This is a genomic window from Thermomonas fusca, from assembly GCF_005862345.1.
GTDB classification, from domain to species: Bacteria; Pseudomonadota; Gammaproteobacteria; order Xanthomonadales; family Xanthomonadaceae; genus Thermomonas; species Thermomonas fusca.
Genome location: NZ_SROY01000007.1, coordinates 1 through 57,671, shown reverse-complemented (window position 1 = coordinate 57,671; position 57,671 = coordinate 1). Strand labels below are relative to the sequence as shown.

General features: G+C 69.0%; 45 protein-coding genes and 1 pseudogene. 26 read left to right on the top strand and 20 right to left on the bottom strand.

Annotated features, from left to right (window positions below):
- Positions 1–44: 44 nt before the first annotated feature.
- On the bottom strand, positions 45–515 hold the full coding sequence (locus tag E5S66_RS12655) for a peroxiredoxin (RefSeq protein ID WP_138349799.1): 471 nt from the start codon (positions 513–515) through the stop codon (positions 45–47).
- A gap of 5 nt (positions 516–520) precedes the next feature.
- Entirely contained in the window at positions 521–1,123 is a 603-nt protein-coding gene (locus E5S66_RS12650) for a glycine cleavage system transcriptional repressor (RefSeq protein ID WP_138349797.1), read from the bottom strand.
- Between the two features lie 120 nt (positions 1,124–1,243).
- Here E5S66_RS12650 and dapA point away from each other — a divergent pair, with 120 nt between their 5' ends.
- Together dapA and E5S66_RS12640 are read left to right on the top strand one after the other, a co-directional pair.
- Positions 1,244–2,146 (top strand): 4-hydroxy-tetrahydrodipicolinate synthase, encoded by a 903-nt coding sequence (dapA, locus tag E5S66_RS12645; RefSeq protein ID WP_138349795.1) that lies wholly within the window; start codon positions 1,244–1,246, stop codon positions 2,144–2,146.
- A gap of 12 nt (positions 2,147–2,158) precedes the next feature.
- Entirely contained in the window at positions 2,159–2,674 is a 516-nt protein-coding gene (locus tag E5S66_RS12640; protein ID WP_246037234.1) for a hypothetical protein, read from the top strand.
- 115 nt (positions 2,675–2,789) lie between these two features.
- On the opposite strand, the gene fdxA is transcribed toward E5S66_RS12640, so the two are convergent.
- The 4 genes from fdxA to cysS all read right to left on the bottom strand — a co-directional run bounded on the left by fdxA (position 2,790) and on the right by cysS (position 6,358).
- Entirely contained in the window at positions 2,790–3,113 is a 324-nt protein-coding gene (fdxA, locus tag E5S66_RS12635; protein WP_028838780.1) for a ferredoxin FdxA, read from the bottom strand.
- 58 nt (positions 3,114–3,171) lie between these two features.
- The gene (locus E5S66_RS12630; protein WP_138349793.1) at positions 3,172–4,401 is read right to left on the bottom strand and encodes an MFS transporter; all 1,230 of its coding nucleotides are present in this window, start codon (positions 4,399–4,401) and stop codon (positions 3,172–3,174) included.
- Complete coding sequence (locus E5S66_RS12625) at positions 4,398–4,841, bottom strand: SufE family protein (RefSeq protein ID WP_138349791.1); 444 nt, start codon at positions 4,839–4,841, stop codon at positions 4,398–4,400. The genes E5S66_RS12630 and E5S66_RS12625 overlap by 4 nt, the downstream gene beginning before the upstream one ends.
- Positions 4,842–4,960: 119 nt before the next feature.
- Entirely contained in the window at positions 4,961–6,358 is a 1,398-nt protein-coding gene (cysS, locus tag E5S66_RS12620) for a cysteine--tRNA ligase (RefSeq protein ID WP_138349789.1), read from the bottom strand.
- Positions 6,359–6,462: 104 nt separating this feature from the next.
- On the opposite strand from cysS, the gene E5S66_RS12615 reads away from it, so the two are divergent.
- The 10 genes from E5S66_RS12615 to E5S66_RS12570 all read left to right on the top strand — a co-directional run bounded on the left by E5S66_RS12615 (position 6,463) and on the right by E5S66_RS12570 (position 16,842).
- The gene (locus E5S66_RS12615; protein ID WP_138349787.1) at positions 6,463–6,906 is read left to right on the top strand and encodes a hypothetical protein; all 444 of its coding nucleotides are present in this window, start codon (positions 6,463–6,465) and stop codon (positions 6,904–6,906) included.
- Between the two features lie 267 nt (positions 6,907–7,173).
- Complete coding sequence (locus E5S66_RS12610; protein ID WP_138349785.1) at positions 7,174–8,175, top strand: N-acetylornithine carbamoyltransferase; 1,002 nt, start codon at positions 7,174–7,176, stop codon at positions 8,173–8,175.
- A gap of 40 nt (positions 8,176–8,215) precedes the next feature.
- Positions 8,216–9,436: an argininosuccinate synthase gene (locus E5S66_RS12605; protein WP_138349783.1), complete on the top strand. Its 1,221-nt coding sequence runs from the start codon at positions 8,216–8,218 to the stop codon at positions 9,434–9,436.
- Positions 9,429–10,547 (top strand): acetylornithine deacetylase, encoded by a 1,119-nt coding sequence (locus E5S66_RS12600; RefSeq protein WP_138349781.1) that lies wholly within the window; start codon positions 9,429–9,431, stop codon positions 10,545–10,547. Before E5S66_RS12605 ends, E5S66_RS12600 begins: the two co-directional genes overlap by 8 nt.
- On the top strand, positions 10,544–11,890 hold the full coding sequence (locus tag E5S66_RS12595) for an acetylglutamate kinase (protein ID WP_425472235.1): 1,347 nt from the start codon (positions 10,544–10,546) through the stop codon (positions 11,888–11,890). The genes E5S66_RS12600 and E5S66_RS12595 overlap by 4 nt, the downstream gene beginning before the upstream one ends.
- Entirely contained in the window at positions 11,887–12,849 is a 963-nt protein-coding gene (argC, locus tag E5S66_RS12590) for an N-acetyl-gamma-glutamyl-phosphate reductase (protein ID WP_138349777.1), read from the top strand. The genes E5S66_RS12595 and argC overlap by 4 nt, the downstream gene beginning before the upstream one ends.
- A complete protein-coding gene (gene argH / locus E5S66_RS12585) occupies positions 12,846–14,138 on the top strand; it encodes an argininosuccinate lyase (RefSeq protein ID WP_138349776.1) in 1,293 nt (430 codons plus the stop codon). The genes argC and argH overlap by 4 nt, the downstream gene beginning before the upstream one ends.
- Positions 14,139–14,164: 26 nt before the next feature.
- Positions 14,165–14,404: a YciI family protein gene (locus E5S66_RS12580; protein ID WP_138349873.1), complete on the top strand. Its 240-nt coding sequence runs from the start codon at positions 14,165–14,167 to the stop codon at positions 14,402–14,404.
- A gap of 3 nt (positions 14,405–14,407) precedes the next feature.
- Positions 14,408–15,577, top strand: coding sequence for a glutamate 5-kinase (proB, locus tag E5S66_RS12575; protein ID WP_138349774.1), 1,170 nt, complete (start codon positions 14,408–14,410; stop codon positions 15,575–15,577).
- On the top strand, positions 15,574–16,842 hold the full coding sequence (locus E5S66_RS12570) for a glutamate-5-semialdehyde dehydrogenase (protein WP_138349772.1): 1,269 nt from the start codon (positions 15,574–15,576) through the stop codon (positions 16,840–16,842). The genes proB and E5S66_RS12570 overlap by 4 nt, the downstream gene beginning before the upstream one ends.
- Here the strand turns inward: E5S66_RS12570 and motB are convergent.
- Positions 16,739–17,799, bottom strand: a pseudogene (gene motB / locus E5S66_RS12565) (flagellar motor protein MotB); the annotation flags it as partial. The gene E5S66_RS12570 and the pseudogene motB sit on opposite strands and share 104 nt — an antisense overlap.
- 3 nt (positions 17,800–17,802) lie before the next feature.
- Complete coding sequence (gene motA / locus E5S66_RS12560) at positions 17,803–18,657, bottom strand: flagellar motor stator protein MotA (protein ID WP_138349768.1); 855 nt, start codon at positions 18,655–18,657, stop codon at positions 17,803–17,805.
- A 221-nt stretch (positions 18,658–18,878) separates the two neighbouring features.
- On the opposite strand from motA, the gene E5S66_RS12555 reads away from it, so the two are divergent.
- The 4 genes from E5S66_RS12555 (at position 18,879) to E5S66_RS13885 (ending at position 28,083) form a co-directional block, all read left to right on the top strand.
- Positions 18,879–21,089, top strand: a complete 2,211-nt coding sequence (locus E5S66_RS12555) for a CHAT domain-containing protein (RefSeq protein WP_138349766.1) — start codon at positions 18,879–18,881, stop codon at positions 21,087–21,089.
- Between the two features lie 26 nt (positions 21,090–21,115).
- The gene (locus E5S66_RS12550; protein WP_138349764.1) at positions 21,116–22,771 is read left to right on the top strand and encodes a ShlB/FhaC/HecB family hemolysin secretion/activation protein; all 1,656 of its coding nucleotides are present in this window, start codon (positions 21,116–21,118) and stop codon (positions 22,769–22,771) included.
- An 11-nt stretch (positions 22,772–22,782) separates the two neighbouring features.
- Positions 22,783–27,315, top strand: a complete 4,533-nt coding sequence (locus tag E5S66_RS12545) for a beta strand repeat-containing protein (RefSeq protein ID WP_138349762.1) — start codon at positions 22,783–22,785, stop codon at positions 27,313–27,315.
- 201 nt (positions 27,316–27,516) lie between these two features.
- Positions 27,517–28,083, top strand: a complete 567-nt coding sequence (locus E5S66_RS13885) for an OmpA family protein (RefSeq protein ID WP_169380555.1) — start codon at positions 27,517–27,519, stop codon at positions 28,081–28,083.
- On the opposite strand, the gene E5S66_RS13800 is transcribed toward E5S66_RS13885, so the two are convergent.
- Complete coding sequence (locus tag E5S66_RS13800) at positions 28,064–28,252, bottom strand: hypothetical protein (RefSeq protein WP_246037240.1); 189 nt, start codon at positions 28,250–28,252, stop codon at positions 28,064–28,066. The genes E5S66_RS13885 and E5S66_RS13800 overlap by 20 nt on opposite strands.
- Here E5S66_RS13800 and E5S66_RS12535 point away from each other — a divergent pair.
- On the top strand, positions 28,173–28,493 hold the full coding sequence (locus tag E5S66_RS12535; RefSeq protein ID WP_246037236.1) for a DUF4280 domain-containing protein: 321 nt from the start codon (positions 28,173–28,175) through the stop codon (positions 28,491–28,493). The genes E5S66_RS13800 and E5S66_RS12535 overlap by 80 nt on opposite strands.
- Before the next feature lie 42 nt (positions 28,494–28,535).
- Here the strand turns inward: E5S66_RS12535 and E5S66_RS12530 are convergent, their stop codons facing one another.
- The 9 genes from E5S66_RS12530 to E5S66_RS12485 form a co-directional block, all read right to left on the bottom strand.
- Positions 28,536–30,092 (bottom strand): hypothetical protein, encoded by a 1,557-nt coding sequence (locus E5S66_RS12530; protein WP_171033558.1) that lies wholly within the window; start codon positions 30,090–30,092, stop codon positions 28,536–28,538.
- A gap of 1 nt (position 30,093) precedes the next feature.
- Positions 30,094–30,450 (bottom strand): hypothetical protein, encoded by a 357-nt coding sequence (locus tag E5S66_RS12520; protein WP_028838762.1) that lies wholly within the window; start codon positions 30,448–30,450, stop codon positions 30,094–30,096.
- 8 nt (positions 30,451–30,458) lie between these two features.
- Positions 30,459–31,004, bottom strand: coding sequence for a DUF4123 domain-containing protein (locus E5S66_RS12515; protein WP_171033557.1), 546 nt, complete (start codon positions 31,002–31,004; stop codon positions 30,459–30,461).
- 191 nt (positions 31,005–31,195) lie between these two features.
- The gene (locus E5S66_RS12510; protein WP_138349754.1) at positions 31,196–33,409 is read right to left on the bottom strand and encodes a type VI secretion system Vgr family protein; all 2,214 of its coding nucleotides are present in this window, start codon (positions 33,407–33,409) and stop codon (positions 31,196–31,198) included.
- Between the two features lie 145 nt (positions 33,410–33,554).
- Positions 33,555–36,218 carry a type VI secretion system ATPase TssH gene (gene tssH, locus E5S66_RS12505; RefSeq protein ID WP_138349752.1) on the bottom strand — a complete coding sequence of 888 codons (2,664 nt, stop codon included), beginning with the start codon at positions 36,216–36,218 and terminating at the stop codon, positions 33,555–33,557.
- The gene (gene tssG / locus E5S66_RS12500; protein WP_138349750.1) at positions 36,209–37,303 is read right to left on the bottom strand and encodes a type VI secretion system baseplate subunit TssG; all 1,095 of its coding nucleotides are present in this window, start codon (positions 37,301–37,303) and stop codon (positions 36,209–36,211) included. Before tssG ends, tssH begins: the two co-directional genes overlap by 10 nt.
- On the bottom strand, positions 37,300–39,135 hold the full coding sequence (gene tssF / locus E5S66_RS12495) for a type VI secretion system baseplate subunit TssF (RefSeq protein ID WP_138349748.1): 1,836 nt from the start codon (positions 39,133–39,135) through the stop codon (positions 37,300–37,302). Before tssF ends, tssG begins: the two co-directional genes overlap by 4 nt.
- Before the next feature lie 130 nt (positions 39,136–39,265).
- The gene (locus E5S66_RS13670) at positions 39,266–40,990 is read right to left on the bottom strand and encodes an MltA domain-containing protein (RefSeq protein ID WP_212745360.1); all 1,725 of its coding nucleotides are present in this window, start codon (positions 40,988–40,990) and stop codon (positions 39,266–39,268) included.
- A 212-nt stretch (positions 40,991–41,202) separates the two neighbouring features.
- The gene (locus tag E5S66_RS12485; protein ID WP_028838757.1) at positions 41,203–41,892 is read right to left on the bottom strand and encodes a response regulator; all 690 of its coding nucleotides are present in this window, start codon (positions 41,890–41,892) and stop codon (positions 41,203–41,205) included.
- A 280-nt stretch (positions 41,893–42,172) separates the two neighbouring features.
- On the opposite strand from E5S66_RS12485, the gene E5S66_RS12480 reads away from it, so the two are divergent.
- The 9 genes from E5S66_RS12480 (at position 42,173) to tssE (ending at position 54,190) form a co-directional block, all read left to right on the top strand.
- The gene (locus E5S66_RS12480; protein ID WP_171033556.1) at positions 42,173–43,312 is read left to right on the top strand and encodes a TraB/GumN family protein; all 1,140 of its coding nucleotides are present in this window, start codon (positions 42,173–42,175) and stop codon (positions 43,310–43,312) included.
- Positions 43,313–43,370: 58 nt separating this feature from the next.
- Positions 43,371–44,801, top strand: a complete 1,431-nt coding sequence (gene tssK / locus E5S66_RS12475; protein ID WP_138349743.1) for a type VI secretion system baseplate subunit TssK — start codon at positions 43,371–43,373, stop codon at positions 44,799–44,801.
- A 3-nt stretch (positions 44,802–44,804) separates the two neighbouring features.
- The gene (locus E5S66_RS12470; RefSeq protein ID WP_138349742.1) at positions 44,805–46,217 is read left to right on the top strand and encodes a DotU family type IV/VI secretion system protein; all 1,413 of its coding nucleotides are present in this window, start codon (positions 44,805–44,807) and stop codon (positions 46,215–46,217) included.
- Positions 46,214–49,804 carry a type VI secretion protein IcmF/TssM N-terminal domain-containing protein gene (locus tag E5S66_RS12465; protein WP_138349741.1) on the top strand — a complete coding sequence of 1,197 codons (3,591 nt, stop codon included), beginning with the start codon at positions 46,214–46,216 and terminating at the stop codon, positions 49,802–49,804. The genes E5S66_RS12470 and E5S66_RS12465 overlap by 4 nt, the downstream gene beginning before the upstream one ends.
- A gap of 17 nt (positions 49,805–49,821) precedes the next feature.
- Positions 49,822–50,901, top strand: a complete 1,080-nt coding sequence (gene tssA, locus E5S66_RS12460; protein ID WP_138349739.1) for a type VI secretion system protein TssA — start codon at positions 49,822–49,824, stop codon at positions 50,899–50,901.
- 190 nt (positions 50,902–51,091) lie between these two features.
- Positions 51,092–51,604, top strand: coding sequence for a type VI secretion system contractile sheath small subunit (tssB, locus tag E5S66_RS12455; RefSeq protein WP_138349737.1), 513 nt, complete (start codon positions 51,092–51,094; stop codon positions 51,602–51,604).
- A 49-nt stretch (positions 51,605–51,653) separates the two neighbouring features.
- The gene (tssC, locus tag E5S66_RS12450; protein WP_138349735.1) at positions 51,654–53,138 is read left to right on the top strand and encodes a type VI secretion system contractile sheath large subunit; all 1,485 of its coding nucleotides are present in this window, start codon (positions 51,654–51,656) and stop codon (positions 53,136–53,138) included.
- A 40-nt stretch (positions 53,139–53,178) separates the two neighbouring features.
- Complete coding sequence (locus tag E5S66_RS12445) at positions 53,179–53,670, top strand: Hcp family type VI secretion system effector (RefSeq protein WP_028840199.1); 492 nt, start codon at positions 53,179–53,181, stop codon at positions 53,668–53,670.
- Between the two features lie 91 nt (positions 53,671–53,761).
- Positions 53,762–54,190, top strand: a complete 429-nt coding sequence (gene tssE / locus E5S66_RS12440) for a type VI secretion system baseplate subunit TssE (RefSeq protein WP_169380646.1) — start codon at positions 53,762–53,764, stop codon at positions 54,188–54,190.
- Here the strand turns inward: tssE and E5S66_RS12435 are convergent.
- Both E5S66_RS12435 and E5S66_RS12430 read right to left on the bottom strand, forming a co-directional pair.
- Entirely contained in the window at positions 54,175–55,788 is a 1,614-nt protein-coding gene (locus E5S66_RS12435; protein WP_138349733.1) for a class I SAM-dependent methyltransferase, read from the bottom strand. The two genes, tssE and E5S66_RS12435, sit on opposite strands and share 16 nt — an antisense overlap.
- The gene (locus E5S66_RS12430) at positions 55,785–57,329 is read right to left on the bottom strand and encodes an ATP-binding response regulator (RefSeq protein WP_171033555.1); all 1,545 of its coding nucleotides are present in this window, start codon (positions 57,327–57,329) and stop codon (positions 55,785–55,787) included. The genes E5S66_RS12435 and E5S66_RS12430 overlap by 4 nt, the downstream gene beginning before the upstream one ends.
- Positions 57,330–57,671: the final 342 nt, after the last annotated feature.

The following is a 57,671-nucleotide window of genomic DNA, read 5'->3' as shown; positions in this document are numbered from 1 at the left end:
GTCCCGCGAAGCGGGGCAGTGGGGTGTGATGAAAACGGAGGCGGTCACGTGGTCTGTGCGGCCTTGAGTGCGTCGAGCACGGCCCGCGCGTGGCCGGGGACTTTCACCGGCTGCCATTTCTGGCGCACCACGCCGGCGGGGTCGATCAGGAAGGTGCTGCGGACGATGCCGACGTATTCGCGGCCGTACAGCTTCTTCGGCTGGATCACGCCGAAGGCTTCACAAAGCGTGCCGTCGGGGTCGCTGATCAGGTCGAACCGGAAGCCCTGCTTGGCGCAGAAGTTCCGGTGCGCCTTCAGCGAGTCCTTCGATGCGCCCAGCACCACCGCATTGGCGCGCTTGAACTCCGGCAGCAGGCCGTTGAAGTCCAGCCCCTCGGTGGTGCAGCCGGGAGTGGAATCCTTCGGGTAGAAATACAGCACCAGCCATTGGCCGGCGTAGTCGGCGAGCGTGGCGGGCCTGTCGCTGGCGAGCGCAAGCGGCAGATCGGGGATGCGGTCGCCGGTGTCGATCATCGGCGTCAGTATTTCATCGGATCCATGATCGCGTCGAGGTTCAGATGGTCGCAGAACTCGAGGAAGTCGTCGCGCAGCGCGGCGATGTGCATGTCCGCCGGCACCCCGATGGTGAGCTGCGCCGAGAACATGTCGGCGCCAGTCTGCATCGCCCGGTAGCGCGAGCAGTGCAGGCTCTCGATGGTGATGCCCTGGTGGTCGAAGAAGTCGGCCAGCTGGAACAGGATGCCCGGCTTGTCGGCGGCGATCACTTCGACCACGTACGGCAGCAGGCTGGACTGCAGCGCCTTCGGGCCGGTGCGGTACCACACCAGCTTCAGCCCTTCCTCGCGCTCCAGCTTGGTCAGCATGGTCTCGAGCTTGGCCACCGCGTCCCACGAACCGGTGACCAACGCGGTGACCGAGACGTCGCGCCCGACCGTGGCCAGCCGCGTGTCGACCAGGTTGCAGCCGGAGTCGGAGATGCGGCGGGTGACCGCCAGCAGCGGCGACTGCGGATGCGTGGTGTACGCGTTGATCAGCAGGTGGTTCTCGTTCGGCTGGGGCCGGGGGGCGGCGGTTTTGCTCAAAGCGGATGATCCAGGCGTGGGGAAATGCCGCCAGCACATGGCCGCATGGTCGCCAGCATACTTGCCGGCGCTTTCGAGCCGCAAGTAAGATCAAGGCCATACGCGAGTTCCCCCCATGCGCCCAGCGTCCCGCGCGGCGCCTTGCCCGAGCCTTTGCCCTTGCGACTTTCCGGCAGCATCACCGCCCTGGCGACGCCGTTCACGGCCGCCGGCGATATCGATTTTCCCGCCTGGGAGCGGCTGCTGCAGGCGCAACTGCAAGCAGGCACGCAGGCGGTGGTGGTGGCCGGCTCCACCGGCGAGGCCGCCGCCCTGTTCGACGACGAATACGACCGCCTGCTGCGCGTCGCAGTGGAGTTCGCGGCCGGGCGGATGCCGGTGCTGGCCGGCACCGGCCAGTCCAATACCGCCAAGACCATCCGTTTCAACCGGCGCGTGGCCGCACTGGGCGCCGATGCCGCGCTGGTGGTGACGCCGCCGTACGTGCGACCCACCCAGGCCGGGCTGCTGGCGCATTTTCGCGCGGTGGCCGACGACGGCGGGCTGGCGGTGGTGCTGTACAACGTGCCCGGCCGCACCGGCTGCGACATGCTGCCCGACACCGTCGGCGAGCTCTCGGTGCATGCCAATATCGTCGGCATCAAGGAAGCCCGCGCCGAGGAAGACCGCATGCAGGCGCTGCTGCCGCTGCGCCGCGACGATTTCGCGGTGCTCAGCGGCGATGACCCGACCGCCGTGCGCGCCATGCTGGCCGGCGCCGACGGGGTGGTGTCGGTGGCCTCCAACGTGGTTCCGGCCACCTTCCGCCGGCTCTGCGATCTTGCCCGCGAGGGCGATGCGGCCGGTGCGCAGGTGCTGGACGAGATGCTGGCCGAGCTTTACCACTTCCTCGGCCTGGAGCCGAATCCGATCCCGGTGAAGGCGCTGCTGGCGCTGGACGGCATCGGATTCGGCCTGCGCCTGCCGCTGCAACCGCTATCATCCGCGCATGCCGGACAGGCCAGCCGCCTGCATGCGGCCATCCGCCAACTCGAACAACGCAGCCGCGCCAACGCGGCCTGACAGGAGATCCAGATGCATCGCATGTTCCGCGCGTCCACGGCCGCCCCGCTTGTCGCCATCCTGCTGGCGACCAGCCTGTCCGGCTGCCACTGGTTCAAGAAGAAGAACGAGCTGTACACCCAGAGCGGCGAATCGCGTCCGCTGGAAGTGCCGCCGGATCTCGACCGTCCCGCCGCCGACCGGGCGATGGCGCTGCCGACCGCTGGCAACAGCGTCACCGCTTCCGGCGCCCAGGCGGCCCGCCCGGGCGCGGTTGCGCCGGTGGGCTTCAACGCCGCGGGCGAGCGTGACGCGGTGTTCGCCAAGGTCGGCGACGTGCTGGCCGCCACCAGCGGCGTGAAGATTGCCAGCAAGGCGCAGATCCTCGGCACCTACGATGTCGACTATATGGACGCCAAGTTCCTGGTGCGCGTGACCAAGGCCGGCGACGGCACTTATGTCTCGGCGGTGGATCCGCGCGGCTTGCCGCCCAGCGGCGAGGCGGCGGGCAAGCTGATCGGTCTGCTCAAGGCGGCCATCGCGCCGTGATATCAGGCGCTGCCTGAATTGCCCCCAGGGTTTGCGATGCAAACCCTGGGTCTCGCGCAGCGCGCATTCGCGCCTTTGCCGCGAATCGCTCCCTGACTCAGGGGGCTGGTTGCGCTCAGCGCTCCAGCAGCGGCAGCTTGTTCGGCTTGCCGTCCCATTCCGCAGCGTCGGCCGGCGGGTCCTTGCGCACGGTCAGCACCGGCCATTCCTTCGCCAGTTCGGCATTCAGGCCGACGAAGAGTTCCTGGCCGGCGGGGACGTCCTCTTCCGGGAAGATCGCGCCGACCGGGCATTCCGGCTCGCACAGGGTGCAGTCGATGCACTCGTCGGGGTCGATCACCAGGAAATTCGGGCCTTCGTGGAAGCAATCGACCGGGCACACTTCGACGCAGTCGGTGTGCTTGCACTTGATGCAGTTTTCGGTGACGACGAAGGGCATGGCGCGGATTCCGTGGAGCGTTGCTGCGAGGCGGCTAGTTTAACGCGGGCGGCGCCGGTTACTGCAGTTCGCGCAGGTCCAACCGGCGCAGTCGCGGCGCCAGCCGGGCGGTGGTGGCCACCACCCCCAGGGTCACGAAGCCGCCGACGATCATCGCCGGCACCAGCCCCATCAGCCGCGCCATCACGCCGTCGTAGAACGCGCCCATCTCGTTCGACGAGCTGACGAAGATGCCGTTGATCGACGACACCCGCCCGCGCATTTCGTCCGGGGTGACCAGCTGCATGATGGTGGAGCGCATCACTACCGAAACCCCGTCGCAGACGCCGTACAGCACCAGCAGCAGGGTCGACAGCCACAGGTGCCGCGACAGCGCGAAGGCCATCGTGCACAGGCCGAAGCAGGCCACCGCCAGCAGCAGCACCCGCCCGGCGTGCCGTTGCAGCGGGTGGCGGGTCAGCCACAGCGCGATCATGATCGAGCCGACCGCCGGGGCGGCGCGCAGGATGCCCAACGCCTCCGGACCTTCGTGCAGGATGTCCTTGATGAAGGCCGGCAGCATCGACATCGCCCCGCCCAGCAGCACCGAGAACATGTCCAGCGCCATCGCGCCCAGCATGATCTGGTTGCCGGCGACGAAGCGCGCGCCTTCGGCAATACTGCGGAAGATCGGCCCGCGCTGCTGCGGCAGCGCCGGCTCGGACACCGGCGTCGCCAGCAGGGTGGCGGCCGCGAGCAGGGCGAAGCCCGTTCCCACCGCATAGGCCGCGGGCTTGCCCATCCAGCCCACCAGCACGCCGCCGGCGGCGGGGCCCAGCACCAGTCCGACCTGGAACACCACGCTGCCCAGACTGGCGCCGCGGCCGAACTGCGGGCGCGCCAGCACCCGCGCGAACAGCGCGTTGTAGACCGGGCCGAGGAAGGAGCGGCCGATGCCGCCCACCGCCACCGCCAGATAGATCGGCCAGGTGCCGTGGACGGACAGCCCGCCGGCGGCGATCAGCGCCAGTACACCGGCATTGATCGCCAGCAGGGTGCAGGCGGCCGCGCCCAGCTTGCGCCGTGGCAGGTGGTCGACCAGATAGCCGGAGAACGGGGCGATGCAGAAGTACGGCACCACTTCCGCCAGCCCCACCAGGCCCAACGCCAGCGGGTCGCCGGTGAGCTCGTAGATGTGCCAGCCCACCGTCACCGCGACGATCTGGTAGGACAGCAGGGTGCAGATGCGGTACAGCAGCAGCCAGCGGAAGCCGCGGCTGTGCAGCGGCGGGGCCGGCGCCGCGCTCATTCCGGCAGGGCGGCGCGGGCGCGTTCGCGGATGAAGGCCAGCAGCGCGGCCATGCCGTTGCTGCGGGTCGGCGAAAGGTGTTTGGCCAGGCCGATGGAGGCGATGTAGTCCGGTTCGGTGGCGATGATTTCCGCCGCGCTGCGACCCGAGTACACCCGCAGCGCCAGGTAGACCAGGCCGGAGACGATGGCCGAATCGCTGATCGAGTGGAAATCGAGCCGGCCGGCGTCGCCCTCGGCCACGATCCAGACCAGCGACTGGCAGCCCTGCAGGCGGTGCTCCTCGGTCTTCCATGCGTCGGGAAACTCGGGCAGCTTGCGGCCGAGGTCGATCAGGTACTGGTAGCGCTCCGACCAGTCGCCGAAGAAGCCGAATTCATCGGCAATGGCGGCCTGGGCGTCGGCGGCGCTGGGTTCGAGCGGGAAGGGGGTGTTGGTCATGTCGTTCCTGGAAACTTGCTGGCTGCCATCCGTGGCGCTGCATCCATGATTCGGATCATCCGGCCCGGCCATGGATGGCCGGGCGTTCGGAAGCGCAGCCGGTGCCGATAGGGCACCGGCTATGCGCGCTTCCTCACCCATCTGACACCCTGCGGCGTGTCTTCCAGCAGGATGCCTTCGTCGGCCAGCTGCTGGCGGATGGCGTCGGCGCGAGCGAAGTCGCGGGACTTCTTCGCCTCGATGCGTTCGTCGATCAGGCCCTGGATGCGGCCGTCGTCGCCATTGTCAGCGCCGCGCGCGAACCATTCCGCCGGAGTCCGCTGCAACAATCCCAGCACCTTGCCTGCGCCCAGCAGCTGCGCTTTCAGTGCGGCTTTTTCTTCAGCCGATGCGGCCTTGCGCGCCTCGCCGGCGATGCGGGCGATTTCCGCCAACGCGGCCGGGGTGTTGAGGTCATCGTCCAGCGCGGCCTCGATGCTGGTCGGGGTGGCGGGCTCGGCTTCGACATCGACCAGATCGCGCAGGGTTCCGTACAGCCGGTCCAGCGTGCGCACGCACTGCTCGATCAGCCCGTCCGACCATTCCAGCGGCTGCCGGTAGTGGGCGCTCAGCAGCGCGTAGCGCAGCGCTTCCGGCGGGTGCCGCTGGACCAGGTCGTGCACGCGCTGGATGTTGCCGACCGACTTGGCCATCTTGGCGCCGCCGAAGTTCAGCATGCCGTTGTGCAGCCAGAACCGCGCGAACGGCTTGCCGCCGTGCGCGCATTCGCTCTGCGCAACTTCGTTCTCGTGGTGCGGGAACGCAAGGTCCACGCCGCCGGCGTGGATGTCGATGGTCTCGCCCAGGTGCGCTTCGGCCATCGCCGAGCATTCGATGTGCCAGCCCGGACGGCCGCGGCCCCAGGGCGATTCCCAGCCCGGCAGGTCGTCGCTGGAGGGCTTCCACAGCACGAAATCGCCGGCGTCGCGCTTGTACGGGGCCACTTCCACCCGCGCGCCGGCCAGCATTTCGTCGGTGTCTCGGCGCGACAGCTTGCCGTAGCCGTCGAAGCTTCCCACCGCGAACAGCACATGGCCTTCCGCCGCGTAGGCGTGGCCATCGGCGATCAGGCGCTCGATCATCGCGATCATCTGCGGCATGTGCGCGGTGGCCGCCGGCTCGATATCCGGGGCGAACTCGCCGGCAACGCCCAATGCGGCCATGTCCTCGCGGTAGGCGGCGGCGTATTTGTCGGTGATCGTGGAGATCGGCGTGCCCAGCTCCTTCGCAGCGGCGTTGATCTTGTCGTCCACGTCGGTGATGTTGCGGGCATAGCGCAGACCGCCGTAGCGGCGCCGCAGCAGCGCGGCCAGCACCCCGAACACCACCGGCCCGCGGGCGTTGCCGATGTGCACGTAGTTGTAGACGGTGGGCCCGCACACGTACATGGTCGGGCAGTCGGGCGACAGCGGTGCGAACGGTTCGGTCCGGCGGCTCAGGGTGTTGTAGAGATGCAGCGAGGTCGTCGAAGGGCTCATGGCGGCGGGCGCGTGGGGTGCGCCATTGTAGCGGGCGGGCAGTACCGGCCGCGGCGACAGCGACGATTCAGGCGGTTGCTGCCGCGGGCCGATAAACTCCGCGCATGTCCTTCACCCGCAACCTCGCCGCGTTCTGCCTGCCTGCGGGCCTGCTCGCGGCGGCCGTGGCGTTCGCGCAGGACACGCCGCGCGAGGTGGTGCTGCCGGCCGAGAACGTGCGTTACGACTACGCGCAGGTGCTGTCGGTGCGACCGGTCTACCAGACCCTGCGCACCACCGCGATGGAACGGGTCTGCGACCCGCGCGAGCCCGCCATCAGCGCCACCCTGGCGCGGGTGATGAGCGCGGTGCGCAGCCGCAGCGCCGCCGACAGGGCCGAAGAGGCCAGCAGCTGCCGGATGGAGCCGGTGCTCAAGGAGCATCGCCGCACCATCGCCTACGACGTCGATTACATGTACCGCGGCAGCAAGTTCCGCACCCGCATGGATCGCGACCCCGGCAACCGGCTGCGCATCCGGGTTTCCATCGCCCCCCAGCCGTTCGACTGATCGCTTGCGCCGGGCCTGCCGGCATGCGAGCATTCCGTCCCGATGAACGCCCACCTCGCCACGCGCCACGCTGACTCCGCCCGGATGGCCTCCGGCATGACGTCGCGCGCGCGCCGACCGGAACCCTCACATCCCGCTGGGTAATCCGGACGCGTTCTCGTGCTTCACCATCCGAACCCAGCCCCCAGGCTGGGTTTTTGCGTTTTGGCGTGCAGGATGCGCAGTAGCGGCCAGCCCCCAGACTTCCTCCCACCGAGCCCACCCCCCATGAAGCACTTCCTCAATACCCAGGACTGGAGCCGCGCCGATCTGGACGCGCTGCTGGCGCAGGCCGCGGCGTTCAAGCGCAACAAGCTGGGCGACGCATTGAAGGGGCGCTCGATCGCGCTGGTGTTCTTCAACCCGTCGATGCGCACCCGCACCAGCTTCGAGCTGGGCGCGTTCCAGCTGGGCGGCCACGCCATCGTGCTGCAGCCCGGCAAGGACGCCTGGCCGATCGAGTTCGACCTCGGTACGGTGATGGACGGCGATACCGAGGAGCACATCGCCGAGGTGGCGCGGGTGCTGGCGCGCTACGTCGACATGATCGGCGTGCGCGCGTTCCCGAAGTTCGTCGATTGGGCGGTGGATCGCCAAGACCGCGTGCTGAAGGCGTTTGCCAAGTACTCGACGGTGCCGGTCATCAACATGGAGACCATCACCCATCCCTGCCAGGAGCTGGCGCATGCGCTGGCGCTGCAGGAGCACTTCGGCAGCAACGACCTGCGCGGGAAGAAATACGTGCTGACCTGGACCTACCACCCGAAGCCGCTGAACACCGCCGTGGCCAACTCGGCGCTGACGATCGCGACCCGCATGGGCATGGACGTGACCCTGCTGTGCCCGACCCCGGAGTACGTGCTGGACGAGCGTTACCTCGGCTGGGCCAACCAGAACATCGCCGAGAGCGGCGGCTCGTTCCAGGTCAGCCACGACATCGAAAGCGCGTACAGCGGCGCCGACGTGGTCTACGCCAAGAGCTGGGGCGCGCTGCCGTACTTCGGCAACTGGGCACCGGAACAGCCGATCCGTGAACGCTTCAAGCACTTCATCGTCGACGAAGCCAAGATGGCGCTGACCAACGACGGCGTGTTCTCGCATTGCCTGCCGCTGCGCCGCAACGTGAAGGCCACCGACGCGGTGATGGATTCCCCGCGCTGTATTGCGATTGACGAAGCCGAGAACCGCCTGCACGTGCAGAAGGCCGTCATGGCCGCGTTGCTGCGCTGAAGTCTCCCTTTTCCCTCCCGTCTTCCCCTCGGACACCCTCATGACTCCCCCCAACGACTCCCGCGACATCGTCCTCGCCTTTTCCGGTGGCCTCGACACCAGCTTCTGCGTGCCCTACCTGAAAGAGCAGGGCTGGAACGTGCACACCGTGTTCGCCGACACCGGCGGCGTGGACGCCGAGGAGCGCGCGTTCATCGAGGCGCGCGCCGCCGAGCTGGGCGTGGCCAGCCACGTCACCGTGGACGGCGGTCCGGCGATCTGGGACGGTTTCGTCAAGCCGTTCGTGTGGGCCGGCGAGGGCTACCAGGGCCAGTACCCGCTGCTGGTGTCCGACCGCTACCTGATCGTCGATGCGGCGCTGGCGCGCGCCGCCGAGCTGGGCACCAATGCGATCGCGCATGGCTGCACCGGCATGGGCAACGACCAGGTCCGCTTCGACCTGGCGGTGAAGTCGCAGGGCAACTACCGCATCGTGGCGCCGATCCGCGAGATCCAGAAGGAGCACACCCAGACCCGCGCGTATGAGCAGGCCTATCTGGAGGAGCGCGGCTTCGGCGTGCGCGCCAAGCAGAAGGCCTACACGATCAACGAGAACCTGCTGGGCGTGACCATGTCCGGCGGCGAGATCGACGCCTGGGAAGCGCCGGGCGAAGGCGCGCGCGGCTGGTGTGCGCGGCGTGCGCAGTGGCCGGAGGACGTGCTGGAGGTGACCCTGCGCTTCGTCAACGGCGAGGCGGTGGCGCTGGATGGCAACGAGCTGCCGGGCGAGAAGATCCTCGCCAAGCTCAACACCATGTTCGCCCAGTACGGCGTCGGCCGCGGCATGTATACCGGCGACACCACCATCGGCCTGAAAGGGCGCATCGTGTTCGAGGCGCCGGGCCTGGCCGCGCTGCTGGCCGCGCACCGGGCGCTGGAGGAGGCGGTGCTGAGCAAGCAGCAGAACCGCTTCAAGCCGGACGTGGCGCGCAAGTGGGTGGAGCTGGTCTATGAAGGCTTCTTCCACGATCCGCTGAAGGCGGATCTCGAGGCGTTCCTCGCCTCCTCGCAGCGCACCGTCAACGGCGAAGTGGTGCTGCGCACCAGCGGCGGCCGCGTCGATGCCGTCGCCGTGCGTTCGCCGCACCTGCTGCACGCCAAGGGCGCGACCTACGCGCAGAGCGCCGACTGGGGCGTGGAAGAGGCGGAGGGCTTCATCAAGCTGTTCGGGATGAGCAGCACGCTGTGGGCGGAAGTGAACGGCGGGCAGGGCGGTGGCTGAGATGCTCGACGCGGTCCTGCGTCATCTCGAAGCGCTGGTGTCCTATGACACCCGCAACCCGCCGCGCCTGATCGGCACCGGCGGGATCTTCGACTACCTGCGCGCGCAGCTGCCGGAGTTCCGCTGCGAGGTCACCGACCATGGCGACGGCGCGGTTTCCCTGCTGGCCGTGCGCGGCAACCCGCGGCGGGTGTTCAACGTGCATCTGGACACGGTGCCGTCATCCGCCGCGTGGACGGCTGACCCGCTCCGTCTGCGGGTCACGCCGGACCGTGCCATCGGCCTCGGTGCCTGTGACATCAAGGGCGCTGCGGCCGGGCTGCTGGCAGCCGCCAACGCCACCACCGGCGACGCCGCGTTCCTGTTCTCCTCCGACGAGGAAGCCAACGACCCGCGCTGCATCGCCTGGTTCCTGAAACAGAATGCCCTCGCCCGCGACCACGGCTTCAACGAGGCGATCATCGCCGAGCCCAGCCGCTGCGAGGCGGTGCTGGCGCATCGCGGCATCAGTTCGGTGCTGCTGAAGTTCAAGGGCGAGGCCGGGCATGCGTCCGGCGCCAACGCGATGAATACCAACGCGCTGCATCAGGCGATGCGTTGGGGCAGCAGTGCGCTGGCGCTGGTAGAGGGCGAGGCCGGCGCGCGCTTCGGCGGGTTGACCGGCCTGCGCTTCAACATCGGCAAGGTCGAGGGCGGGATCAAGGCCAACGTGATCGCGCCGAGCGCGGAAGTGCGCTTCGGCTTCCGCCCGCTGCCGTCGCACGACATCGACACGCTGCACGCGCGCTTTCGCGCCTGTGCCACGGACGGTGCGCTGGGACGCTATGAAGAAACCTTCCGCGGGCCTTCGCTGCCAGCCGGCGACATCGCGACCGCCGAGGAACGCCGCCTGGCCGCACGCGACCTGGCCGACGAACTGGGCCTGCCGATCGGCAATGCGGTCGATTTCTGGACCGAGGCCTCGCTGTTCTCGCAGGCCGGCCTGACCGCCTTCGTTTACGGTCCCGGCGACATCGCCCAGGCCCACACCGCCGACGAATGGGTGGCGCTTGCGCAATTGCAGCGCTACGCCGAGTCCATCACCCGCATCCTTGGAACCGATCCCTCGTGACCCCGATCCTCTCCCCGCACGCCGTGCACGATCCGCAGACCCGCCAGACCATCGTGCGGCTGCTGTCCAGCATGGGCAGCGCGAAGGAAATCTCGCAGTACCTGAAGCGTTTCTCCCAGCTCGACGCGGCGCGTTTCGCCGTGGTCAAGGTGGGGGGCGCGGTGCTGCGCGACGACCTCGACGCGCTGGTGTCCTCGCTGGCCTTCCTGCAGGACGTGGGACTGACCCCCATCGTCATCCACGGCGCCGGCCCGCAGCTTGACGCGGAGCTGTCCGCCGCCGGCATCGAGAAGAAAACCATCGACGGCCTGCGGGTGACTTCGCCCGAGGCGCTGGCGATCGTGCGCCGCGTCTTCCATGCGCAGAACCTGAAGCTGGTCGAGGCGCTGCAGGCGGCGGATGCCCGCGCCACCTCGATCGTGTCCGGCGTGTTCGAGGCCGATTACATGGATCGCGAGCGCTTCGGGCTGGTGGGCGAGGTGAAGCGCGTCGACCTGGCGCCGATCCAGGCCAGCCTGCAGGCCGGCTCGATCCCGGTCATCGCCTCGCTGGGCGAAACCGTGGGCGGGCAGATCCTCAACGTCAACGCCGACTTCGCCGCCAACGAACTGGTGCAGGTGCTGCAGCCGTACAAGATCGTGTTCCTGACCGGCACCGGCGGGCTGCTGGATGCCGACGGCCAGGTCATCGATTCGATCAACCTGTCCACCGAGTACGACCACCTGATGCAGCAGCCGTGGATCGAAGGCGGCATGCGGGTGAAGATCGAGCAGATCAAGGACCTGCTGGACGGGCTGCCGCAGGCGTCCTCGGTGTCGATCACCCGGCCCGACGAGCTGGCCAAGGAGCTGTTCACCCACAAGGGTTCGGGCACGCTGGTGCGGCGCGGCGAGCGTGTGCTGGAAGGCGCGGCCTGGAGCGATTTCGATCTGGGGCGCTTGCGCGGGCTGATCGACTCGGCGTTCGGGCGCAGGCTGCTGCCGGACTATTTCGAGACGACGAAACTGCATCGCGCCTACGTCAGCGAGAACTACCGCGCCGCGGTCATCCTCACCCGCGAAGAGGCCGGCGTGTACCTCGACAAGTTCGCGGTGCTGGACGAGGCGCAGGGCGAGGGCCTGGGCCGGGCGGTATGGCTGGTGATGCGCGAGCAGAACCCCGCGCTGTTCTGGCGGTCGCGCCACGGCAACCCGGTCAACGCGTTCTACGACGCCGAATCCGACGGCTGCATCAAGCGGGAGAAGTGGAAGGTGTACTGGTATGGCGAAGCGGGCTTCCCGCTGATCGAGCGTTATGTCGCGCTGTGCGCGCAGCGGCCGGCCACGCTGGAGGAACCGCGGTGAGCCGGCTCAAGGTGGGCCTGGTCGGCGCGCGTGGCCATACCGGCGCGGAGCTGATCCGCCTTTTGGCCGCGCATCCGCGCTTCGAGTTGGCGTTCGTGACCTCGCGCGAGCTGGACGGCCAGCGCGTGGCCGACCACAACGCCGGCTTCGCGGGCGAGCTGCGCTACAGCTCGCCCGACTACCGCGACCTGCCGGGGCTGGGCGCCGACGCGGTGGTGCTGGCGCTGCCGAACGGCAAGGCCGCGCAGATCGTCCAGCAATTCGATGACGCCGGCGCCGATCCCGTCATCATCGACCTGTCCGCCGACTACCGCTTCGATCCGTCCTGGTACTACGGGCTGCCGGAGCTGACCCGCACGCGCTATGCCGGGCAACGGCGCATCAGTAATCCCGGCTGCTACGCCACCGCGATGCAGCTGGCGATCGCGCCGATGCTGAACGTGCTGGACGGGCCGGTGCAGTGCTTCGGCGTCAGCGGCTATTCCGGCGCCGGCACCACGCCCAGCGACAGGAACAATGTCGAATTGCTGCGCGACAACCTGATGCCGTACGCGCTGGCCGGCCACGTGCATGAGCGCGAAGTGCCGCACCAGCTGGGCCATCCGGTGGAGTTCATGCCGCACGTCGCCCCGCATTTCCGTGGCATCACCTTGACCGCCAACCTGCACCTGTCGATCGCGTTCGAGCGCGAGGAAGTGCTGGCGCGTTACCGCGGCCGCTACGCGCAAGAGCCGCTGGTGCGGGTGCAGGACGAGGCGCCGTGGGTCAGCCGCATCGCCGGGAAACATCACGTCGAGATCGGCGGCTTCACCCTGTCCGGCGACGGCAGGCGCCTGGTGGTGGTGGCCACCGAGGACAACCTGCTCAAGGGCGCGGCCACGCAGGCGCTGCAGAATCTCAACCTTGCCTTCGGGCTGGACGAACTGGCCGGCATTCCGGTGCAGGAGGAGGCGGCATGAGCGATCTTCTGTGGCAAAAACCCGGGGTGGCGGTGGACGCCGGCATCCAGGCCTTCCTGGCCGGCGACGACGTGCTGCTGGACCGTGAATTCTTCCTGCACGACATCAAGGCCAGCGCCGCGCACGCCGAAGGCCTGCAGCGCATCGGCATCCTCACCCCCGAGGAGCTGGGCGGGCTGAAGCGCGAGCTGGCCAACCTTGCCGACGATTTCCGCAGTGGCGTCTTCGTCCTCGACGAGCGCTTCGAGGACGGCCATTCCGCCATCGAGGCGCGGCTGACTGAACGGCTGGGCGATGCCGGCCGCAAGATCCACACCGGCCGCAGCCGCAATGATCAGGTGCTGGTGGCGACGCGGCTGTGGCTGAAGGAGAAGCTGGCGCGGGTGGCGCAGCTCTCGCGCGACATTGCGAAGGTTGCACTGGACCGCGCCGAGGCAGAGAAGGAGCTGCCGATTCCCGGCTACACCCACATCCAGCGTGCGGTGGTGTCATCGGCGGGCATGTGGTGGGCCGGCTGGGCCGAGGCCTTCATCGACGATGCCGTGCGCGCCGCCGACACGCTGGCGCTGGTGGACTGCAATCCGCTGGGGACCGCCGCCGGCTACGGCGTCAACCTGCGGCTGGACCGCGAGCACACCACCCGCGCGCTGGGCTTCGCACGCATGCAGGTGTCGCCGATCTACGCCCAGCTTTCGCGCGGCAAGTTCGAGCTGGCGGCGCTGGAGGCCCTCGGCGGCGCGACGCTGGACCTGCGTCGCATCGCATGGGATCTGTCGCTGTTCACCAGCGCCGAGTTCGGCTTCATCGCGCTGCCGGCGCAGTACACCACCGGCAGCTCGATCATGCCGAACAAGCGCAACCCCGACGTGATCGAACTGATGCGCGCCACCCACGCCAGCGTGGCCGCGGCGCGTACCGAGATCGAACAGCTGCTGTCGCTGCCGTCCGGCTACCACCGCGACTTGCAGAGCAGCAAGGGCGCGATCTTCCACGGTTTCGGTCGTGGCCTCGCCGCGCTGGAGCTGTTGCCCGCGCTGTTGGCCAACCTCGACTGGCGCGAAGACCGGCTGCGCGCGGCGATCGACTCCGGCATGTACGCCACCGACGTGGCGGTGGAAGCCGCGATTGCCGGGGTGCCGTTCCGCGAGGCCTACAAGGCCGCGGCGGCAAGCAGTGAAACGGCCGGGCAGGGGCGCACGCCGGAAGGCTCGCTGGCGGCGCGTACCTCGCCGGGTGCGGCGGCCGATCTGCGGCTGGACGCGTTGCGCGCGCGCTGGGAGGCATCGTGAGTGCCGGGATCGTGCGCCATCTGGTGATGGTCATGCGCCGGCCCGGTTTCGATGTCGGCCTGCTGCCGGCGCATGCGGCGTTCCTCGACGAACTGCGCGCGCGCGGCGTGCTGGAAACCAGCGGCGGTTTCAGCGACGGCAGCGGCGGGGCCTACCTGCTGCGCGGCATCGCCGACCTGGAGGAGGCGCGCAGCATCGCGGCATCCGATCCGCTGGCGATCCACGGCGCGTCGGACATCGCCGTCCACGAATGGAAGACGGGTTGAACCATGGACACGCAGGCCTTCCTCCCACAGGTTTTGCCGGCGTGGAAGCGCGCGGTGCTGAAGGTGGGCAGCAGCCTGCTCGCCGCCGAAGGTGGCGGCCTCAGTCCGCGCTTCGCGTTGGGGCTGGCGCAACTCGTGCTGGAAAGCCGGCAGGCCGGACGCGAGGTGGTGATTGTTTCATCGGGTGCAGTGGCGGCCGGGCGCGCGATCCTGCCCAGGGCCGGCGACGCCGCGCCCACCATCGCCGCCAAGCAGGCGCTGGCGGCGCTGGGGCAGGCGCAGCTGATCGCGTTGTGGCAGCGCTTCTTCGACGCGCCGGTGGCACAGGTCCTGCTGACCCATGACGACCTGCGCGACCGCCGCCGCTACCTCAATGCGCGCAGCGCGCTGCTGGAGCTGTTGCGGCTGGGCGCGGTGCCGGTGGTCAACGAGAACGACACGGTTGCCGTCGATGAGCTGAAGCTGGGCGACAACGACAACCTCGCCGCCGCGGTCGCCTCTCTGGTGGACGCCGACCTGCTGCTGATCGCCACCGATATCGCCGGCCTGTACAGCGGCCACCCCGGGCGCGACCCCGCTGCGCGCCCGGTGGCGCGCATCGAGGCGGTCACGCCAGCGGTGCTGGCCATGGCCGGCGATGCCGGCGCGCTCGGTACCGGCGGCATGCGCACCAAGCTGGAAGCCGCGGCCAAGGCGGCGACCGCGGGCATCTCCACCGCGCTGTTCAGCGGTCGCGATGGCGCTGCCGTGGCGGCGCTGGGGCAGGGCAGGCTGCACGGCACCCTGGTCAGTGCACAGGGCAGCCGCCTGCGCGCGCGCAAGCAGTGGCTGCGGCATGCGCCGGCCGCGGGGGTGCTGCAGATTGACGAAGGCGCGTGCGCGGCATTGCTGCGCGGCGCTTCGCTGCTGCCGGGCGGCGTGCGCGCGGTGGCCGGCGACTTCCGTCGCGGCGACGTGATCGAGGTGCGAGCCGCCGACGGCAGCGTGCTGGCGCGCGGGCAGGCGCAGTACAACGCGCAGGACGCCGCGCGCATCGCCGGTCGCCACAGCCGCGAGATCGAGGCCGTGCTCGGCTTCCGCTACGACGAAGCGATGATCCACCGCGACGATCTGGTCCTGCTGCAGGCGGCCGGCCAGACGCCCATCGACAGCAACGGGGAGACCACGGCATGAGCGGTTACGTGCGCGAGCTGGCACTGGCGGCGCGCGCGGCGCAGGCGACGATCGCCGCGACCGACGCGGCAACGCGGCGCGCATTGCTGGAAGGCATGGCCGAGCGGCTGCTGGACGGGCAGGACGCGATCCTTGCCGCCAACGGCGGCGATCTGGAACGTGCACGCCTGGCCGGGGCAGGCAAGGCGACCCTGGACCGCCTCGCGCTCAGCCCCGAACGTGTGCGCGGCATGGCCGAGGCGCTGCGCGAGGTGGCCGCGCAGGACGATCCGCTGGGCGAAGTGACCCGCCGCGACGTACGTCCGAACGGGCTGGTGGTCGAACGCCAGCGCATCCCGCTGGGGGTGGTGGCGATGATCTACGAAGCACGACCGAACGTGACCGCCGAGGCGGCGGCACTGTGCCTGAAAGCCGGCAACGCCGTGCTGTTGCGCGGCGGCTCCGAGGCGGCCGCCAGCAATGCCGCCATTGCCCATTGCCTGCATGCGGGGCTGCGCGCTGCCGGGTTGCCGGAAGCGGCAGTGTCGCTGGTCGCCGACACCGCGCGCGAACACGTGCTGGAGCTGCTGCAGCTCAGCGACCTGATCGACCTGGCGATCCCGCGCGGTGGTGAAAGCCTGATCCGCTTCGTCGCCGAACACGCGCGGGTGCCGGTGATCAAGCACTACAAGGGCGTCTGCCACCTGTACGTGGACCGCGCCGCCGACCCGGACCTGGCGCTGGGCCTGCTGATCGACGGCAAGACCTCGCGTCCCGGCGTCTGCAACGCGCTGGAAACCCTGCTGGTGCATCGCGACATCGCCGCGGCGTTCCTGCCGCGCGCGCTGGCGGCGCTGCGGGCCAGCGGGGTCGAAGTTCGCGGCGATTCCGCGACCCGCCGGTTCGATCCCTCACTGGCCGAAGCCGGCGAGGACGACTACGCCGCCGAATTCCTCGATCTGGTCATCGCCATCCGCGTGGTCGATTCCATCGACGAGGCGATTGCCCATATCCATCGTTACACCTCCGACCACACCGAAGTCATCGCCACCGACGATCCGGCGGCGGCGCAGGCGTTCGTCGACGCGTTGCGCAGCTCGGCGGTGATGGTCAACACTAGCTCGCGCTTCAACGACGGCGGCCAGCTCGGCCTGGGCGCGGAGATCGGCATTTCCACCACCCGCCTGCATGCCTATGGGCCGATGGGGGTGGAGGCGCTGACCATCGAGCGATTCGTGGTGCGCGGGCAGGGCCAGCGCCGGCATCCCCTGCCGGGCGGCAATTGAACCGCCCCGCGCCGCTCAGCCGCCCGGCTTCGCCGCGGTTGCCTGCGTGGCGGTGGACGCCTGCGCCGGCGGCACCGGCATGGCCTGGTTGCGGTTCAGCGCGGCGTCTTCCGCGGCCTTGGTCATCACCACGATGCTGATGCGGCGGTTGATCGGGTTGAGCGGATTGATCGCGTCGAACGGCACCGCTGGCCCGAAGCCGACCACGCGCACCACCTTGGCCGCGGCCATGCCGCCTTCCAGCAGCGCGCGGCGGGCGGCGTTGGCGCGGTCCGCGCTCAGCTCCCAGTTGCTGTAGCCGATGCGGGTTGCGTAGTTGGCGGTATCGGTATGCCCGGCCAGGCTGATGCGGTTGGGAACCCGGTTCACGAACCCCGCGATCTCATGCAGGATCTCGCTGGTATAGGGCATCAGCTGGGCGCTGCCGAGGTCGAACATCGGCCGGTTCTGCTTGTCCACGATCTGGATGCGCAGGCCTTCCGGGGTGAGGTCCAGCAACAGCTGGTCCTTGAACGGCTCCAGCGCCTGGCTCTTGCTGATGGCTTCCTCCAGTTCCTTCTTCAGCGTTTCCAGCCGCTGCTGTTCCAGCTTGCGCTGCTGCGCATCGCTGGGCTGGTCGGCGGGGTTGCGGGTGAATTCATCGCCCGGCCCCTTCGGCAGGTCCATGGTGCCGCCCAGCTTGATCATGGAGTTGCTGGCGCCGCCGGGCCCGCTCATGCCGGGGGCCGGGGCGGGGCTCGCGCCGGCGATCGGGCTGGGATTCTTGAAATAGTCGGACACCGCCTCGCGCTGTTTGGTGGTCAGCGCACCGACCAGCCACATCACCAGGAAGAACGCCATCATCGCGGTGACGAAGTCGGCATAGGCCACTTTCCAGGAGCCGCCATGGCCGCCGCCGCGCTGGACCTTCTTGATCCGCCGAACGATGACGGTGGGTTTTTCGTCCTTGCCGGCCATGGCTTACTTCAGCGACTTCAGGTGTTGTTCGAAGTCGGCGAAGCTCGGACGCAGTTCCGAAGGCACCGTCTTGCGCGCGAACTCCAGCGCGATCTTCGGCGGGTAGCCGCGCAGGCTGGCCAGCAGGGCGGTCTTGACCGATTCATAGATGCGCGAATCCTGCTCGGCGCGGGCCTCCACCGCGGCGGCGAGCGGCGCCACGAAGCCGTAGGCCAGCAGGATGCCGAGGAAGGTGCCGACCAGCGCGGCCGCCACGTGGCCGCCGACCTCGGCGATGTCGCCGCCGATCGAGGCCATGGTGATGATGATGCCGAGCACCGCGGCCACGATGCCGAACCCGGGCAGGGCGTCCGCCACGTTGTTCAGCGCGTGCGCGGGCGCCAGCTCCTCGTGGTGGTGTTTTTCCAGCTCCAGCTCCAGCAGCGGCTCCAGCTCGTGCGGCTCGATGTTGGAACCCACCATCAGGCGCAGGCAGTCGGTGATGAAGTCCATCAGGTGGTGGTCGTCGCGGATCGACGGATAGTTGGCGAACATCGCGCTTTCCATCGGATTGTCGATATGGCTCTCCAGCGCCATGAAGCCTTCCTTGCGCGCCCGGTTCAGCAGTTCGTACAGCAGGCTGAGCGCATCGCGATAGTCCTTGCTCTGGTAGCGCGGGCCCTTGAGCACGCCGAGCACCGCCGCGAACGTTTGCTTGATGGTCTTGGTGGGGTTGCCGGCGAGGAATGCGCCGAAGGCGGCGCCGCCGATGATGACCAGCTCGAACGGCTGCCACAGCGCCGCGAGCTTGCCGTGCGAGGCGACGAAGCCGCCGAGGACGCTGAGGGTGACGACGATGAAGCCGACGATGATGAGCATGCGGGTGAGGGTCGCCCTGCGGGGGATTCCTACATTAACGGATCCACCCGCGATCTCTGCAGCATCTTCGGCGCCGGCTCCACGTCAATCTGCCGCGATTCCGGACAGGCGCTCATCAGCTGGAAGCGCTATGCCTTATCGCGAATAGGCCAGGCCGGCGGTCCTTCCTAGACTCCCGTGATCCTGCAGGCCCGGCCTGCGGTCCGCCCGGGAGCCCCCGCATGCCACGCGCCGCGTCATCCATATTCGGGCTTGCCGCCCTGATCCTGCTGGCCTGTCCCGCCGTTCGTGCCGGTTGCGCGACGGGGGACGAGCCTTTTGCCCCGCCTGCCGCAGGCGAGGGTCAGTCCGCGCCGGCGGCCGCGCCGGCTGCCCAGGCTCCGCCACCGGCGGCTGCCGATGTTCGCGCCGAGGCGCGCGAGGTGCTGGCGGCGGTCGGCCGGCTGGAGGACGCCGACACCGCACTGTCGCTGGCCGCGGAAGGCGCCGCGCTGTACGACGCCGAGAAGGTCAAGCTGGACGGCTACGCCTATTGCAGCCAGGCGGTGGAACTGGCCGAACAGGGCGAGTTCCGCGAGAGCGCGCGCGCGGCCAGCAAGGCGCTGCACGTGGCCCTGCAGAGCGGCAATGTCGATCTGCTGGGCAAGGCCTACCGCGACCTGGCGATTGCCTTCAGCTATGCCGGGCAGCTGCAGCGCGCCGAGCAGTTCGCAAACCTGGCGCTGAAATACCCCGGCCTCGATCCGACCCAGGTGAACGGCCCCGCGCGCAAGGTGATCGGCGACGTGCGCACCCGCCAGGCGCGCTATGACGAGGCCATCGCCGCCTACGACCAGGCCGGCGCGGAAAGCTCGGCGCGCTTCCGCCCGCTGGTGGAGGCATCGCTGGCCAATGCGCTGATCCTGTCCGGCGACCTGGCCCGCGCCCGCGCCACCCTGGACGCGGTGCCGGCGCCGGCCGACGCCCGCCAGCAGGCGCAGCTGCAGCGCACCCGCGGCCGCCTGCTGCTGGCGGAAAACAAGCCGGAGGAGGCGCTGGCGCTTTACCGGCAGCTGGCCGACGCCCCGGCCGCCGGCGATGAAGACTTCTACCGGGCCTGGGCGCTGGACGGGATCTCCCGGAGCCAGGCCGCGCTGGGCCAGGACGCGGAAGCCGCGCAGGCGCTGGACCAGGCCATCGAGGTGTTCGATCGCGCGCGCTCGCAGTTCCGCAGCGACGAATTCAAGATGGGTCTGTTCTCCGATCTGCAGTCGGTGTTCGAACGCGCCATCGGTCTGCACAGCCGGCTGGGACAGCCGGCGCAGGCTTTCGACATCAGCGAGCGCAGCCGCTCGCGGGCGCTGCTGGATGCGGTGTCCGGCCGGGTCGACTTCGACCAGGCGGGCGTGGCGACGCTGGACGCCGCCGCGCTGCAGGCGATGCTGAAACCGGACGAGGTGGTGGTGGCATTCCACACCCTGCCCGATCGGCTGCTGGCGTGGGTGCTTTCGCACGAGGGCGTGCGCGAGATCAGGTATCCGGTCGCGCTGCCGCGCGCCGACCTGGCCAGGCTGGTGGATGCCTATCGCGATGCGCTGATCCGGGTCAGCCCGAACGCGCCCGAGGTGGGCGGCAAGATCGGCCAGCTGCTGCTGGCGCCGCTGGAGCTGCCGGCTGGCAAGCGGCTGGTGATCGTGCCGCACGGGCCGCTGCACTACCTGCCGTTCCAGGCGCTGCGGCTGGACGGCCAGTACCTGATCGAACGCAATCCCATTTCGATCGCGCCGTCGATCAGCATCGCCGCCCGGCTGGCGCAACGCACCCCGACGGCCGCGCCGCAGCTGCTGGCGTTCGGCAACCCCACCATCAATCCCGAGGTGGCCGACCCGCTGCCGGGCGCGGAAAAGGAAGTGCAGGAACTGGCGCAGCGTTTCCCCGGCGCCCAGCTGTTCTTCCGCGAGCAGGCCAACAAGGACAATTTCGCCCAGAACGCGCCGAAGTCGAGGCTGGTGCATATCGCCGCGCACGCGATGGCCGACACGCTGGACCCGCTGCACTCCAAGGTGCTGCTTGCCGACAAGGACGGCAAGCCCGACTACCTGGAGGCCAAGGACGTGTTGGGCATGCGCCTGGATAACGTCGCCATGATCGCGCTGTCGGCCTGCGAATCCGGGCTGGGGCGGGTGGAGAACGGCGACGAGGTGCTGGGCTTCACCCGCTCGTTCCTGTCGGCCGGCACCTCGACCCTGCTGGCCTCGCTGTGGCCGGTTTCCGATGCCGCCACCGAGAAACTCATGACCACCCTGTACACCGACCTCGCCGGCGGCATGCAGGTGCAGGACGCGATGCGCGAGGCGCAGCGCGCGGTGATGGCGGACCCGGCCACGGCGCACCCGTTCTACTGGGCGCCGTTCAACCTGATCGGCAACTGGCGCCTGCGGGTGGCCCAGTGAGCGCGGCGGCAGAAGGACAGGCAATGATGAAAATGGACACCCGGATCGCGCGGCGCCGCAATCTGCTGGCGGGCGCGCTGCTGCTGGCCTGCGCGCCGCTGGCACAGGCTGCGGACGAGGTCGCGGAAGGGCAGTCCACGCCGCCGCAGCAGGCGCAGGCGCTGCCGGAGCCGCAGATGGCCGCGCAGGCTCAGGCGAGTTTCGTGCTGCAGGCGGTGGAGTTCGTCGGCGTGAGCGGGGTGCCGGAATCCGAGCTGCAGGCGGCGGTGGCGGATCGCATTGGCCAGCAGGTCACCCTGCAGGATCTCGAGCAACTGGCGGCGAAGGCCACGGCGGTCTATCGCGACCATGGCTATGCGCTGGTGCAGGTGTTCGTGCCGGTGCAGGAAGTGGTGGATGGGCGGGTGCGGCTGAACGTGGTGGAAGGCGCGCTGGGCCAGGTCAGCATCGACATCGCACCGGGCGCGCCGATCCGGCAGGAGCGGGTGGCGAGGACGCTGGCGATCCTCAGCCCCGGCCAGCCGCTCAACAACCGCGACTACGAGCGCGCGATGCTGCTGCTGTCGGACCTGCCGGGGATCAAGCCGCAGTCGGCCATCACCGTGGGCGCCGCCTCCGGCGCTTCGGACCTGACGGTGCAGGTGGGCGCCCGCGACCGGATCAACTACGGGCTGGAGCTGGACAACTTCGGCACCCGCGATTCCGGCCGCCTGCGCCTGACCGGCAGCCTGCGCTGGGCCAGCCCGTTCGAGCGCGGCGACAACCTCGACCTGCGGGTGATGGCCGCCGAAGGCATGCACACCGCGTTCGGGCGGATCTCCTACGAAAGCCCGGTGGGCTACAGCGGGCTGCGCCTGGGCGGTGGGTTGGCGCGGGTGCAGTACGAGTTGGGCGGGCCGTTCGCGGCACTGCAACCCACCGGCGTCGGCGAAGTGGCCGACCTGTCCTTCAGTTACCCGTTGATCCGCCAGCGCGGCACCAATCTGTTCCTGCGCGGCGGCTTCGACGACAAGCGCCTGACCGACCGCTTCGAAGCAGTGGGCTACCAGACCCGCAAGCGCATCCATGGCGCCACCCTGGGCGTGTCGCTGGAGCGCCGCGACCGCTGGGCCGGCGGTGGTTATACCAGTCTCAACGTGCAGGCCTACCACGGCCGGCTGGATATCCGCGACGCCATGGGCGAGCTGTTCGACCGGCCGCCGTTCGGCTACGGCACCGAGGGCAGCTTCAGCAAGTTCTCGCTGCAGTTCGCGCGCCTGCAGTATCTGGCACCGAAGCTCAGCCTGTTCGTGGGCGGCGGATTGCAGCGCGCCAGCAAGAACCTCGACACCTACGAAAAACTGTCGCTGGGTGGTCCAAAGGCGGTGCGCGCCTATGCCACCGGCGAGGTGCTGGTGGACGACGGCTGGCTGGCGACGATGGAACTCCGTTTCGCGCTGCGCCCGGACACGACCCTGTTCGCCTTCGTCGATGCCGCCCGCGGCGACCAGTTCCACGACCCGCGGCCGTTCGATGGCGACCTGTCACGCAGCCTGCGCGGCCATGGCCTGGGCTTCAACTGGAGCAAGCCGGGCAACGTCACCGTCAACCTGAGCGTGGCCTGGCGCGACACCGAGGCCGGCGTCACCGACGGCGGCGACCGCAATCCGCGCGTGTACTGGTCGATCCAGAAAGCGTTCTGAGGAGAAGGGCAATGGGCATCAACAAGAGCACCCGCATGCAGCAACGGATCCTGCGCCGCCGCCTGGCGCTCGCCCTGGTGGGCGCGATGGCGATGCCGTCGGCGCTGGCGCAGAGCCTGCCGGACAGCGGCAGCGTGGTGTCGGGAGCGGTGTCGATCGCGCCGCCCAGCGGCTCGCAGCTGACCATCACCCAGACCAGCAAGGGCGCCATCATCGACTGGGGCAGCTTCAGCATCGGCAGCGGCTACGGGGTCACCTTCGACCAGCAGTTCGGCGCCTCCAGCGTGACCCTGAACCGGGTGGTGGGCTACGGCTATGGCGCCACCGCATCCGCCATCGATGGCACCCTGAGCGCCAACGGCAGCGTGTTCATCATCAATCCGGCAGGGATCACCTTCGGCGGCGGTTCGCAGGTGAACGTGGGCGCGCTGGTGGCGTCGACCATGGACATCAGCAACGCGAATTTCGACGCCGGCGTTGCCAGCGGCAGTTACCGGTTCGAGCCGATGACGGACGTCGGCAATCAGGCCATCACCACGGATGTGGGCGCCGCCATCACCACCACCGCGGGCGGCACGGTGGCGCTGCTCGGTCGCCAGGTGTTCAACCAGGGGACGATCACGACGCCCGGCGGCAGCGTGGTGATGGGTTCGGCCGAAAACGTGACCCTGGATTTCGCGGGTGACGGCCTGACCATGTTGACCATCCAGGGGCCGGGGGTCGCCAAACCCGGCTCGACCGCCTGTCCGTCCTTCCCCTGTCCGGGACCGGTGCTTCCGACCCTGGCCAACAGCGGCACCATCAATGCCGACGGCGGGCAGATCCTGATGCGTACCGCCGCCTCCAGCGTCGGTGGCGGCGACATCATCAACGTCGGCACCCTGCGGGCGCAGAGCCTGGTCAGCAGGGGGGGGCGCATCGAGTTGACCACCGATGGCCTGGTCTCGATAGGCTTCTCGTCGCCTACGGCGGACCCCTTCACCGGCGAGCTGGACGTCTCCGGCCAGGCCGGCGCCAGCGGCGGCACCGTGCTCGTGCGGGCCAGCGATTTCGTCATGTTCAACAATGATGCCGCGCCGCTGAACCCGACCGACCCGGCGTCGGTCGGCAGCCTCATCAATGCCTCCGGCGCGATCAACGGCGGCGTGGTGGACATCGTGGCGACCAACCAGGCGCGGATCTATTCGCTGTCCTCGATCCTGGCGGATGGCGCGGCCGGGCGGGGTGGCCAGGTATCGCTGGTAGGCGGAGATACCGCACTCGGTGCGCGCGCATGGATCAGCGCCAATGGCGGCGCCGGCGCGGGCGGCCGCATCGACGTGTCCGGCAGCAGCGGGCTGTCACTGTTCGGGCTGCTGTCGGCCACCGGCACCAGCGCCGGCGGCATCGTCAGCACCTCCACATTGGCCGACGCTTTCGACCTGCGCGGGCTGCGGGTCGAGGCCGGCTCGCCCGGCGTGGCGGGCATCTGGACGATGTCGGCACCGTATCTGTCGGTGATCAGCGGCAGCGATGCCGGCGAGCTGGACAGCGCGGCCGGCGGCAGCAATCTGCAGGACGCCGAGATCAACCATGCGCTGTCCACCGGCACCAGCGTGGTGCTGCGCTCCGCCAGCGATGTCTACCTCGACGATGCGCAGATCCAGACCGACAGCGGGCTGGACCTGCTGTTCGCGATCGATGCCAACGGCAGCATCGGCGGCACCGGTTTCTCCATCGTGGGGCAGGGCGGCCGGCTGGACATGCGCTTCAACGCAGATGCCGCCAGCACCGACACCGGCTTTGCCGGCATTTCCTTCAGCAACGCAAGCCTGGACAGCAACGGCGGCAGCATCCTGATGTATGGCCAGTCGGACACCGCCAACGGCTTTGCCAGCAGCTATGCCAGCGGCATCCGCCTGGATGCGGTCACCTTGGCCACCGGTGGCGGCAACCTGCTGCTGCGTGGCGCCTCCACCGGCGCCGACGCAGGTTTCGACGACGCCGGCGTGGCGGTGTCAGGCGGCAGCCTGGACGTCGGCAGCGGCGACATCCGCATCGTCGGCGAAGGTGCGCAGTTGGTGAGTGGCGTGCGCATCGCCAGCGGTCCACTGCAGGCCGGCAGCATCGACATCCGCGGCCTGGCCAGCGGCAGCGGCGACGGCATCGTGCTGTCTTCCTACGCAATCGATTCCGGCGGCGGCGACATCTTCCTGGACGGGCGCGGCGGTGGCACCGGGGTGTCGGTGTCCTATGCCAGCTTCGACAGCGGCGGCGGCGATATCGTCGTGCATGGCGAGGGCGGTAGCGGCAACGGCGTGGACCTGTTCGGCTCGATCAGCAGCGGTGGCGGCCAGGTGTCGCTGGACGGCAGCAGCGCGCAGGCCGAAGGTCTGGTGTTCCAGGCTGGCTATGGCGGCGGCATCGTCAGCGCCGGCGGCGACATCTTCCTGTCCGGCGTGGGCGCCACCGGTGGTGCGATGCTGGTCGGAAACGGCTACGGCACCACCACCCTCGACAGCGGCGGCGGCGAAATCGGCATCCATGGCAGCGCTTCCGGCCCGGCCGCGGTCGGCGTCACGCTGTCCCAGCTGCCGGTGCTGTCCGGCGCCGGCAACATCGGCGTGGTGGGGCTCTCCGGCGCCGGCACCAGCATCGCGTTCTCGCCCGGCAGCAGCCTGACCACGACGTCCGGCGACATCAGCGTGGCGGGCGTGGGCGCGGACGTCGGGCTGCTGCTTGACGGCGCAGTGACGCTGGCCACCGACAGCGGCCGGCTGGACCTGCGCGGACGCGGCACAGCCGCCGCTGCGAGCGGGCTGGTGATCGGCAACGGCGTGAGCATCGTCACCGGCAGCGGCGGGATCGCGCTGGCGGGCGAAGGCGGCAGCGGCGCCGGCGTCGCATTGGGTGCAAACACGCTGCTGGATGCCGGCAGCGGGATGGTGGTGCTGCGCGCCGGCAACGACGGCAGCAGCGATGCGGTCCGCATCGATGGCGCCATCCGCGCCGGCGCCGGCGTCAACCTGCGGCCGGGCGGGGTGGACCTGAACGGCCTTGCCTACGACCGCATCGACGACGGCATCCTGCTGGGCAGCGGCGGCGGGTTCGCGCTGGATGCCGCCGAGCTGGCGATGATCGACGCACCGGAGCTGGTCATCGGCAGCCGCCAGCACGCCGGCGCGATCCGGGTGACGCAGGACACCGTCCGCAACGGCAATCTGACCCTGCAGAACCAGGGCGGCAGCGGCGGCATCGAGCTGCAGGCCGGTGTGGATGTCGGCGGCGGCGTGCTGGCCCTGCTCAGCGGCGGCAGCATCGTGCAGACCGCGACGGCGGCGATCCACGCGCACAGCCTGCTGGCACAGGCCGGCGGCGACGTGCTGCTGGGGCTGGCGCAGAACGATGTCGCCAGCACCACCCTGGCTGGGCAGGCCGGCGGCGATTTCCAGTTCCAGGACGCCACCGACCTGGCCATCGGCAGCGTCGCCGCCAGCGGCTTCGACGCCGCCACCGGCGCGCTGTCGGGCGAGAGCAGCAGCGGCATCACCGCGGGTGGCGAACTGCTGGTCCGCAACCTGGCTGGCGACCTGACCCTGGGCGCCGATCTGGCCGCCACCAACATCGACCTGGTGACCGCGGGCCGGCTGCAGAATCCGGCGGGCGCCGGGCTGTCCGCCAGCGGCGACTGGCGGGTCTGGGCCAGCACCTGGGAGGGCGAGAACCGCGGCGGCCTCGGCGGCAGCGGCAACCTGCCCAACCTGTACAACTGCGCTTACCTCGGCGCCTGCGGGGTCACCGTCGCCAGCGGCGACAACCACTTCATCTACGTCCAGCAGCCCACCGCAACCATCACCGTCGACAGCCTGTCGCGGGAATACGGGTTGGCCAACCCCGCGTTCACCTACTCGGTGTCGGGCGCGGTGCTGGGAGACGCGCTTGCGAACGTGGCCAACGGCACGCCGGGCACCACCGCCGGGATCGGCAGCGATGTCGGCCAGTACGCGATCCTGGGCAACTTCACCTCGAATGCCGGCTACCGCATCCAGATCCTGCCCGGCACATTGAGCATCACCCCGGCCACCCTGCTGTTCACCGCGGACGCGATCACCCGCTACCTCGGCATCCCCAATCCGCGGCTGGGTGGCACCGTCACCGGATTCCGCAACGGCGATACGCTGGAAAGCGTGTTCGGCAGCGCCGCAGTGTGGAACTCGCCGGCAGGCCCGCTGTCGCCAGTCGGCTATTACCCGATCAATGGCGGCGCCAGCGCAAAGAACTATGTGTTCGCCCAGGCACCCTCCAACGCCACTGCGCTGCAGGTCATCCCGCTGCCGTACATCGACGGCAGACCGGTCAACCTGATCCACGAGACGGTGGACACCTATGTCTACGACCGCAACCTCGGCACCGCGCCGGTCTGCGCCATCAATGCCACGCTGGATGATCAGCCGCTGGCGTCGGCGGGTGACGCGCTGGCGATGGAATGGTCGAAGGTGCGTACCCGGCCGAACCTCACCAACTGCTTCGAAAGCCAGCGCCGCAACGGTTGCGGCGATTTCTGAAGAGCAGGCGGCGACGCGGCCGGCTGCCGGGCGGCAGCTGGCCGGCGCAGGGGTGCATGCAGGACTAGGCCGAACGGTGTATCGAATTCGCCGCGCAGCGGTAGCAGACTCTTTCCATCACGCGGGCGATGTCCGCCCGGCATGCGCGCGGCGCATGTGACCGATCCGGCCGCCAGGCCGCAAAACCACGAGGATGCATCAATGAACATGATCCAGATTGTCCGCGGCGCGCTGGCGGTTGCCCTGCTGGCCGGGTGTGGCGGGGCGTTCGCCCAGGACGCGCAGGGCGCGCCGTCGGTGGATTCGATCATCAACAGCCTGAAGGCCGAGAGCACCGAACAGGCACAGGGCCAGACCCGCGCGCTGCGCCCCGGCGCCGCGGCGATGGCCACCACCGCGCCCCCATCCGTGGCCAAGCCGGCCAAGGCCGCCTCCATCAACATGCAGATCAATTTCGATTTCAACTCCGACCGGATCTCCGGCAGCTCCGAACAGACCATGGCTACGCTGGCCAAGGCGCTGGTGTCGCCGCAGCTGGAGAACCGCAGCTTCACCGTGATCGGGCATACCGACGCCAAGGGTTCCGCGGGCTACAACAAGGCGCTGTCGGACCGTCGCGCCGCTGCCGTGCGGAGCTACCTGATGGAGCACGGCGTGTCTTCGGCGCGCCTGCGCGCCGTCGGCAAGGGCGAGAGCCAGCTGCTCAACGCCAACGACCCGGAGGCCGGGGAAAACCGTCGCGTCGAAATCATGGCCACTGGCGGCTGAGCCCGCGGGCCTGCGGACGCGCCATGCCGATCCATGTCGTCAATGGCGCCATCCTGACCTGTTCGTTCGGGGTGGCGCCTTCCGCGCTGGTGGTGACGCCGGAGAACCGGGTCATGTCGAGCATGATGCCGGCGGCCACGATCATGGATTTCGTGCCGATGAAGAACATCATGCCGTTCGCCATGTGCACCACACCGAGCAACCCGATGGTGGCCAGCGCCACCGCCGCCGCATCGGGGGTGCTGACTCCGATGCCCTGTATCCCGGTGACCACGCCGTGGAAGCCGGGTGCGCCCACCGTGTTGATTGGCGGTATTCCCGCGCTCGACAATACCTGCACCAGTCAATGCGCCTGGGGCGGTGTGGTCACCGTCGGTTTCCCGGGGCAGACCAAGGAAATGATTCCCTAGCCTTGCGGCGCAGCTGGTGCGCGCCGCGCGGTCGCGGCCATCCTAACCGGACAGATTGCCCAGCGAATTCGCCGCGTTGCCGATGGCCTGGCCGGCGCCGGCCATCGCGGACTGCGCGCCGGCGACCGCGACGTTGGCGGCGCGTGCGGCGCTGGCCGCTGCATCCGCGACCGCGGCCTGGGCCTTGCCGATGGCGGCCTGCGCGGCGTCACCGGCGCTGGCGGCTGCTTCCCGGGCCGCGGTTTGCGCCGTGTTCAGCGCCCCCTGCGCGGCGCCGTTGAGCGCCTGCTGGGCCTGTTGCGCGGCCTGGTTGGCCTGCGCCAGCGTCTGCTGCGCGACCTGGTTGGCCTGCTGCTGGGCCGTCGCCGCCGCCTGCTGGGCGCCATCCAGTGCCTGCTGGGCGGCGTCGCCGGCCTGCTGCTGGGCGGAATCCACCGCCGCCATGGCCTGGTCGATGGCGCCCTGCGCCGTCTGCTGTACCTGGTCGCGCGCCGAATCCACCGCGCTGCGGGCCTGGCCGATCGCCGCATTCGCGCCGTCGCGCACCGCCTGCTGGGCCTGCTGCACTGCGCCCTTGGCGGCGTCCAGCGCCGACTTGGCCGCACCGTTGGCCAGCGCCTGCGCGTCGTCCAGCGCGGCACAGGCATCGTCCATCGCGGCAAGCGCCTGATCCGCCATGCCGTTGGCCTGGTCGAGCAGGCCGTTGGCCTGTTCCAGCAGCGGCCCTGCGATGTTCTGCAGCGCGTTGCCGGCGTTGCCGAGGGCATTGTTGGCCTGCGCGGCGCGGCGCGCCAGCGCGTCCCGCAGGGCGCGGACATAGGGGCAATCCGAGGCGGGGAATTCCACCGGCAGGTTTGGGAAGGCGGCGGGCAGGGTGTCCAGTGCGGCCTGGACCGGGCCCAAGGCGTCGCGTGCCCGATCCAGGGTGGCGCTGCGCGCCTGCTCGAGGGCGTCGGTGGCGGCGTTGCGCAGCAGGTCCTGGGCTTGGTCGATGGCGTTGTTGGCAGTCGCCAGCGCGTTGTTGACGCCGTCCTCGACCAGCGCGGTGGCGTTGTCGACCATGCCCATCGCACGGTCGAGCTGCGCTTGCGCGGCCTGCTCGGCGCTGTCCATGGCGCTGTCCAGCGCCTCCCCTGCGCGCTCCAGCGCGCCCTGCACCACGGCTTGCGCCTGCTGCTGCGCAGCATCCACCGCAGCCTGCGCCTGCGCAAGCGCGCCCTGCGCGGCGGCGCCGGCCTGCTCGCGGGCCTGGGTGAGGGCAGCGTTGGCTTGCGCCAGCGTGTTCTGCGCGATGTCGTTGGCGGCGTTGCGGGCATCGTCCAGCGCCTGGTTGGCTTGCGCGAGCGCGCCCTGTGCCATCGAGCCCGCCTGCGCAGCTGCCGCCTGTGCCGCTTGCTGCGCCTGCGCCACCGCACCATTTGCTGCGCCCGCGGCGGCGTTGGTGGCATTGGCAACGGCGGTCTGGGCTTCGGCGATGGCGCCCTGCGCAGCGCTTGCCGCCTGCTGGGCGGCGCCGGTGGCGGCCTGCTGGGCCTGCTGCACGGCCTGGCCGGCGGCGGCGCCGATGCCGGACAGGCCTTCGGTCAAGGATTCGAACATGTCAGCCTCTCTGCAGTCGGCGGAAATCGCTGTATGCGGCGGCCGTCCACATTTCGATCAACAGGGCGCGGTCGATCTGCGGGCTGCTGCGGTCGGCGAGGATGCCGATGATCGAAGGATCGTTGCCGACACGCTCGTTGCCGAACAGCGAGCAGGCCAGCGCATAGGCCGCCACCGCACGCTGGCTGCGCAGGCCGGCCTTGCGGCAGTGGGCGATGACCGCGTCGAGTTCGGCATCGAGCTGATCCAGCTGCAGCGGCGCCTTGCCGCCGAGGTGGCGATTGAGGAAGTCGGCGAGGTTGTTGCGCAGCTGGGTCTCGCCGATGGCGGTCATCTGCTTGCGGTCGAGTTCGAGCATGGAGGCTCCTAGGCGGCAGCGGCCAGCGACAGCTGGTTCGGTGCCTCAAGGCCGTCGCGGGCGAAGTACAGCGCGCTGTCGCTGCTGCGGTCCTCGGTGTAGCAGCCGTGGATCGGACCGAAGAACGCCTTGCGCTGGGCCGGATCGAAGGTCGGGACGACGCTGCGGAAGGCGCGTGGATCGTAGAAGCGGAACAGCATCGACGCGCCGCCCGGGGTGCTGACCCGCAGCACCCGCCGCAGGTGCGCCCGCAGCGAATAGATGTCGGTGCCGGGGTCGGCTACCAGCACGATGCCCCAGTGCTCGTTCCAGCCTTCCAGCAGCGCCAGCCGGGTGGCCGCGGCGTCGGGTGCCAGCGGCAGCAGGTAGGGCGCTGCCGCGGCAAGCATCGGATCGAGATCGCCGGAGAACAGGCACATCGCGTCCGGTGCGTGCTGGCGCAGGCGTGATGGCAGATCGTCGATGATCGCCCCGTCGAGTACCGCGAAGACCGGGCGCTTGCCCTGGCCGAACACCGCCCGCTGCAATTGTTGGTACTGACCCTGGCCGATCACGAAGAAATTTCCGCCTTGTGGTGTGGCGCGGGACAAACCCGCCGAGCCATCGGCCAGCCCCCGTTCCGGCGCGATGCATTCCGTGTTCACTGGATCTATACGCGGAAGCTGCGGGGAAAAGGACATGGCGGCGGGAATTCGATGGGTAAGGGATGCAGGTGTCACGAAGGGTAGGCCGATGAACAGGCGGATCAGCCCAGCGCTTCCAGCGCCGCGCGCGCGGCTTCGCACTCGGCGCAGAACGGCTGGGCGCTGCGGGCAGCGTTGCGCAACGCCTGGGCCTGCAGCTGCTGGGCGGGGTTCGATACCTTGCCGGCATTGCTCTGGATCGCGTCCTTGGCCTTGCTCGGTTTGTCCGCTTTCTCCGCTTTCTGCGCCTTCTGCGCGGACAGCGGGCTGCCGCCCGAATTGATCATCACCAGATTGCCGGTGATGAATACGCCGGCCGGATTCAGCACGATCGAATTGCTGCCGGCTTTGAGACTGATGACGACGCCGGCCTCTGCCACCAGATTGACGCCGGCCTTCATGTCGATGTTCACGCCGGCGGTGACCGCGGAGTTGATGCCGGCAGTCAGGTCGTGGTTGGCGCCCGCGGTGACCGCGATGTTGGCGCCGACGTCGGTGTGCTGGTTGGCACCGACGGTCAGGTAGTCATCGACTCCCGCGGTGACCGCGCGGCTGGTGCCGATCGAGATGGTCTGGGCCTGGCCGATGGTGAGCTGGGCGTTCTCGCCGATGCTTTCGGTGCGGTCCTTGCCGATCGACAGGTCGGCGCTGGTGCCGATGGCTTCGGTGCGGCAGTTGCCGGTGCGCAGTTGCAGATCCTTCTGCGCGTGCAGGAAGATTTCCTCGCTGCCCTTCTTGTCCTCGAAGCGCAGCTCGTTGAAGCCGCCACCGCCTTTCGAGGACAGCGTCTTGATGGTGGAGCGGGTGGCGTCGGCGGGCGCCACCGGCGGCGGGTTGGGTCCGTTGTAGACGCAGCCGACCACCAGCGGGCGGTCGGGGTCGCCGTCGAGGAAATCCACCACCACTTCCATTCCCACCCGCGGCAGGAAGAACGTGCCATAGCCGGCGCCGGCCCACAGCTGCGCCACCCGCACCCAGCACGACGATTTGTCGTCGTGGGTATTGGTCTTGCGGCTGGCCACCTTGCGATCCCAGTGGAAGCGCACCTTGATCCTGCCGAGGTCGTCGGTATGCACCTCGTTGCCGGCCGGGCCGGTGACGATCGCGGTCTGCGGGCCATGCACGCGCCCGCGCGGCGTGACCTGCGCGGGGCGGTAAATGGCGTCCTTGCTCTGCAGGGTGAAGGTATTGCCGTACCAGGCGGTGCTGTCCGGCAGCATCAGGTTGTTGCGGGCGTGGTGCTGCACCGACACCACCATGTAGACCGCATTGAACGACTCGATGAGGCTGTGGTTCTCCAGCTCGAACAGATGGCCGGGGGTCAACGAGCGCACCTGGCCTTCGCCGTGGAAGAGCAGGTGGCTGCTTTCCTGCGACTCCATCAGCACGTTGGTCAGATGCTTGCCGACGGATGCGTCGGCGGCGCCGCTGGCCGGGGTGAAGCCGCCGGGATAGCGGTAGATCTCCAGCCCCAGATCGCTGCCGGCGCTCACCAGGGTGGGGGTGTTTTCGCTGAGCGGCGCCCGTTTGACGTAGTCCCAGTCGGCCAGGGTGGCCGCGCGCGTCCGCACCTGCTGGGTGGAGGAGAGTTTGCGGACCGCATCCGTGCCCTCCGCATGCCCCTCGTGGTGGAACGGCACCTGGAACGGTTCCAGGCGCGGGTTGTGGTCCTTGTTGTCGCTGAAGACGAGGATGTGCCGGGCCTCGCTGGACTCGTCGTGGCGGAAATAGAAATAGATGCCTTCGCGCTCGATCAGGCGGCACAGGAAGGCATAGGTGCTCTCGTTGAACTGGGTGCAGTACTCGAGCCTGGGGTAGCTCTTCGACAGCTCCAGCTTGTAGTCGCTGTAGCCGAACTCCGCGAACACGGTGTCGATGATGTCCGCCACCGTCAGGTTCTGGAAGATGCGGCAGTCCTCGTTCTGGGTCATGAACCAGAACCACGGCACGATGTCGCATTCGTAGCAGAAGAGGTCGCCGCTCTTGTCGTGCGTGGCCGGGATGCAGCCGGTCACCGCGAAGCGGGAGACATAGCCGCTCCAATGGCGCTCGCCGCCGCTGTGGCCGGTGTCCCAGGTCTCGATGCGCAGGATGGCGCTCTTGCCGATGATCTCGTCGGGCGCGAAGTGCGACTCGCTGGACAGCAGCTTCAGGCGCAGCTGGAACAGCTGAGAAACGCCTTCCTCGCCGTGCATTTCGTCGACCAGCAGCTCGTCCTCCTGTTTGCCATCCAGGGTCAGGAAGTACATCCGGTTGCGGGTGGAGAACGTGGACATGGCGGGTTCGGCGGTTGTTCGTGCCAATCGTCGGGGCTGCGGGCGCCTGCGAACATTCACCCGAAGTGCTATGCCCGGGCCGGCCTAATGGCCGGCATAGGGCGGACGGGCTAGGTCGCACGCCGGCGTGCGGCGTGCGCGCGCCTCAGGTCACCGCATAGTCGAAGCGGCCAGCCTCGCCGACACCGATGCGGATGCCGTGGACGCCGCCGCCTTCGGCCATCCGCTCCAGCACGTAGCCGGAAACCTCCGGCAGCACCGTGCCGGTGAGGATGTTGTCGATGTTGCGGGCGCCGGAATCGACCTCGGTGCAGCGATCGGCGATCGCGTCCACCACCGCATCGTCGAATTCGAACACCGCGCCGTGGTTGGCGCGGATCCGCTTGCCGATCTTGTCGAGTTTGAGCCGCACGATCTTGCGCATGTCCGCGTCGCGCAGCGGGTAGTAGGGCACCACCGCGGTGCGGCCGAGGAAGGCCGGCTTGAACACCCGGTTGAGTTCGGGCTTGAGCAGTTCGTTGAGGGACTCGACGGTTGGCAGCTCCTCGGACTCGCTGCAGGCCTGCATCACCAGGTCGGTGCCGGCGTTGGAGGTGAGGATGATGAGGGTGTTGCGGAAGTCGATCTCGCGGCCTTCGCCATCTTCCATGCGGCCCTTGTCGAAGACTTGGAAGAACAGCTCCAGCACGTCGGGATGGGCCTTCTCGATTTCATCCAGCAGCACCACCGAATACGGCCGGCGCCGCACCGCTTCGGTCAGCACGCCGCCCTCGCCGTAGCCGACGTAGCCGGGCGGGCTGCCCTTGAGGCTGGAGACCGTATGCGCCTCCTGGTATTCGGACATGGCGATCGTGATCATGCTGCGCTCGCCGCCGTACAGGGCATCGGCCAGCGCGATCGCGGTTTCGGTCTTGCCGACGCCGGAGGTGCCGACCAGCAGGAACACGCCCTTGGGCTTGTCCGGGTCCTCCAGATTGGCGCGCGAAGTGCGCACGCGCTGGGCGATGGCGTCCAGCGCATGGCTCTGCCCGATCACCCGCTGCTCCAGCGTCTCCTTGAGCCGGAGCACAGTCTGGATCTCGTCGGCGACCATGCGCCCGACGGGGATGCCGGTCCAACCGGCGATGATCTGCGCCACCGCCGACGAATCCACCACCGGCAGGATCATCGGTTCGAAGCCCTGCAGCGCCTTCAGCTCAGCGCGCGCGGCGTTGAGCGTGGCCAGCGCGTCGGCGCGCGCGGCATCGCCCTCGGGCAGCGCTTCGATGCGGTCAAGCTCGGCGTGGATCTTCGCCACCAGTTCCTTTTCCTGCGCGAAACGGGCCTCGTCGGCGGCCAGCGACTCGCCGAGCTTCGTCGATTCGTCGGCGATCTCGCCCAGCCGCTTGCCGTGATCGGCGCCGCCGGCCTGCTCGTTGTCCAGCTGCGTGCGCTCGGTGGCCAGCACGTCCAGCCGGCGACGCGCGTCCTCGATCCGCGCCGGGGTGGCGTTCTGGCCGATCGCGATCTTGGCGCAGGCGGTGTCGAGCACGCTGACCGCCTTGTCCGGCAGCTGGCGGCCGGGGATGAAGCGCGAGCTCAGCTTCACCGCTTCGGTAATCGCTTCGTCGAGGATGCGCACCTTGTGGTGCGCGGCCATCGCCCGGCCGACCCCGCGCAGCATCGACACGGCTTTTTCGTCGTCGGGCTCGTCCACCTTCACCACCTGGAAGCGGCGGGTCAGGGCGGGGTCCTTTTCGAAATACTTCTTGTATTCGCTCCAGGTGGTGGCGGCGATCGTGCGCATCTCGCCGCGGGCCAGCGCGGGCTTGAGCAGGTTGGCCGCGTCGTTCTGGCCGGCCGCGCCGCCGGCACCGATCAGCGTGTGCGCCTCGTCGATGAACATGATGATCGGCTTCGGGCTGGACTTGACCTCCTCGATCACGCCCTTCAACCGGTTCTCGAACTCTCCCTTCACCGAAGCGCCGGCCTGCAGCAGGCCCAGGTCCAGCGACAGCAGCTCCACGCCCTGCAGCTGCGGCGGCACGTCGTCCTGCGCGATGCGCAGCGCCAGCCCTTCGACCACCGCGGTCTTGCCGACGCCGGCCTCGCCGGTGAGGATGGGATTGTTCTGGCGGCGCCGGGTCAGCACGTCGATCATCAGCCGGATTTCCGAATCACGGCCGAGCACCGGGTCCAGCTGGCCTTCGCGCGCGCGCTGCGTGAGGTTGATGCAGTACTGGTCGAGGTTGGGCGTCCGGCTGGGCTTGCCGCCGCCGGCGGCAGCGCCCGGCGTGGCTGCATCGCCGCCGACGGCCGCACCTCCGGTATCCCCAAGCGCGCGCGCGTCCTTTGCTTCCGAAGATGCCTCGGTCAGGGCGTGGAAGTTCTTGGTCAGGGTTTCGAGGTTGATCTTCTCCAGCGAGCGCGCGCTCACCGACACCAGCCGGCGCAGTTCGGCATCGGCCAGCAGCGCGATCAGCACGTGGCCGCTGCGGATCCTTGCTTCGCCGAATTCGATCGAGGCCCAGCCCCACGCTGCTTCGAACAGCTTGGGCAGCATCGCCGACAGCGCCGGGGTGCGCTGGTTGCCGCTCTTGAAACCGTCCAGCGCCTTGCCCAGCTCGCGCTCCAGCGCCTCCGGGGCGATCTCGAACTGGCGCAGGATGCGGCGGATGTCGCTGTTCTCGACCTCCATCAACTTGGCCAGCACGTGCTCCACTTCCACTTCGTAGTGTCCGCGCGACATGCACAGGCCGGCCGCGCCCTCCATCGCGCTGCGGACGGTGGGGTTGAGGCGTGCGATCAGCGCGCGCAGATTCAGTGCCATGACTGGCCTCCCATTGCGGAAAAGTGGAATTCGGCGTCGGTTGCGGGTTGCTGGCGGGGCGGCCCGCGCAGCCAGGTGTTCCAGCCCAGCTGTGGGCGGTCGGCGCCGCGCGCGCCCAGCCGCAGCGGCGGCATTTCATCGGCACGCAGCGACAGGCGCACGCGCAGGTCGAGCGCCAGCCCGGTGAGGAAACGGGTGAGTTCGATCACGTCGCCCAGGCGTTCGCCGCGCGGAAGCAGGGCGTTGAACTTGTCGCGCCGCAGGGGGCCAACGGTCAGCCGCAGCGTGGTCTGGCGGTCCCAGTAGCGCGCGCCCAGCACGCAACCGGCGCCCAGCTGGTGGCTGTTGCGGCCCAGCCGGGTGCGGGCCTCGTCGGTGATGGTCTGCCAGGTGCCCAGGCAACCACGTGCTTCCACCGGCGCGCCGACCACCGCCGACACCACCTGCGCGATCGCGCGTTCGCCGTGTGGGCGCTGCGCGATCAGGCCGGAGAAATACGCCATCGCTGCGCCGGGCAGCGGCTTGGCCCCGGTGGTGCCGTGCTTGCCTGGGTGCAGCCGCGCCTGCAGCGCCGGCGTGCCCAGTCCGACCAGGTGCTCCAGATAGCGCAGCACCGAGTTCTGGAAGCCGAACTCGCGGCCGATTTCCGGCCGGTGTTTGGCCCAGGCCAGCCAGAACAACGCCACCAGCCGGTGGTTGAAGATGTCGAGGAATTCCTGCGCGCCGCGATCGCGATCCAGCCTGCGCGCGATCAACAGCTCGGTGTAGCTGCGCGGCAGCACCCCCGAGGGGCCGGTGAGGCCCATGAAGTTGACGCAGACGCGGGTGTCGCGGTCGTGGCCGTCGATCGCGGCCAGCTCCGAAACGGGAAACGCCAGCGACGCCGGGGCGGTGAAACGCAGCGGGCCGGGACGCGCGCCGCTGCCGCGGCCGTCGAAACCGTTGGCGCCGTACAGCAATCGCACCGCCTGGAAGAAGCCGAACCGCCCCGGCTGCGCCTGCAGCCGTTCCAGCGCCGGGCGCATCGGGTCGATGTCGCGCGGCTCGGTGGCGGTGGGCGCGGCGGCTGCAATGTCGTCGCTCATACCAGCGGCAGGCTCCCGCTGCGCGGCGCGAAGCGCACCAGCCAGTCCTCGCGCTGCTCGCTGCGCACGCTCAGGCGGGTGTAGGAATTGGCGGTGCAGTAGAGCCCGAAGAAGTGATCCAGCACGCAGGCCATCAGGTAAACGCCGGAGCCCACGTACTGGTTTTCGTCGAAATCCAGCTCGATTTCGGTGCCGCGGACGAAGGCCTGCCGCGGCGCCTGGCCGATGCGGGTCACCGACGGATGCCCGCCGACCCCGGTGATGCCGGCGATCTGTTTGCGCAGGCTGCCGGAGTCGGCGAAGTTGTAGAGGTTGAGGATTTCCAGCAGCGCTTCGCGGCCGCCATCGACGATCGACAGATGGTTCAGCGACAGGTGCGAGATCAGCCGCCACTGGTTGGCCTGCCGCATCGGCGCGCGCCTGGTCGGGCTGGGTTTCTTCAGCAGCCGTGCGGAGGCGATCACGCCGCCCTGTTCGGGCTGCAGCAGGCTGTCGTCGCCGCCGAACGGGAGCTGCGCCGGCAGGTCGCGGTTGGTGCAGGTCAGGCTGACCGACAGCGTGTCCACGCCGGGCGCGCGCGGGTTCATGTCGCGGTCGACCAGGCTCAGCATCACGTCGGCGCCGTCATCCCCCGGCAGCAGCGACGGCCGCCGCTGCAGGTACCAGTAATGGCCGTTGCCGTCGTCGTGCAGGCCGTGCTGCACCGAATAGGCGGGATGGAACTCGACCGAATCGTTGCCGCCGGGGCCGCGGCTGAACTTGCGCACCCAGTCCACCGAATACACCTCCAGCCCCAGCGGCCGGCGCACATCGGGGACGATCTGGTATTCGTGGCGTTCCTGCGACAGCCGGATCGGCTCGCCCTGCTGCTTGAACAGGTTGACCACCGGCGTGCAGAACAGTCGGAAGGTGTCCGCGGACACGGTCTGTTCCAGCCGCGCCAGCCGCTCCGGCCGGCCGAAGGCGTTGAACTCGATGGCGATTTCCAGCGCGCGGTCGAAGCGCGACAGGTCCAGCCCGGCCAGGTCCACGAACAGGAATTTCTCCGGCAGCACGAAGTATTCCTGGATCAGCCGGTAGCCGAGGAACGAACGCGGGTCGTAGTCGAGCAGGGCCTCGTCTTCGGCGAAACCGACCGGGCGCAGGCTGCCCTGCGGCAGCCGCAGCGGCGGCACCTGCGGCGCATCGTCCGGCGCGCGCAGGGTGATGCCGGCAGACGAATTGAGCAGCAGTTCGTGCAGCGCGTGCACCAGCGGGCTTTCACCATCCAGATAGAAGCGCAGCTGGCGGATCGGCAGCTGCGACAGCGGCAGCTGGCCGGTGGCCTCGATGCGCAGACGCAGGGTGGCGACGGTGTCGTTGCGGGTCACCGCGAAGGCCGAGCGTTCGGCTGCTTCCAGCTGCGCCTGCGCCACCCGGATCGGCCACACCTGCACCGGATAGGCGGTGCGATAGCGGATCGGCAGGCCCTGCACCGGCCGCGTCAGCAGTTCGCTGTGGCGCGGCATTTCCTGCATTTCGTTGATGTCGGCGCCAGCCGCCAGCGCCAGCTGCGCCACCGACATCGACGGCACCGGGCGCAGGAAGTGCGGGTACAGCACCGACAGCATCGCCTCGGTGATCTGCGGGAATTCGTCGTCCAGCTTCTTGTGGATGCGCGCGGTCAGGAACGAGAACGACTCGATCATCCGCTCGACGTGGGGGTCCTCGCAGGCCTCGCCTTCCATCTGCAGCCGCGAGGCGATCTTGGGGTAATGCGCTGCGAACTCCTTCGACAGCCGCCGAAGGTAGGTCAGTTCGTTCTCGTAGTAGGGCAGCAGATCGTCGAGCATGGCGGTCCTGCGGCGTTGGCCGGGCCCCGCGCGGCGCGCGGCGGGCGAGCACACAGGCTAGTGAGCGGCGCCCGGCGCGGCCATTCGCCGGATGGTCTATGCCCTCCGGGGCGGCCGCGACGACGCCGGCTCACTCCTCCACGCACAGCTCCTCGTCCGGCACCGCGCAGTCACGCAGGCCGCCGCCTTCGCCGCGGGTCTTGATGCCGCTGGCGGCGGCGCTGCCGGCCACCGCCTTGGGCAGCAGCAGCCACATCCGCACCGGCTGGTTGGTGGCCAGCGCCATCTTGCCGGCCTTGTCGCCGAAGCCCCAGAAGAAGTCGCCGCGCACGCTGCCGCGGATGGCGCCACCGGTGTCCTGGGCGAACACCAGCCGGCGCATCGGCGTGCTGCTGCCGGGGCGGGTGCCCTCGATGAACACCGGTGCGCCCAGCGGGGTGGCGCGCGGGTCCACCGCCATCGAACGGCCGGCGCTGAGCGGCACGCCCAGCGCGCCGATCGGACCTTCCGGGCCGTCGCCGATGCGGCGGAAGAACACGTAGCTGGGATCGAGGATGCCGGTGCTGGGCACCGCCACGCCGCTGCCGCTGGCGTGTCCCGCGGCCTTGCCGCCGCCCTTGCCTTCGAAATCGGACATGTCCATGCGCGCGGCTGGCGCGTCGTCGTTGCGGTCGGGTCTTGCGGTCGCGGCAGGTGTGGTGGCCGCGGCGATCACTTCCTCTTCCGCCGGCGCCACATACGCGGTGTCGGCCACCGGTGCGTTCAGCAGCAGCTGGATCATCGCCTCCACATCGGACGCATCGACCCGGGCCGCGGTGGTGGACGCCTGCGCGGGCGGGCGCTTGCCCTTGGGCTTCGGCTTGATCCGCGCCGATGTCGATGATGCGGAGGGCGACGTCGCGCCGCCACCCTGCAGCGCGGCCACGATCCGGGCCACCTCGGCGTCCACCGCGGCATCGCTGCCGGGGCGTTTCACCCCGCGGGTGGCGCCGGGAATGTCCACCGCCAGCGGCTGATCCAGTCCGCGTGCCTTGATCGCCAGCAGCATCGCGTCGGCATCGCCACGGGTGGCGTTGGGCAGGAACGGCTGCCCGTTCTGCTCGGCATAGGCCAGCCGGATCAGCCCGCCATCCTTGAGCTGGATCTTGCCGGAGCCCTGGATCTGCATCGAATAGAGCTTGTACGGATCGGCCACCCAGGCCAGCACCGGCGCAGCCAGCGCGTTGGCGTCGATCTGCTGGCGGGTGTAATAGGCGCGCACGATGTTGCCGTCGATGCGCACGCGGTAGCGCTTGTCGCGCGGATTGGGCGACGCGCCGCCAAGGTCGATGCGGTATTCGCGGGCGCCGGCGTCGCCGCGCTCGGCGCCGACCAGACGGCCGTCATCGCGCTTCAGCCAGCGCGTGGCCTGTCCGGCGACGGTGCGCGAGTCCACCATCAGCAGATCCGGCGGGGTGGCGTAGATCGGATAGCGGTAGGCACCCTGGCGGGTCAGCGAACCGGAGATCAACGGTTCGAAATAGCCGGTCAGCTTGCCGGTGGCGCTGCGCGTCGGCGTCAGCATCTGGTAGGCGAAGAACTCCTCGTGCAGGAACTGCCGCAGGGTGGCTTCGTTGTGCGGCAGCTTGGCGAGCTTGGCGCAGATCGGCGCCCACGCGCTGCGCCGCTTCATCGCCCGGCAATTGGTGTTGAAGCTGGCGAAGACTTCTTCGAAGTCCTCGTGTTCCCAGCCCGGGATTTCGTCCAGCAGGATCGGCACGTATGCCGCGTTGCGGGTGGCGAACGCGGGGCCCAGGTCGGGATTGGTCGGCGCTTCCGGTGCGCTCTGGGCAGCGCCGATGGTGCTGGTGGCCATGCCCAACGCCAGCAGCAGGGATCGGAGCCGGCCGTGCCGCCGCGGTGCGGCCGGACAGCGAGGGGTGTTGAACAGGATCATGCGCATTCCTCCGCCGCGTCGGCGGGCCGGTGCCTGCGCTCAGGCTGCGCTGCGAGGCCGTACCGGACAATACGGCGGAGGCCATAGGCGAAGCGAGGTGCGGGGCTAGTACACCTTGGGGCTTGCGCGCCTCAGAGCCCCTGCAATTTGCGCGATGCCACCACCGCCTCGACCCGGTTGCGCACGTTCAGCGCGCGGAAGATCGCCGCCAGGTGGATCTTCACCGTGCCTTCGCTGATTCCCAGGTCGCGGGCGATCAGCTTGTTCGGCTTGCCCTGCGAGAGCAGCCGCATCACGTCCACCTGGCGTTCGGTCAGCAGCTGGCGCAGGCCATCCAGCGAATGCGACTCGCCGGCGTGCGCCGCGGCGTCGCGGCCGGAAGCAGGCGAGCCCGCGCCGGGCTGCCAACCCTGCGCCTGCGCGCTGGCCAGCAGCAGCGGCGGGATGTAGAGGCCGCCGGCCAGCACCAGCCGGATCGCCGACAGCATCACGTCCGGCGAATAGGCCTTGGGGATGAAGCCCAGCACGCCCAGGTCCATCAGTGCGCGCATCAGTTCCGCATCCTCCGAGCCGGACAGCACGATCACCGGCAATCCCGGTGCCTCGGCGCGCAGCCGCGCCACGTGCTCGAAGCCCTGGGTGCCGGGCATGGCGATGTCGAGCAGGGCGAGGTCCAGCGAGTCCGCGTGCGCGGCCAGCGCCTGCTCCAGCTCATCCAGATTCATCGCCACCACGGTTTCCACCGCCGGATCCAATTCGGCGAGCTTCAGCTTGACGCCTTCGATGATCAGGCGATGGTCATCGGCCAGCAGTACTTTCACGTGGGTACCTGCATGCGTGCGCCCGGCTTGGGCATTCCTTGGAGCGCGAACGGGACGCGCGCCGGTGATGAGTGGCAGGGCGCTTCCTTCTTTCACGATAGACGGCGCGCAGAGCGGCCAGCAAGGTTTCTTCGCCGTTCCAACGACATACGTCCTACGGCATATGGCTGCGAACAAGCCGCAGGACGAAGAATGCCGACGATGCGCGCCATGACCGGCGTTGCCCCAACTGATCGCCGTCATGCCGCAGCACGCAGCTTCACGCAAGCGCGATGGATCGTTGTCCGCCTCCAGGCCGGGCCGCGGCCGGCTGCTCGCGCTGCTGCTGGGGTTGTCGTTGTCGCTGTCGGCGCCGGCGCAGCAGGATGCGCTGCGCGGCGTGTCCGCGCATGCCGCCAGCGAAGCGGCCGGCGCACAGCTGCGGCCGCCGGCGCAGGACGCCGCGCCGGCGGCGCCAGTCCCGGATGCCGCAGCGGCCACCGCAGCGGCGACCGCGCCATTGCCCGCGGCCGGCGACGCCCAGGCCGCAGCCGCGATGGCCACCGCGTCGCGCGAACGCGGGGTGCTGTTCAAGGTGATCCCGCCGCTGCCCGCGCTGCTGCCGGTGCCGGTGGCGGATGGCGGGCCCGCGCCGGCCACGCCGCCCGCGTTGCCGCCGGCCAGCTATCTGCTGGGCACCATCCATTTCGGCACGCCGGAAGAGCAGGGCATCGACTACGTGCAGCTTGGGCAGCTGATCGAAGGCAGCGCCACCTTCATCAACGAAGTGGACATCGATTCGGCGTGGAAGCCGGAGTACGACGGTTACCGCTGGCTGCCCGAGGACACTCGGCTGGACGCGATGATCGGCGCGGCCGGGATGGCGCAGGCGCAGGCGCTGCTGCCCGGCGTCCATCCGCAGGACCTGCGGCGGATGAAGCCGTGGGCGGTGCTGGCGCTGCTGGAAGCGCGCGGTGAACACGGCGGCGACGCGACCACGGACGCGCGCCTGCAGCGCACTGCGGCCGCGGCCGGCAAGCGGATGTTGCATCTGGAAACGCTGGAGCAGCAGCTGCAGGCGCTGGACTGCGTGCCGGCCAGCGAGCACGCGCAGGTGCTGGACGAGCGCCTGCGCAAGTCATGGGTGCTGCGCATCGAATCGGCGGAAGCGATGGCGTTCTACCGCAACCGCGTGCTGGAAGCCTGGCTGTCCGGCATCGACCGCATGGACGGGCTGGACGATGCCGCGAAGGCGATCGAGCAACGCGCGCGGATCTGCCTGCTGGAGGACCGCAACGCGCGCTGGATCGGCCCGCTGGAGACGGCATTCCAGGACGGCGCGAGTTTCGTCGCGGTCGGTGCGATCCATCTGGTCGGCCCGCAGGGCTTGCTCGCGCGGCTGCGCAGCGACGGCTATCGCATCGAGGCGGTGCCGTTTTGAGCGGCGTCCTGCGTTGTAACGCAGAAGGGGTGTTCGTGGATCTCAGGGAGCAGTTGGCATGGCATTCGGCATGAGCGGTGATCGGCAAGTCCACTGGGGGCAGGGTGCGTTCCTGAGCCCGCAGCATCTGCAGGCGCAGGACGCCTGGACGCAGGCCGCACGCCATGCGCTGCACCTGCGGCTGACGCCGTTCCCGTGGGGCTTCGAAACGCTGCGCCTGCGTGAGGAGGCGCTGGCCAGCGGGGTGGTCGACATCGAGTGGTTCACGCTGGTGACCCGCAACGGCGAGCGGCTGTCCGGCGGCGCGCAGGAAACCGTCGCCGGCAACGCGCGGGTGCCGGAACGCAACATCGGCGAGCTGCGCAGCAACGGCAACGAGCCGGTGCCGCTGTGGCTGGTGCTGAACGCCGAACGCAGCCTGCAGGGACTGACGCAGCGCGATTCCGAACGGCTGCAGGCGCGCCACGCGCTGACCACCGAGAATCTGGCCGATCCGTTCGATCCGCAGGCGCCGGAAGCCGACATCGAGTTCCTGCTGTACCAGGGCAACATCGTCACCGGGCTGGACGAGAACGCCGAGGCGATCGTGCGCGCCTCCGACAGCTACAAGTTCGCCGAGCTGCTGCCGGCGGGGCCGGGCAAGTACAAGCTGTCGCACGACTACATTCCGCCGACCACGGCCATCGGTGCGTCGCACAACCTGGCGCGGTGGACGCGGGCGCTGCGCGACCTGCTGGTGTCGCGCGGCCAGGATTTCGCCGCGATCAAGCGCCAGCGCGGCATCCGCGCCGCCTCGACCAGCGCGCAGGAGGTGATGCGGGTGCTGATGATGCAGACCTTCGCCCGCCACATCCCGCTGTTCCAGGAACATGCGCTGCTGAACACGGTGTCGGCCTATGCGATGTATCAGGATCTGCGCCGGCTGGTGGCGGAATTCTCGGTGTTCTCCGAGGACATCGGCTATTTCGGCGAGCTGGCCGCCAACCCGCGCGAAACCGAACTGCCGGACTACGACCACGAAGACCTGCGGCGCTGCTTCCGGATCGGCTTCGATCGCGCCGAGGCGCTGATCAAGGCGCTGACGGTGGGCGCCGAGGTCGGCATCACCCTCGCATACGATGGCCGCTTCTATCGCGCCGACCTGCCGGCCAACCTGTTCGAAAGCGACAAGACCCGCTTCTACCTCGCCTTCGAGTCAGAGCAGAAGGGCGCGGACCTGTTCGCCCGGCTGTCGCGGACCGGCAAGATCGCCTCGCTGGACGAGATGCCGCGGCTGCTGTCGGCGGCGTTGTTCGGGCTGAAGATCGACCTGCTGCCGGTGCCGCCGGAAGAGCTGCCGCAGAAGAGCCCGAACACCACCTATTTCCTCGTCGATACCACCCATCCGTTCTGGCAGATGATCAAGAACGGCCGCAACATCGCGGTGTTCTCCGACCTGCCGCCGGAGTCCACGGTGATCAAGCTGTTCCCGGTCGCGGGGCAGGAGTAAGCCATGGCCAGGCTCCTGCATCATTTCGCCCCGGTGTTCTCGTTCGGCCTGGCGATGGACGAAAGCGTCGCCGCCAGCCAGGCCAACGACGCCGCAGCGGTAGTGGCCGCGCGCGCGCGCGAACTCATCGAACGCGCCAAGGCCGCCGCGCTGGCCGATGGCAAGCGTCCGGAACAGGTCGACGATGCCGCCTTCGCGGTGGTGGCCTGGATCGACGAGATCATGGCGCGCAACCCGGTGTGGCTGACCAGCGGCGCGGCGCCGCTGCAGGTGTCGATGTTCACCACCAACAATGCCGGCAACGAGTTCTTCAGCCACCTGTCCGCGCTCAAGCAGGACCAGGACGAGGTGCGCGAGGTCTATTACCACGCCCTGCTGGTGGGCTTCGTCGGCCAGTACTACTACGAGACCGGCGATACCGGCGAGCTGGGCAAGCTCAAGGAGCTGCACGGCCGCCAGCTGCCGGTGGCGCCCGCGCCCACGCATACCCTGCGCGAGGAGAAGATCACCCCGCAGCCCTATGGCGTGGCGGATCCGGCCGGTCCGCGGCTGCCGAGGCAGTGGGATCGCACCCTGCTGCGGATCGGCGCGCTCATCGCGCTGCTGATCCCGGTGGCGTACCTGGTCTGGATCCTGCTGGCCTCGCCCAAACCTTCGATCACGGTGCCGGTGCAGCAGGTGCTGGCGAAGTTCGAATGTTCCGACCTCAGCGCGACGACGGACGAGGACAAGGGCACGGTCAAGGTGGCCGGCTACGTGTCCCGCCCCGATGACATGGCCGCGGTGAAGCAGCAGGTGGCGGCCATCGAAGGAGTGAAGTCGGTCGATGCCCAGCTGCAGCTGCGGATCTGGCCGCACTGCGAAGTGGTCAAGGTCCTGGCGCCTTACAAGGCGCGCAACGACGACAGCGGCCACGACCTCACCATCACCCCCAGCACCGGCCATTCCGACCGTTTCATCGAGGGCGAGAACGTGATCGTGAAGCTGCAGCAGGCCAACTACGAAGGCTATCTCTACGTGGACTACTACTCCGTCAACGGCGGCGTGGCGCACATCTACCCGAATGCCGGCGAACCCGACAGCGGGCGCGTGATCCGTGCGCTGGAGCAGTTCGAAGTCGGCGCGACCACCAGCAAGACCTGGACCGTCTGCCCGCCGTTCGGGCAGGAGCTGATCACGGTGATCGCCTCGCCCACGCCGCTGTATCGCGACGCCCTGCCGGAGATCCAGGCCGCCCAGGAATACCTGCCGATGCTGCGCCGGATGCTGGAGGACAACCACGGCAACGCCAGGCTGGTGGCCTCGCATCTGTTCATGCAGACCGAGCCGGAAACCGATCCCTCCCGCAAGCAGGCCGCGCTGGCCGCGTGCGCCGCGCCGGTGCCGGAAGCGGCGACCGAGGAGGTTGCGCCATGAATCCGCTCACCAGCGTGGAAAACCTGTTCTCCACCGTCGGCAACGTGTTCGCGCGGATCGGCTCGCTGTATTCGAAGGGCGCGGAGGGCGCCAAGTCGCCGTGGCTGCGACGCATCGTGGTGACCTTGTTGCTGCTGGTGGTGCTGGCCGGGCTGGTGTTCCTGGCGCTGGCCATCCTGCCGCAGCTGCCGATGCGCTTCTGGCAGGTGCTGGGCCTGTGCGTGGTGGTGGTGGTGGTGCTGTGGTGGTTCATGGCCGGCCAGCGCAAGGCGTCGCTGAAGGGTCGCACCCGCAAGCGCATCGGTGATCTAGGCCCCGGCAGTGCCGAGGACGAGCGCGAGCCGGTGGCGAAGATGGCTGCCGCGATCAGTGAAGCCAAGCGCACCATCGCGCGGGCACCGGAGATCGCGCAGGGCCGCACCCCGCTGTACCGCATCCCGTGGCTGATGTTCATCGGCGATGCCGATGCCAACGTCGATGGCCTGCTGCGCGCCGGCAGCGAGGTATCGCCGTTCCCTGCGTCCGAACAGGCGGCGATGGCGGCGGACGATGTCTGGCGCTGGTGGTTCCACAAATCGATGATCGCCATCGAGATGCACCCGCGGGTGGTCTGCGATACCGGCGCGCGGCTGGATCGCGGGCTGTGGTACCAGGCGCTGATGAAGCTGGCCGACGAGCGCGAGAAGCTGCCGCTCAACGGCATCGTTGTGGCGGTGGCGGTGCAGACGCTGCTGGGCCCGGCGGAGGCGCTGAAGGACACCGCCACCCGCCTGCGCCGGCTGGTGGACGAGGCGATGGAGCACCTGCAGGTACAGATGCCGGTGTATTTCGTGGTCACCGGGCTGGAGCGCCTGGCCGGGTACGAACAGCTGCGCGCCAGCCTGCCGGCGGAAGCGTTCGCACAGGCGCTGGGGCATCGTTTCGCCGAGAACGAAGTGGTCAGCGCGGCCGCCAGTGGCCGGATGGCCGAGGTGCTGCGTCCGATCGAGGATCGCCTGCACGCGCTGCGGATGACCGCGCTGCGCGCCCAGCACACCCCGCAGCAGCGGCGCGCGCTGTTCGAGTTCGTCGAGTCGCTGCGGCTGGCCCATGAAGGCCTGGCGCGGTTCATCGGGCTGATGCTGGAGGACAACCCGTTCCAGCGCACCCCGCGCTGGCGCGGCCTGTACTTCGCCGCGGCGGCCAACGCGGCGCATCGCGGGGGCGGCTTCGTGGCCGATCTGTTCACCCGCTTCCTGCCCAGCGACCAGCCGTTGGCCGGCACCAGCTTCCGCGGCAGCGCCGGCCGGATCGCGATTGCCGGTGCCGGCGTGCTGGCGATGCTGGGGCTGTCGGCCTCGTTCGCCTACGGGCTGAAGGCCGCGCATCGCGACGACGCCGCGCTGCTGGCGCAGACCCACAGCGCCTGCGCCGAGGTGGCCAACCGCACCTCCACCGGCCGCATCGAATGGGTGGCCAGCTGCGGGCGCACCATCGAAGCGCTGGAGGCGGCGCAGGGCGAGACGCTGCTGAGCTTCGGCATCCGCCGCGCCGACAGCGACATCGCCCGCCTCAAGCAGCGGGTGGTGGACGACTTCGCCAACCTGATCCTGGCGCCCGAGGACCAGATGCTGGCCACCGACATCGACCAGCGCCGCGCCGGCATCGAGCACGTGCTGGCAATCACCCAGCGCCTGCGCCTGCTGGAGGAGTGCACCTCCGCCAACGAGGCCTGCCGCGAGCGGGAACTGCCGAACAACGTCAGCTTCGATGCGCGTTCGCGGCTGTTTGCGCCCTTCGTCAGCGCCGACAACGACACCCGTCGCGACCGCCAGAACGCCGACGCGCTGTTCGCCACCTACCTCGGCTACCTGCGGTGGCAAAAAAAAAACCTTCGTGATGCCGAGCAGGCGCGTCTTCAGGGCCTGCTGACCCGGCTGCTGGCGAACTACACGCCGCGCGCGCCGGATCTGCGCAAATGGGCGGACGCCCGCGGCAGCGCCATCGATCTTGGCAGCCACTGGCTGCCGCAGGGCGCGGTGGTCGGCATCGACGGGGGCCAGATGGCCGGCATTTCCCGCGCCTATACCGCCGACGCCTGGGAAGGCGTGGTGCAGCCGATGCTGGCGACCCTGCGCGCGCAGGCGCCGGAACGGGCGAGCCGCATCGATGACCTGCGCGATGCTTACTTCCGCGATTATTTCCTCCAGTGGGCGAAGTACCAGTCGCGCTTTCAGGAAGGCATCGGCCTGTGGCGCGGGCGCTACGGCGAACTGCTGGCGCGCGCTGGCGGCAAGCAGAACCCCTACGCGCTTTTTTTCGAATCCGCCCAGCGCAACCTGTATGAGCTGCCGTTCGACTGGCCGCTCTCGTCGCGCTGGGCGCTGACCTGGGCCCAGATGAAGGCGAAGTGGCTGTCGTCGTGGCGGCCGTTCGGCCGCTTCGTCACCGGCTCGTTCCGCTTCGGCGGCGAGAAGATCCAGCCGCCGGTCTGGCTGCTGGCGATGCGCGATACGCAGGCAACCGTGCTGGCCAACCAGGACGCGGACTACGCGCGTGCCTATCTGCGGCTGCAGGCCGACGGGTCCGGCGAAGACGTCTACCAGCTCGCCTCCGACCTGTTCGCCAGCAAGGGCAAGGCCGAGAAGCCGCCCGCCAGCGAATACGGCGCACTGATCGAGGCGGTGGACAAGCCCGCCGAGAAATACGCCACCGCGTTCAAGGGCGATGACCTGGCCGCGTGGTCGGTGGTGCAGGGGCCGGCCCGGCTGCTGCTGTTCCTCACCGTCCATCGCGCCGGCGAATTCGTGCAGGAGCGCTGGCGCGAAAGCGTGGTCAAGCCGCTGGCGGCATTGCCGCCGGCCCAGCAGGTCGAGGCGCTGTACGGGCCGCAGGGCAAGCTGGGTGCGTTCGTCAACGACTGGCTCAAGCCCTTCATCAGCGAGAAGGAGCGCCTGCCGGTCAAGGTGGACGGCGTTGCGATGCCGCTGACCGCCGCCTACCAGGGCATGGTGGCGGCCGAGCGCAAGTTCCTGCCGGTGCTGGGCGACGTCGCCCCGTTCCTGGCCGGCAGCTTCACCCTGGTCCAGCCCAGCCAGCTGGGCGCGCTGGACGAAGGTCCGTCCGGCACGGTGTTCGAGGTCGAGTGCCGCGAGCGCGTCTACCGCGCCAGTTCGGCCGGCGCGTCGCTGGCGGAAGCCACCGCGCAGGTGTTCTGGTCGCCCTCCAACTGCCTGTCGGCGCGGCTGCGCATCGCCATCGCGCTGCCGGCGGCGGAAGCTGGCGAGGTCGTGCAGGAATTCGATCCGGAAACCAGCGCGATGCAGGCCGCGCCGCCGGAAGAGCTCGAACTGGTGCGCACCTATGCCGGCGCCGACGGCTTCGCCGAATTGATCCGCGACTTCGCCGCCGGTTCGCATGCTTACGGCCTTGAGGACTTCCGCGCCAGCTACAGCCCCGCGCAGTGGAGCCAACTGCGGCAGAAGCTGGCGACGGCCGGCTTCCGCGGCGCGCGGGTGTTCCTGAAGCCGGACCTGTCCGACGAAATGCAGCGTTACCTCGGCGCCAGCACCGCGCGCGCCGAAGTGCCCAACGAGATCCTCGAATAACCGCAACCGGAGGGCCCATGGCCATCGACGTCACCGAACTCCTCGCGCCGATTCCCGGCAGCGACCCCGCCGGCAGCGATGCCAGCTTTTCCGACCAGTTCGACCGCATCCGCGAAGCGCGTCGCGCCGATGACCCAAACCTTGCCCAGGGCGATTGGCAGACCGAACTGAAGGTCGCCGACTGGCGCGAAGCGCAAAGCCTGTCCGAAGACGTGCTGCTGCGCACCAGCAAGGACCTGCAGGCAGCGGTGTGGCTGGCCGAGGCGGCCATTGCCAGGCATGGCTTGGAAGGCGCGCGTGACGCCTTCGACCTGCTGACCGGGCTGCTGGACACCTATTGGGACGGCCTGTATCCGCGCGCCGAGGACGGCGATCTGGAAGAGCGCGCCGGCAAGCTGGCCTGGTTCGCCAACTACGGCAGCCGCGTGCTGCAGACCATGCTGCTCAACGACGACCCGCAGGCGGCGCTGACCCTGGCCAGCTGGGTCGACTCGCGCGAGGTCGACAACCTCGGCCGCCAGAACGCCGAGGCCTACCAGGCCGCGCTGGACGAAGGTCGGGTCAACGGCGAAACCTACGACAGCCGCATGCAGGCGATTCCGGATGCGCTGGTGCGCGAGCGCAGCGACCAGGTTCAGGCGGCGCGCGAAGCTTTCGCCCGCTTCAGCGCGATGGCCGACGGCCGGCTTGGCCGCGAAGCGCCCAGCCTCGGCGCCCTTGATGACGCGCTGAAGAAGATCCAGACCATCTATTCACGGGTGGCAGCAGCCAAGGGCATCGGCGGGGCCGTGGCGGCCGAAGGCGAGGTCGCGGCCGACGGCGTTGCCGGTGAAGGCGGCGGCAATGGCGCGGCCGCGGCGGGCGCGCTCAACCTGGGCGGCGGCAGCCTGGCCTCGAAGGAGGCGGCGTTGCGCGCACTCAACGACATCGCTGGTTTCTTCCGCCGCACCGAGCCGCACAGCCCGGTGGCCTACCTGCTGGACCGCGCGGTGGCATGGGCCGACATGCCGCTGGAACAGTGGCTGGCCGAAGTGATCCGCGACGAAAGCACGCTGGCGTCGATCCGCGAGCGGGTTGGCCTGTCGTCCGGCAATTGACGCGACGGGGGCACGCAAACCCCGCCGCGTCGCGGCCACGTCGAACGGCATATGTCCAAGTCTGGCCGTCCGACGGATGTTGCGCCCGCGGCGCGCTTCCTAGACTCGATTGCATGTCCCGGGACACGCCGCCAATGCGCCGCGTTCCCGGCCCAGACACCCGCAGTACAAAACACGCCCGGGGAATCTCATGGCCAAGAAGGAAAGCACCCAGCACAAGCTCGACCGCGTGCGCGCACCGCGCGTGCAGCTCACCTACGACGTGGAAGTGGGCGATGCGATCGAGAAGAAGGAACTGCCGTTCGTCGCCGGCGTGATCGGCAACTTCAGCGGCCAGCCAGCGGAGCCGCTGGCGAAGATGAAGGACCGCAAGTTCGTCAACGTCGACAAGGACAACTATGACGACGTGCTCAAGGGCATGAAGCCGCGGGTGCAGGTGCAGGTGGACAACAAGCTTGCCGACGACGGCTCCAAGCTCGGCGTGGAGCTGACGTTCCGCAGCCTGGAGGACTTTTCGCCCGAGCGCGTGACCAACCAGATCGAGCCGCTGCGCAAGCTGCTGGAAGCGCGCCAGAAGCTGGCCGACCTGCGCAACAAGGCGGCAGGCAACGACAAGTTCGAGGATCTGCTCAACGAGGTTCTGCAGAACACCGACAAGATCGCCCAGCTGAGCAAGGAAGTCGGCCCCCCGTCCGACGACTGAGCTGCCACCCGCAATCGACGATCACGACCCGCAGCGAGCACACGACATCATGGCCAATACCGAAACTCTCGCGGCTCCCGCCGCCGCCGCCGAAGCCGCCGAGGGCGGCCTCCTCGACCAGATCCTGACCCAGAGCAAGATCGCCCGTTCCGACAGCGAGCGCAGCCGCGCCCGCGACCTGATCGCCGAGCTGGTCGCGCAGGTCAGCGATGGCGCGATGACCGTGTCGCGGGACGCCATCGGCGCGCTGGATGCACGCATCGCCGAAATCGACCGGGTGCTGTCGGAACAGCTCTCGGCAGTGATGCACGCGCCGGAGTTCCAGCAGCTGGAAGGCAGCTGGCGCGGCCTGAAGTACCTGGTCGACAACTCCGAAACCAGCACCACCCTGAAGATCAAGGTATTCAACACCACCAAGAAGGAACTGGTCAAGGACTTCAAGAACGCCTCCGACTTCGACCAGAGCAACCTGTTCAAGAAGCTCTACGAAGAGGAATACGGCACCTTCGGCGGCGCACCCTTCGCGACCCTCATCGGCGACTTCGAGTTCGGCCGCCACCCCGAGGACATGTACCTCATGGAGGAGATCTCGCACGTCTGCGCTGCCGCGCATGCGCCGTTCCTCAGCGCAGCTTCGCCGGAGCTGCTGGGCTTCGACGATTTCACCGAGCTGTCCGGGCCGCGCGACCTGGCCAAGATCTTCGACACCGTCGAATACGCCAAGTGGAAGAGCTTCCGCGCCTCCGAGGATTCCCGCTACGTGGGTCTGGCGATGCCGCACGTGCTCGGCCGCCTGCCGTACGGGCCCGATACCGCGCCGGTGGAGGCGTTCAACTTCGTCGAGCGCACCGACGGTACCGACCACAACAAGTACCTGTGGATGAACGCCGCCTACGCGCTGGGCACCAAGGTGACCGATGCCTTCGCCAAGTACGGCTGGTGCGCGGCGATCCGCGGCGTCGAGGGTGGTGGCCTGGTCGAGGGCCTGCCCACCCATACCTTCGCCACCGACGACGGAGAAGTGGCGCTGAAGTGCCCGACCGAGATCGCGATCACCGACCGCCGCGAGAAGGAACTGGCCGACCTCGGGCTGATCCCGCTGGTGCACTGCAAGGGCACCGACTACGCGGCGTTCTTCTCCACCCAGTCCGCGCAGAAGTCCAAGGAATACAACACCGATGCCGCCAACGCCAATGCGCGCCTGTCCTCGCAGCTGCAGTACATCTTCGCGGTCAGCCGCATCGCCCACTACCTGAAGTCGATGATGCGCGACAAGATCGGCAGCTTTGCCTCCAAGTCCAGCGTCGAGCTGTTCCTCAACAACTGGATCTCGCAGTACGTGTTGCTGGACGACAACGCCTCGCAGGAGGCCAAGGCGCAGTACCCGCTGCGCGAGGCGCGCATCGAAGTGGCGGAGATCCCGGGCAAGCCCGGCGCCTTCAAGTCGGTGGCGTTCCTGCGCCCGCATTACCAGCTGGACGAATTGAGCGTGTCCCTGCGCCTGGTCGCGGAACTGCCCAAGTCGGCCCGCTGACGACTATCCGTTTTCCATTCCAACCTGAGGAGATACCACGATGGCTTCCGATTACCTGCTCGAGCTCGACGGCATCAAGGGCGAGTCGCTGGACGAAAAGCACAAGGACAAGATCGAGATCGACTCGTTCTCCTGGGGCGTCAGCAACGCCGGCAACATGGGGCGTGGCAGCGGCGGCGGCACCGGCAAGGCCGATTTCCAGGATCTGACCTTCACCAAGCAGACCGACAAGGCCAGCCCACTGCTGGTGAAGGCTGCCGCGTCCGGTGAACACATCAAGAAGGCCGTACTGACCGCCCGCAAGGCCGGCGGCAAGGGCGGCCAGGTCGAGTACTTCAAGATCACCCTCGAGGACGTGATGGTGAGTTCGTTCACCACTGGCGGCAACGCGGGTGGCTCGTCGATTCCGGTCGATGCCTTCAGCCTCAACTACACCAAGATGAAGTACGAGTACATGCCGCAGAAGGCGGACGGCAGCCTGGAGGGCGCCATCATCGCCCAGTACGATCGCGCGCTGAACAAGGCGACCTGATCGTGATCCAACCTGACGGCCCGTCGCGCATGCCGCGGCGGGCCGTTGCCATTTTGCGGATGCGCGGCGAGGGCAGGACATGCGCGGATTGATGGATCGGCTGGTTGACGTGGCGTTGCCGGAGGACGCAGGCAGGCGGGTGTCGATTACCGACATCCGCAACAGCATTTCCCGCGATCTGGAGAGCCTGCTCAACACCCGTTCGGAGGCCGCACGGATGATCCCGGAGGCGTTCAAGGAATGCCGCGCCTCATCGCTGACCTACGGCATCCTGGATTTTTCCTCCTACAGCCTGCTCAGCCCGCACGACCGCGACCGCATCCGGCGTTCGCTGGAACAGGCGATCGCCCTGCACGAACGCCGGCTGACCCGGATCCGGGTCACCCTGGAGCCGCAGCGCGAGCTGGATCGGGCCCTGCGCTTCCGGGTCGATGCGTTGATGGAGCTGGGCGAGGACAACGAGAAGGTGCAGTTCGATGCCGTGCTGCAGCTCAATACCCAGACCTACGTGGTGCGCTGAGCCGGCGACGGCGTCACTTCCAGCAAGGCCATTTGCGCGGCTTGCTGCAACCCGTCGATCAATTGCGGCGCCAGGTGCTGTCGCCACCAGGCGGCGGAACGCATGGGTTGTTCGCCGTCGTTGGATTCAGCCGGCAACGATGCCATCCGCAGCGCCAGGTCTTGCAAGAGCGCTTCATGGTTGCGGCTGCCGTCGAGCAGCTGGATGAGTTCGACCGCCAACCGGCTGTCCAGCCGCACCATGGAGGGCCGCAGGCTCGCAACGCAGTCTGCGCCGGCCTCCAGCTGCAGGCGCGCCAGCGCGCTGGCGCGTGGGGTGGCGCCGGGTTCCGAGGCAAACCCCGGGGGCTCGCAGTGCAGCCCCAGCAGTCCATGTTCGAACCCGCGCAGCAGCGCCTTCGCCAGTGCGTCGGCGTCCTCGTCCTCGCTGGCGACACTTCGCGATGTGGCGCGCGCCCGCGTCAGCAGCGCTTCGAATGCCAACGGCATGGGAAAGGCACTGCCAATCACATCCAGTGCGGCCTGGATGACCGGGTGGTCCGTGCTCAATACCGCGTTGCCGGCGCTGCCGCTGCTGCCGCTGCTGCCGCGGAAGACGACCGCGCCATCGCCGCTGCCGGTGCGGGCCTCCTCCCGTTGCAGGTGCCCGGCCGCGTGCAGGCCTCGCGTTGCTGATGCATCGGCCGGTCGCATGACGGCCGCCTCGGCCCGGCATAGCAGGGTTTGCCGGAAGCGGCGCCCCTTGAGGAAGTCCAGGTACTGCTCGCGCTGGAGCAGGTCGCCGTTGGCCAGCGCGGCCAGTCCGGGGCGTGCTTCCGGTGCCAGCGCCGCATCGCTCATCTCGTGGTAGTCGGCCTCGGCGAGGAATTCCAGGCCGTGCGCCTGCGCCTGCGCGGCAAAGGCCGTGATGCTCAATGGCTCATTGATCTGCGCCAGGTCATCGTGGAACAGCACGCTATGGTCAGTGCGGCGCAGCAGCTCGCCGGCTTCATCGCGGATCACCGCCGCATACGGCTTGCCTTCCGGCGTCGCGGCCCCCAGCCAGCGCAGAAATTGCCGGGCATGGGCAATCCGGGCGGCGGGGTCGTCGACGCCTGCGCAGTGATGCCGCAGCATGTCCCACACCAGACGGCGCAGATGGCAGCCGGGCAGGGCGTTGTAGCTGATGTACGCGATGCCGGCGCCGGCCAGCGTCTGCCGACAGAGCGCAAGCAGATGCTCGCGCAGCTGCGCCGGTACCCATGAATAGAATCCGTGGGCGGTGATGTAATCGAACGCCCGCTCGTCCGGCTCCCATTGCGCGAGGTCGGCCTGCACCAGCGCGAGGTTGTCCAGCCCCAGCCGCTGCCGGAATGTTTCGCCGCGTGCAATCGCCTTTTCGGACATGTCGATGCCGACGAACCGCGAGTGCGGATACGCCAGCGCCAGTGCCAGCAGCTGCAGGCCATCGCCACAGCCGACCTCCAGCAGCCGGCAGTGCGATGGCGCGGCGCAGGCCAGCCCGTGCAGGCGGCCGATCGCGGCCAACCGCGACGGGTGCATCTGCGGCAGCACATGGGCCGGGTATTCCAGCGCGTCGTAAGCGAAGGTGGTGCTCATGCGAAGGGTCCCGCTGGCCGCGGGGCGCGCACCGCCAGCACCGCCGCCAGCATGGCTTCGCGCAGCCGATGCGGCGCCACCGGCTTGAACAGCACCGGGATGTGGCTGGCCATGATGGCGTCGACCCGCTCCGGGCGGGTTTCGCCGGTGACCAGCAGGCGGGCGAAGCGCGGTCGCCGCTCGTCTTCTCCGTAGTGGCGGGCGATCGCGCCCAGCACGTCCAGGCCGCTGCGTCCGTCCTGCAGGTGCAGATCACTCAGCACCAGGTCGGGCGGGGTGGTCCAGTCGGACAGCCGGGCGAGCGCGCCGGCTTCGTCCGACGCCGTGCGGATATCGCAACCCCATTCCTGCAGCAGCACGCGCAGGCCTTCCGCAATGCCGGGCTCGTCGTCGATCGCAAGCACGCGCAGGCCGCCGAGGTCGAGCGGGCTATCGATGCCGTCGCTGCTGCCGGGCGCGCGGACGGTGCCCGGCTCCAGCGTGATCGACACCCGCGTGCCGCGGCCCAGCCGCGATGCCAGGGCGATCCGGCAATCGACCAGGCTCGCAAGCCGCTGCACGGTCGCCAGCCCCAGCCCCAGTCCGCGCTTGCGTTCCCCGGTGCGGGTATCGGCCTGTTTGACCTGATAGAACTCCTCGAACACGCGGTGCTGGTGTTCCGGCGCAATGCCGCAACCGGTGTCCCACACCTCCACCCGGATCCTGCCGGAGGCCTGGTGCCGCACGCCGATCAGCACGCCGCCGGCATCGGTGTAGCGCAGCGCGTTGCTGACCAGATTGTTGAGGATGCGTGCCAGCATGGTGCGGTCGCAGTGCACCCACGCATCGGTCTTGCGCACCACCAGCCGCAGGCCGCGTGACTCCGCCAACATGCGGAAATTGCGGCTGACCTCGTCGAAGACGCCGTCGAGGTACACGTCCACCGGTTCCGCGCGCATGCTGCCGGCCTCCAGCCGCGACAGATCCAACAGCTCCGAGAACAGCTGGTCCAGCGAGGCCACGCATTCCTCGATGTGCACCATCCGCGCCAGCTTGTCCGGATCGGTTTCGCCCGCGCGCAGGGTGGAGGAGAACAGTGTCAGCGCGTACAGCGGCTGGCGCAGGTCGTGGCTGGCGGCGGCCAACAGGCGCGAGCGCGCCTGGCTGGCCGCTTCCAGCTTGGCGTTCTTGTCGGCCAGCTCGATGGAAGCACGCCCCAGCTCGCTCTGCATGCGGTTGCGCGCGCTGGCCAGCAGCTTGGAAGCCTGGTTGACGCCCAGCTGCAGCCGGCGGATCGCGCCTTCGCGTTTCATCGGGTGCACGTGCACGGGCTCGCCGCGGCCCAGCTTGTCCATCGCCGCGGCCAATTCGTCCAGCGGACGCAAGACCTGGATCGCGATGTCCCAGCTCAGCGCCACCACCAGCCCCAGTGCACCCACCAGCAACAGCCCGCCGGACCAGAGCGCCGGCGCCAGCCCGCTGAGCAGCGCGCCGCGCGACAGCTGCCAGGCGCCGTAGGCCAGCAGGCAGAAAGCAATGGATACCGCCAGCGTGAGTGGCATCACCACCCGCCAGACCCACTGCCGGAGCATGGAATCCCGCGGTCGATTCGGACTCTGGCCCACCGGGGCCGGGGATGCCTGCACGTGCCTGCCTCGTCGCGATTGCCGGAGATACCGCGGTAAACGGATTGCGGCAGGGGCTGCGGCCATCGTGGGTGGAACAGAAGTCAATGTCGCCGACGGCCATGATCAACTCCGCCAGCACCGGCGGGTGTAGGCTTTCCGCACCTCCTGGCAGGAGCGGGCATGAACGCTTTGACGACTGCGACGTCCCCCCGGATTTGAGTAGCGCTGCGATCTGGAGTCCAATCCCCGGCAGCAAGGAGATTGGACGTGAAGAAG

Bases quoted from the DNA above. Each gene is read 5' to 3' on its own strand.
- E5S66_RS12615 (WP_138349787.1), top strand. From the start codon at position 6,463: ATGTCCTTCACCCGCAACCTCGCCGCGTTCTGCCTGCCTGCGGGCCTG.
- E5S66_RS12630 (WP_138349793.1), bottom strand. From the start codon at position 4,401: ATGAGCGCGGCGCCGGCCCCGCCGCTGCACAGCCGCGGCTTCCGCTGG.
- tssH (WP_138349752.1), bottom strand. From the start codon at position 36,218: ATGGCACTGAATCTGCGCGCGCTGATCGCACGCCTCAACCCCACCGTC.
- tssB (WP_138349737.1), top strand. From the start codon at position 51,092: ATGGCCAAGAAGGAAAGCACCCAGCACAAGCTCGACCGCGTGCGCGCA.
- E5S66_RS12650 (WP_138349797.1), bottom strand. From the start codon at position 1,123: ATGTGCTGGCGGCATTTCCCCACGCCTGGATCATCCGCTTTGAGCAAA.
- tssK (WP_138349743.1), top strand. From the start codon at position 43,371: ATGGCATTCGGCATGAGCGGTGATCGGCAAGTCCACTGGGGGCAGGGT.
- E5S66_RS12470 (WP_138349742.1), top strand. From the start codon at position 44,805: ATGGCCAGGCTCCTGCATCATTTCGCCCCGGTGTTCTCGTTCGGCCTG.
- E5S66_RS13885 (WP_169380555.1), top strand. From the start codon at position 27,517: ATGAACATGATCCAGATTGTCCGCGGCGCGCTGGCGGTTGCCCTGCTG.
- tssC (WP_138349735.1), top strand. From the start codon at position 51,654: ATGGCCAATACCGAAACTCTCGCGGCTCCCGCCGCCGCCGCCGAAGCC.
- tssA (WP_138349739.1), top strand. From the start codon at position 49,822: ATGGCCATCGACGTCACCGAACTCCTCGCGCCGATTCCCGGCAGCGAC.
- proB (WP_138349774.1), top strand. From the start codon at position 14,408: ATGGACACGCAGGCCTTCCTCCCACAGGTTTTGCCGGCGTGGAAGCGC.
- fdxA (WP_028838780.1), bottom strand. From the start codon at position 3,113: ATGCCCTTCGTCGTCACCGAAAACTGCATCAAGTGCAAGCACACCGAC.
- E5S66_RS12545 (WP_138349762.1), top strand. From the start codon at position 22,783: ATGGGCATCAACAAGAGCACCCGCATGCAGCAACGGATCCTGCGCCGC.
- E5S66_RS12555 (WP_138349766.1), top strand. From the start codon at position 18,879: ATGCCACGCGCCGCGTCATCCATATTCGGGCTTGCCGCCCTGATCCTG.
- argH (WP_138349776.1), top strand. From the start codon at position 12,846: ATGAGCGATCTTCTGTGGCAAAAACCCGGGGTGGCGGTGGACGCCGGC.
- E5S66_RS12610 (WP_138349785.1), top strand. From the start codon at position 7,174: ATGAAGCACTTCCTCAATACCCAGGACTGGAGCCGCGCCGATCTGGAC.
- tssG (WP_138349750.1), bottom strand. From the start codon at position 37,303: ATGAGCGACGACATTGCAGCCGCCGCGCCCACCGCCACCGAGCCGCGC.
- E5S66_RS12625 (WP_138349791.1), bottom strand. From the start codon at position 4,841: ATGACCAACACCCCCTTCCCGCTCGAACCCAGCGCCGCCGACGCCCAG.
- E5S66_RS12550 (WP_138349764.1), top strand. From the start codon at position 21,116: ATGAAAATGGACACCCGGATCGCGCGGCGCCGCAATCTGCTGGCGGGC.
- tssE (WP_169380646.1), top strand. From the start codon at position 53,762: ATGGATCGGCTGGTTGACGTGGCGTTGCCGGAGGACGCAGGCAGGCGG.
- E5S66_RS12605 (WP_138349783.1), top strand. From the start codon at position 8,216: ATGACTCCCCCCAACGACTCCCGCGACATCGTCCTCGCCTTTTCCGGT.
- E5S66_RS12510 (WP_138349754.1), bottom strand. From the start codon at position 33,409: ATGTCCACGTTCTCCACCCGCAACCGGATGTACTTCCTGACCCTGGAT.
- E5S66_RS12520 (WP_028838762.1), bottom strand. From the start codon at position 30,450: ATGCTCGAACTCGACCGCAAGCAGATGACCGCCATCGGCGAGACCCAG.
- E5S66_RS13670 (WP_212745360.1), bottom strand. From the start codon at position 40,990: ATGGCCACCAGCACCATCGGCGCTGCCCAGAGCGCACCGGAAGCGCCG.
- cysS (WP_138349789.1), bottom strand. From the start codon at position 6,358: ATGAGCCCTTCGACGACCTCGCTGCATCTCTACAACACCCTGAGCCGC.
- E5S66_RS12580 (WP_138349873.1), top strand. From the start codon at position 14,165: ATGGTCATGCGCCGGCCCGGTTTCGATGTCGGCCTGCTGCCGGCGCAT.
- E5S66_RS12435 (WP_138349733.1), bottom strand. From the start codon at position 55,788: ATGAGCACCACCTTCGCTTACGACGCGCTGGAATACCCGGCCCATGTG.
- E5S66_RS12655 (WP_138349799.1), bottom strand. From the start codon at position 515: ATGATCGACACCGGCGACCGCATCCCCGATCTGCCGCTTGCGCTCGCC.
- E5S66_RS12640 (WP_246037234.1), top strand. From the start codon at position 2,159: ATGCATCGCATGTTCCGCGCGTCCACGGCCGCCCCGCTTGTCGCCATC.
- E5S66_RS13800 (WP_246037240.1), bottom strand. From the start codon at position 28,252: ATGTTCTTCATCGGCACGAAATCCATGATCGTGGCCGCCGGCATCATG.
- motA (WP_138349768.1), bottom strand. From the start codon at position 18,657: ATGCTCATCATCGTCGGCTTCATCGTCGTCACCCTCAGCGTCCTCGGC.
- E5S66_RS12430 (WP_171033555.1), bottom strand. From the start codon at position 57,329: ATGCCACTCACGCTGGCGGTATCCATTGCTTTCTGCCTGCTGGCCTAC.
- E5S66_RS12445 (WP_028840199.1), top strand. From the start codon at position 53,179: ATGGCTTCCGATTACCTGCTCGAGCTCGACGGCATCAAGGGCGAGTCG.
- tssF (WP_138349748.1), bottom strand. From the start codon at position 39,135: ATGCTCGACGATCTGCTGCCCTACTACGAGAACGAACTGACCTACCTT.
- E5S66_RS12570 (WP_138349772.1), top strand. From the start codon at position 15,574: ATGAGCGGTTACGTGCGCGAGCTGGCACTGGCGGCGCGCGCGGCGCAG.
- E5S66_RS12530 (WP_171033558.1), bottom strand. From the start codon at position 30,092: ATGTTCGAATCCTTGACCGAAGGCCTGTCCGGCATCGGCGCCGCCGCC.
- E5S66_RS12465 (WP_138349741.1), top strand. From the start codon at position 46,214: ATGAATCCGCTCACCAGCGTGGAAAACCTGTTCTCCACCGTCGGCAAC.